General features: G+C 63.3%; 57 protein-coding genes and 1 pseudogene (2 of these 58 cut by a window edge). 23 read left to right on the top strand and 35 right to left on the bottom strand.

Annotation, left to right across the window (positions count from 1 at the left end):
- The 3 genes in view from IEV88_RS00560 to IEV88_RS00550 are tightly spaced (at most 51 nt apart) and all read left to right on the top strand, a layout consistent with a single transcriptional unit that may run on beyond the window.
- Positions 1-444, top strand: partial view of a TonB-dependent receptor gene (locus IEV88_RS00560; RefSeq protein ID WP_206711295.1) — the end only. It extends 1716 nt beyond the left edge of the window; the window shows 444 of its 2160 coding nt (coding positions 1717-2160); the start codon falls outside the window, past its left edge; the stop codon is at positions 442-444.
- Between the two features lie 51 nt (positions 445-495).
- The gene (locus IEV88_RS00555; protein WP_188159356.1) at positions 496-1635 is read left to right on the top strand and encodes a PepSY-associated TM helix domain-containing protein; all 1140 of its coding nucleotides are present in this window, start codon (positions 496-498) and stop codon (positions 1633-1635) included.
- Positions 1632-1811: a hypothetical protein gene (locus IEV88_RS00550; protein WP_188159355.1), complete on the top strand. Its 180-nt coding sequence runs from the start codon at positions 1632-1634 to the stop codon at positions 1809-1811. The genes IEV88_RS00555 and IEV88_RS00550 overlap by 4 nt, the downstream gene beginning before the upstream one ends.
- Before the next feature lie 440 nt (positions 1812-2251).
- Here IEV88_RS00550 and IEV88_RS00545 read toward each other — a convergent pair whose 3' ends face one another.
- Together IEV88_RS00545 and IEV88_RS00540 are read right to left on the bottom strand one after the other, a co-directional pair.
- Entirely contained in the window at positions 2252-3721 is a 1470-nt protein-coding gene (locus tag IEV88_RS00545) for an AMP nucleosidase (protein ID WP_188160489.1), read from the bottom strand.
- A 69-nt stretch (positions 3722-3790) separates the two neighbouring features.
- Positions 3791-4009: an AMP nucleosidase gene (locus tag IEV88_RS00540; RefSeq protein WP_188159354.1), complete on the bottom strand. Its 219-nt coding sequence runs from the start codon at positions 4007-4009 to the stop codon at positions 3791-3793.
- A gap of 167 nt (positions 4010-4176) precedes the next feature.
- Here IEV88_RS00540 and IEV88_RS00535 point away from each other — a divergent pair, with 167 nt between their 5' ends.
- Positions 4177-4698, top strand: a complete 522-nt coding sequence (locus tag IEV88_RS00535; protein WP_188159353.1) for a hypothetical protein — start codon at positions 4177-4179, stop codon at positions 4696-4698.
- 13 nt (positions 4699-4711) lie between these two features.
- A complete protein-coding gene (locus tag IEV88_RS00530; protein WP_188159352.1) occupies positions 4712-4912 on the top strand; it encodes a DUF2905 domain-containing protein in 201 nt (66 codons plus the stop codon).
- Between the two features lie 13 nt (positions 4913-4925).
- On the opposite strand, the gene IEV88_RS00525 is transcribed toward IEV88_RS00530, so the two are convergent.
- Positions 4926-5606, bottom strand: a complete 681-nt coding sequence (locus tag IEV88_RS00525; protein ID WP_188159351.1) for a 2OG-Fe(II) oxygenase — start codon at positions 5604-5606, stop codon at positions 4926-4928.
- An 88-nt stretch (positions 5607-5694) separates the two neighbouring features.
- The gene (locus IEV88_RS00520; protein ID WP_188159350.1) at positions 5695-6189 is read right to left on the bottom strand and encodes a DUF2937 family protein; all 495 of its coding nucleotides are present in this window, start codon (positions 6187-6189) and stop codon (positions 5695-5697) included.
- A gap of 194 nt (positions 6190-6383) precedes the next feature.
- On the opposite strand from IEV88_RS00520, the gene IEV88_RS00515 reads away from it, so the two are divergent.
- Positions 6384-7286: a CHAD domain-containing protein gene (locus IEV88_RS00515; RefSeq protein WP_188159349.1), complete on the top strand. Its 903-nt coding sequence runs from the start codon at positions 6384-6386 to the stop codon at positions 7284-7286.
- 34 nt (positions 7287-7320) lie between these two features.
- Positions 7321-7571, top strand: a pseudogene (locus IEV88_RS15360) (hypothetical protein).
- 46 nt (positions 7572-7617) lie between these two features.
- Here IEV88_RS15360 and IEV88_RS00505 read toward each other — a convergent pair.
- Positions 7618-7869, bottom strand: coding sequence for a hypothetical protein (locus IEV88_RS00505; RefSeq protein WP_188159348.1), 252 nt, complete (start codon positions 7867-7869; stop codon positions 7618-7620).
- 406 nt (positions 7870-8275) lie between these two features.
- Between IEV88_RS00505 and IEV88_RS00500 the strand changes: the two genes are divergently transcribed.
- Positions 8276-8524, top strand: coding sequence for a hypothetical protein (locus IEV88_RS00500; RefSeq protein ID WP_188159347.1), 249 nt, complete (start codon positions 8276-8278; stop codon positions 8522-8524).
- Positions 8525-8648: 124 nt separating this feature from the next.
- Positions 8649-9077: a hypothetical protein gene (locus IEV88_RS00495; protein ID WP_188159346.1), complete on the top strand. Its 429-nt coding sequence runs from the start codon at positions 8649-8651 to the stop codon at positions 9075-9077.
- 23 nt (positions 9078-9100) lie between these two features.
- Here IEV88_RS00495 and IEV88_RS00490 read toward each other — a convergent pair whose 3' ends face one another.
- From IEV88_RS00490 to IEV88_RS00475, 4 genes are all read right to left on the bottom strand, one after another.
- Complete coding sequence (locus tag IEV88_RS00490) at positions 9101-10408, bottom strand: serine hydrolase domain-containing protein (protein WP_188159345.1); 1308 nt, start codon at positions 10406-10408, stop codon at positions 9101-9103.
- Between the two features lie 286 nt (positions 10409-10694).
- On the bottom strand, positions 10695-11006 hold the full coding sequence (locus IEV88_RS00485; protein ID WP_188159344.1) for a GIY-YIG nuclease family protein: 312 nt from the start codon (positions 11004-11006) through the stop codon (positions 10695-10697).
- Between the two features lie 244 nt (positions 11007-11250).
- Entirely contained in the window at positions 11251-11562 is a 312-nt protein-coding gene (locus tag IEV88_RS00480) for a GIY-YIG nuclease family protein (RefSeq protein ID WP_188481178.1), read from the bottom strand.
- A gap of 285 nt (positions 11563-11847) precedes the next feature.
- Positions 11848-12900: a ribonucleotide-diphosphate reductase subunit beta gene (locus IEV88_RS00475; RefSeq protein ID WP_188159342.1), complete on the bottom strand. Its 1053-nt coding sequence runs from the start codon at positions 12898-12900 to the stop codon at positions 11848-11850.
- 253 nt (positions 12901-13153) lie between these two features.
- Here IEV88_RS00475 and msrA point away from each other — a divergent pair, with 253 nt between their 5' ends.
- Positions 13154-13927 (top strand): peptide-methionine (S)-S-oxide reductase MsrA, encoded by a 774-nt coding sequence (gene msrA, locus IEV88_RS00470; protein ID WP_206711293.1) that lies wholly within the window; start codon positions 13154-13156, stop codon positions 13925-13927.
- Between the two features lie 127 nt (positions 13928-14054).
- Here msrA and IEV88_RS00465 read toward each other — a convergent pair whose 3' ends face one another.
- Both IEV88_RS00465 and IEV88_RS00460 read right to left on the bottom strand, forming a co-directional pair.
- Positions 14055-14792, bottom strand: a complete 738-nt coding sequence (locus IEV88_RS00465) for an OmpW/AlkL family protein (RefSeq protein WP_188159341.1) — start codon at positions 14790-14792, stop codon at positions 14055-14057.
- Positions 14793-14908: 116 nt separating this feature from the next.
- Complete coding sequence (locus IEV88_RS00460; RefSeq protein ID WP_188159340.1) at positions 14909-15916, bottom strand: cation diffusion facilitator family transporter; 1008 nt, start codon at positions 15914-15916, stop codon at positions 14909-14911.
- 148 nt (positions 15917-16064) lie between these two features.
- Between IEV88_RS00460 and IEV88_RS00455 the strand changes: the two genes are divergently transcribed.
- Positions 16065-16796, top strand: coding sequence for a lysozyme (locus tag IEV88_RS00455; RefSeq protein ID WP_188159339.1), 732 nt, complete (start codon positions 16065-16067; stop codon positions 16794-16796).
- Between the two features lie 39 nt (positions 16797-16835).
- Here the strand turns inward: IEV88_RS00455 and IEV88_RS00450 are convergent, their stop codons facing one another.
- Positions 16836-17981 carry a trans-sulfuration enzyme family protein gene (locus tag IEV88_RS00450; RefSeq protein WP_206711292.1) on the bottom strand — a complete coding sequence of 382 codons (1146 nt, stop codon included), beginning with the start codon at positions 17979-17981 and terminating at the stop codon, positions 16836-16838.
- Positions 17982-18098: 117 nt separating this feature from the next.
- On the opposite strand from IEV88_RS00450, the gene IEV88_RS00445 reads away from it, so the two are divergent.
- The gene (locus IEV88_RS00445; protein ID WP_188159338.1) at positions 18099-20015 is read left to right on the top strand and encodes a CocE/NonD family hydrolase; all 1917 of its coding nucleotides are present in this window, start codon (positions 18099-18101) and stop codon (positions 20013-20015) included.
- A 112-nt stretch (positions 20016-20127) separates the two neighbouring features.
- Here IEV88_RS00445 and ppk2 read toward each other — a convergent pair whose 3' ends face one another.
- Positions 20128-21021 (bottom strand): polyphosphate kinase 2, encoded by an 894-nt coding sequence (gene ppk2 / locus IEV88_RS00440; RefSeq protein WP_206711291.1) that lies wholly within the window; start codon positions 21019-21021, stop codon positions 20128-20130.
- A gap of 131 nt (positions 21022-21152) precedes the next feature.
- Between ppk2 and IEV88_RS00435 the strand changes: the two genes are divergently transcribed.
- Positions 21153-22433 carry a cyclopropane fatty acid synthase gene (locus IEV88_RS00435; RefSeq protein ID WP_188159337.1) on the top strand — a complete coding sequence of 427 codons (1281 nt, stop codon included), beginning with the start codon at positions 21153-21155 and terminating at the stop codon, positions 22431-22433.
- Here IEV88_RS00435 and IEV88_RS00430 read toward each other — a convergent pair whose 3' ends face one another.
- The 8 genes from IEV88_RS00430 to IEV88_RS00395 all read right to left on the bottom strand — a co-directional run bounded on the left by IEV88_RS00430 (position 22434) and on the right by IEV88_RS00395 (position 30683).
- Positions 22434-23063, bottom strand: coding sequence for a peptidylprolyl isomerase (locus tag IEV88_RS00430; RefSeq protein ID WP_268235721.1), 630 nt, complete (start codon positions 23061-23063; stop codon positions 22434-22436).
- A gap of 128 nt (positions 23064-23191) precedes the next feature.
- Positions 23192-24853, bottom strand: coding sequence for a glucose-6-phosphate isomerase (gene pgi / locus IEV88_RS00425; protein WP_188159336.1), 1662 nt, complete (start codon positions 24851-24853; stop codon positions 23192-23194).
- 143 nt (positions 24854-24996) lie between these two features.
- Positions 24997-25596, bottom strand: a complete 600-nt coding sequence (locus IEV88_RS00420; protein ID WP_188159335.1) for a redoxin domain-containing protein — start codon at positions 25594-25596, stop codon at positions 24997-24999.
- A gap of 52 nt (positions 25597-25648) precedes the next feature.
- The gene (locus IEV88_RS00415) at positions 25649-27829 is read right to left on the bottom strand and encodes a protein-disulfide reductase DsbD family protein (protein WP_188159334.1); all 2181 of its coding nucleotides are present in this window, start codon (positions 27827-27829) and stop codon (positions 25649-25651) included.
- 172 nt (positions 27830-28001) lie between these two features.
- Positions 28002-28808 carry a SapC family protein gene (locus IEV88_RS00410; RefSeq protein WP_188159333.1) on the bottom strand — a complete coding sequence of 269 codons (807 nt, stop codon included), beginning with the start codon at positions 28806-28808 and terminating at the stop codon, positions 28002-28004.
- Between the two features lie 115 nt (positions 28809-28923).
- Entirely contained in the window at positions 28924-29814 is an 891-nt protein-coding gene (locus tag IEV88_RS00405) for an alpha/beta fold hydrolase (protein ID WP_188159332.1), read from the bottom strand.
- A 5-nt stretch (positions 29815-29819) separates the two neighbouring features.
- On the bottom strand, positions 29820-30341 hold the full coding sequence (locus IEV88_RS00400) for a hypothetical protein (RefSeq protein WP_188159331.1): 522 nt from the start codon (positions 30339-30341) through the stop codon (positions 29820-29822).
- A 138-nt stretch (positions 30342-30479) separates the two neighbouring features.
- Positions 30480-30683: a hypothetical protein gene (locus IEV88_RS00395; RefSeq protein WP_188159330.1), complete on the bottom strand. Its 204-nt coding sequence runs from the start codon at positions 30681-30683 to the stop codon at positions 30480-30482.
- Between the two features lie 181 nt (positions 30684-30864).
- On the opposite strand from IEV88_RS00395, the gene IEV88_RS00390 reads away from it, so the two are divergent.
- Both IEV88_RS00390 and IEV88_RS00385 read left to right on the top strand, forming a co-directional pair.
- A complete protein-coding gene (locus tag IEV88_RS00390; protein WP_188159329.1) occupies positions 30865-31449 on the top strand; it encodes a hypothetical protein in 585 nt (194 codons plus the stop codon).
- Positions 31450-31456: 7 nt separating this feature from the next.
- On the top strand, positions 31457-31750 hold the full coding sequence (locus IEV88_RS00385; RefSeq protein ID WP_188159328.1) for a transcriptional regulator: 294 nt from the start codon (positions 31457-31459) through the stop codon (positions 31748-31750).
- A gap of 3 nt (positions 31751-31753) precedes the next feature.
- On the opposite strand, the gene IEV88_RS00380 is transcribed toward IEV88_RS00385, so the two are convergent.
- The gene (locus IEV88_RS00380) at positions 31754-32626 is read right to left on the bottom strand and encodes a S49 family peptidase (protein WP_188159327.1); all 873 of its coding nucleotides are present in this window, start codon (positions 32624-32626) and stop codon (positions 31754-31756) included.
- Positions 32627-32803: 177 nt separating this feature from the next.
- Here IEV88_RS00380 and IEV88_RS00375 point away from each other — a divergent pair, with 177 nt between their 5' ends.
- Entirely contained in the window at positions 32804-33826 is a 1023-nt protein-coding gene (locus IEV88_RS00375) for a polyprenyl synthetase family protein (protein WP_229731384.1), read from the top strand.
- 46 nt (positions 33827-33872) lie between these two features.
- On the opposite strand, the gene IEV88_RS00370 is transcribed toward IEV88_RS00375, so the two are convergent.
- From IEV88_RS00370 to IEV88_RS00355, 4 genes are all read right to left on the bottom strand, one after another.
- On the bottom strand, positions 33873-34991 hold the full coding sequence (locus tag IEV88_RS00370) for a glycosyltransferase family 4 protein (RefSeq protein WP_188159326.1): 1119 nt from the start codon (positions 34989-34991) through the stop codon (positions 33873-33875).
- 24 nt (positions 34992-35015) lie between these two features.
- Positions 35016-35936, bottom strand: a complete 921-nt coding sequence (locus IEV88_RS00365; protein ID WP_188159325.1) for a 4-(cytidine 5'-diphospho)-2-C-methyl-D-erythritol kinase — start codon at positions 35934-35936, stop codon at positions 35016-35018.
- Positions 35937-35951: 15 nt separating this feature from the next.
- Positions 35952-37889, bottom strand: a complete 1938-nt coding sequence (locus IEV88_RS00360; protein ID WP_188159324.1) for a tetratricopeptide repeat protein — start codon at positions 37887-37889, stop codon at positions 35952-35954.
- A 230-nt stretch (positions 37890-38119) separates the two neighbouring features.
- Positions 38120-39793 carry an electron transfer flavoprotein-ubiquinone oxidoreductase gene (locus IEV88_RS00355; protein ID WP_188159323.1) on the bottom strand — a complete coding sequence of 558 codons (1674 nt, stop codon included), beginning with the start codon at positions 39791-39793 and terminating at the stop codon, positions 38120-38122.
- Between the two features lie 503 nt (positions 39794-40296).
- Here IEV88_RS00355 and IEV88_RS00350 point away from each other — a divergent pair.
- A complete protein-coding gene (locus IEV88_RS00350) occupies positions 40297-41817 on the top strand; it encodes a DEAD/DEAH box helicase (RefSeq protein ID WP_188159322.1) in 1521 nt (506 codons plus the stop codon).
- Positions 41818-41896: 79 nt separating this feature from the next.
- Here IEV88_RS00350 and IEV88_RS00345 read toward each other — a convergent pair whose 3' ends face one another.
- On the bottom strand, positions 41897-42061 hold the full coding sequence (locus IEV88_RS00345) for a hypothetical protein (protein ID WP_188159321.1): 165 nt from the start codon (positions 42059-42061) through the stop codon (positions 41897-41899).
- A 14-nt stretch (positions 42062-42075) separates the two neighbouring features.
- Complete coding sequence (locus IEV88_RS00340; protein WP_188159320.1) at positions 42076-42753, bottom strand: hypothetical protein; 678 nt, start codon at positions 42751-42753, stop codon at positions 42076-42078.
- Between the two features lie 187 nt (positions 42754-42940).
- Between IEV88_RS00340 and IEV88_RS00335 the strand changes: the two genes are divergently transcribed.
- Positions 42941-43810: a uracil-DNA glycosylase gene (locus IEV88_RS00335; protein WP_188159319.1), complete on the top strand. Its 870-nt coding sequence runs from the start codon at positions 42941-42943 to the stop codon at positions 43808-43810.
- 153 nt (positions 43811-43963) lie between these two features.
- Positions 43964-45739, top strand: a complete 1776-nt coding sequence (locus IEV88_RS00330; RefSeq protein ID WP_188159318.1) for a lytic transglycosylase domain-containing protein — start codon at positions 43964-43966, stop codon at positions 45737-45739.
- Here the strand turns inward: IEV88_RS00330 and IEV88_RS00325 are convergent.
- Complete coding sequence (locus IEV88_RS00325; RefSeq protein ID WP_188159317.1) at positions 45732-47174, bottom strand: MATE family efflux transporter; 1443 nt, start codon at positions 47172-47174, stop codon at positions 45732-45734. The two genes, IEV88_RS00330 and IEV88_RS00325, sit on opposite strands and share 8 nt — an antisense overlap.
- 175 nt (positions 47175-47349) lie before the next feature.
- Here IEV88_RS00325 and IEV88_RS00320 point away from each other — a divergent pair, with 175 nt between their 5' ends.
- Positions 47350-47766 carry a hypothetical protein gene (locus tag IEV88_RS00320; protein WP_188159316.1) on the top strand — a complete coding sequence of 139 codons (417 nt, stop codon included), beginning with the start codon at positions 47350-47352 and terminating at the stop codon, positions 47764-47766.
- A gap of 172 nt (positions 47767-47938) precedes the next feature.
- A complete protein-coding gene (locus IEV88_RS00315; RefSeq protein ID WP_206711290.1) occupies positions 47939-48388 on the top strand; it encodes an avidin/streptavidin family protein in 450 nt (149 codons plus the stop codon).
- 9 nt (positions 48389-48397) lie between these two features.
- On the opposite strand, the gene IEV88_RS00310 is transcribed toward IEV88_RS00315, so the two are convergent.
- The 3 genes from IEV88_RS00310 to ahr form a co-directional block, all read right to left on the bottom strand.
- Complete coding sequence (locus IEV88_RS00310; RefSeq protein WP_188159315.1) at positions 48398-49579, bottom strand: dipeptidase; 1182 nt, start codon at positions 49577-49579, stop codon at positions 48398-48400.
- Positions 49580-49703: 124 nt separating this feature from the next.
- Positions 49704-49847 carry an Entericidin EcnAB gene (locus IEV88_RS00305; protein ID WP_188159314.1) on the bottom strand — a complete coding sequence of 48 codons (144 nt, stop codon included), beginning with the start codon at positions 49845-49847 and terminating at the stop codon, positions 49704-49706.
- A 67-nt stretch (positions 49848-49914) separates the two neighbouring features.
- Positions 49915-50925 (bottom strand): NADPH-dependent aldehyde reductase Ahr, encoded by a 1011-nt coding sequence (ahr, locus tag IEV88_RS00300; RefSeq protein ID WP_188159313.1) that lies wholly within the window; start codon positions 50923-50925, stop codon positions 49915-49917.
- Positions 50926-51163: 238 nt separating this feature from the next.
- Between ahr and IEV88_RS00295 the strand changes: the two genes are divergently transcribed.
- Positions 51164-52546 (top strand): MATE family efflux transporter, encoded by a 1383-nt coding sequence (locus IEV88_RS00295; RefSeq protein ID WP_188481176.1) that lies wholly within the window; start codon positions 51164-51166, stop codon positions 52544-52546.
- On the opposite strand, the gene IEV88_RS00290 is transcribed toward IEV88_RS00295, so the two are convergent.
- Entirely contained in the window at positions 52482-53162 is a 681-nt protein-coding gene (locus tag IEV88_RS00290; protein ID WP_206711289.1) for a TIGR04282 family arsenosugar biosynthesis glycosyltransferase, read from the bottom strand. The genes IEV88_RS00295 and IEV88_RS00290 overlap by 65 nt on opposite strands.
- Positions 53159-53854, bottom strand: coding sequence for a TIGR04283 family arsenosugar biosynthesis glycosyltransferase (locus IEV88_RS00285; RefSeq protein WP_188159311.1), 696 nt, complete (start codon positions 53852-53854; stop codon positions 53159-53161). The genes IEV88_RS00290 and IEV88_RS00285 overlap by 4 nt, the downstream gene beginning before the upstream one ends.
- 149 nt (positions 53855-54003) lie before the next feature.
- Between IEV88_RS00285 and IEV88_RS00280 the strand changes: the two genes are divergently transcribed.
- Positions 54004-55143, top strand: a complete 1140-nt coding sequence (locus tag IEV88_RS00280; RefSeq protein ID WP_188159310.1) for a PA0069 family radical SAM protein — start codon at positions 54004-54006, stop codon at positions 55141-55143.
- A 9-nt stretch (positions 55144-55152) separates the two neighbouring features.
- Here the strand turns inward: IEV88_RS00280 and IEV88_RS00275 are convergent, their stop codons facing one another.
- A protein-coding gene (locus IEV88_RS00275; protein ID WP_188159309.1) for a HigA family addiction module antitoxin crosses the window boundary here: on the bottom strand, positions 55153-55445 show its 3' portion. The gene runs 4 nt beyond the window's last position; 293 of the gene's 297 nt are visible here — the last part of the coding sequence; the start codon falls outside the window, past its right edge; its stop codon occupies positions 55153-55155.

The following is a 55445-nucleotide window of genomic DNA, read 5'->3' as shown; positions in this document are numbered from 1 at the left end:
ATCGAGCTGTCGGTCTTTGGCGAGCCCGCCGAGGGCGTGCGCCTGCTTGGCGGCGCGACCTTCATCAATGCCGAACTCTCGCAGACGCAAGGCGGCATCAATGAAGGCAATGAGCCAATCGGCGTGCCGGAACTGCAGGCCAATGTGAACCTCGAATGGGACGTTCCCGCCCTGCCCGGGCTGACGCTCGATGGCCGCGTCATCTATACTGGCGAGCAATATGTCAACGAGGGCAATACGACAGAGCTTGACGCGTGGACGCGTCTCGATCTCGGCGCCCGCTATCCGCTCACGATCAGCGGCAAGAACGTCACCCTGCGTGCCCGGGCCGAGAACGTGACGGATGACAGCTACTGGGCCTCGACCGGCGGCTTCCCCGGCGCGAATTATCTGGTCCAGGCCGCGCCGCGCACCTTCGTGCTCTCCGCGACGCTGGACATGTAATCACACCCCTTTTGTGGGCGGCGGACATTTTCCGCCGCCCGACAGGATCCTATGAAACCTGCCACGATCCGTCTCTGGTCAGCGATCCACAAATGGACGAGCCTCATCCCGACGCTCTTCCTCTTGATGCTGTGCATTACCGGCCTGCCGCTGATCTTTCATGACGAGATCGACGATGCGTTGAACCCGGACGACTGGCAGGCAGCCAATCCGGGCGCCCCCCTCCTCGACCTCGATACTATTCTCGACCGGGCGCTGGAGAACCGGCCCGGCGAGGTGCCTCTCTATATGAGCTTCGATATCGACCGGCCGGTGATCAATGTCACGACCGGGCCGACGCCGGATGCGCCCGGCACCCTGATGCATTTTGCCAGTTTCGATGCGACCAGCGGCGACCTGGTGCCGCCCAAGACAGGCGGCGCGTTCATGGAAGTGATCCTGCAGTTGCACACGGACATGTTCCTCGGCCTGCCGGGCATGCTGTTCCTCGGCGCCATGGGCGCGTTGATGATCGTCGCCATCGTCTCCGGCGTCGTTCTTTATACGCCGTTCATGCGCAAGCTCGATTTCGGCACGGTGCGGGCCAGCCGCAAACCGCGGATCAAATGGCTCGACTTTCACAATCTGCTCGGCATCGTGACGGTCGCCTGGCTGACCGTCGTCGGCCTGACCGGTGTCATCAACACGCTGGAAGCGCCGATCATCGACACCTGGAAATATAACGAGTTGGCCGATCTGACCGCCGGCTACGAGGCGGGCGCCGTGCCGGCACCCGCCGGGATGGCCTCGCTCGATACTGCCGTGCGCGATGCGCAGGAAGCAGCCCCCGGCATGCAGCTGCAATTCGTCGCCTTTCCCGGCGGCGACTTCTCGACCAGCCATCATTACGCGGTGTTTTTCCACGGCAGTACGCCGCTGACGGAACAACTGATCACCCCGGCGCTGATCGATGCGCGCACGGGCGCGCTGGCCGGTATCCGGCCGATGCCCTGGTATGCCAAGGCGCTGTCCCTCTCCCGCCCGCTGCATTTCGGCGATTATGGCGGGCTGCCGCTGAAGATCCTGTGGTTCGTCCTTGATTTGATGACCATCGTCGTGCTTGGCACCGGCATCTATCTGTGGCTGACCCGGCGCAAGAGCGTGCCGGCGGAAGTGCGGGAAATCCGTGAACTCGAAGGAAAACCGACATGAGGAAACGCCTGTCGCTGCGCGCCATCTTCGCGATACCGCTGTTCATCGCCGTCACGAGCCTGATCGGCCTGATCACGGCGCTGGTCGGCAATGATCTGTGGGACGCCCTGTCCTGGCTGACCCTCGGCCTGCCGGTGGCGATCACGATCTGGGTACTGATGAAGCGGCGGGTGTAGGGAGAGGAAGCGAGTAGCGAGTAGAATCGTGAATTGTGATTTGTGAATGGTGACATATACCTCGCTACTCGCCATTCGCTACTCGCTCATGCAAAAGCCGCCGCCGGCTATTGCCGCGAGCGTATGGAGCAGGCAAGTGAGGGGGCCCGTGCATGGCGGCCATCGCCTCTTAAATAATAAAAATGACTGGCATAGCTCTCGCCATGCACGGCGGCGTTCGATGCGGGGCCAAATTGCATAGCTCTCCCGCCCGCAGGCTACTGCGGGACGCCGTTCCGCCGGACGATGCAAAGCTGTGCACACCCTCTCCCGCCGACAGAAACCTGATGCGCCGTCCCTCCGTGCAGGTCACACTTTGCGATCAGCGCCTCCGCCCGGTCCTCACCGGGCTTGGGAGAAGACTAACCGGGTTTCAGACGGCGGGGATAACTTTCCCGCGCCTACCGGAAAGGCGGCTCCTCGAAGCTGCGCAGCTTGCGCGAATGCAGCGCGTCCGCACCGTCGCGGCGCAAGGACTCCAGCGCCTCGATGCCGATCAGCATGTGCTCGGAGATGGCCCGCTCATAGAAGCGGTTGGCGGCGCCCGGCAGCTTGATCTCGCCATGCAGCGGCTTGTCGGAGACGCATAGCAGCGTGCCGTAAGGCACGCGGAAGCGATAGCCATTGGCGGCCAGCGTCGCGCTCTCCATGTCGACGGCGATGGCGCGGGACTGGTTGAAGCGCTGGGCTTCCTCGGAAAAGCGAAGCTCCCAGTTGCGATCGTCATTGGTGACGACCGTGCCGGTGCGCAGACGCGCCTTCAGCTCGGCACCCTTGTCGCCGGTGACGACACCGGCGGCGCGCTGCAGCGCCTGCTGGATCTCGGCAATCGGCGGCACCGGGATTTCCGGCGGCAGGTCCTGGTCGAGCACGCCGTCATAGCGCAGATAGGCATGGGCGAGCACATAGTCGCCGAGACGTTGCGAATGCCTGAGGCCGCCGCAATGGCCGATCATGATCCAGCATTGGGGCCTGAGCACGGCAAGGTGGTCGGTGATCGTCTTGGCGTTGGACGGGCCGACGCCGATATTGACGAGCGTGATGCCGCTGCCGTCCTTTGCCTTCAGGTGATAGGCCGGCATCTGGTGGCGGCGCCATGGCGCGGCGGCGACGATCTCCTCGGCGTTTTCCGTTTCGGCGGTAACGCGCACATTCCCCGGCGCGACGAATTCCGTGTAATGATTGTCCTGGCACAGCTTCTCCACGCCGATACCGACGAACTCGTCCATATAGCGCTGGTAATTGGTGAACAGGATGAATTGCTGCACATCCTCAGGGTCGGTGCCGGTGTAGTGCTTGAGCCGCTGCAGCGAGTAATCCGTGCGCAGGGCCGAGAACAGCGACAGCGGCTTGATCCGGTCGGCCTGGCTGGCACTGCCGAGGGCGACGGCAGGCATCCAGTCGCCATTGGGGATCTTGTCGTCGATCACGGCGAGGTCCGGCACCGGAAAGATGCGGGCGAGCACCGAGGGCGGCACCTCGTCGGTATCCAGACCGCGTCCGCTTTCCAGAACGTAAGGATACGGAATTTCCGCATCGGAAACACCAATCTCCATCCTGAAATCATATTCGGCCAACAGCAGACCGATCTGTTCGATCAGATAGGCCGCATAAAGCCGCGGCCTGGTGATATCGGCGACGTAGATGCCCGGCGTATCGAACTTGCCGAAGGCGCGCGAGAATGGCGGCACCGGCCCGTCCGGACGATAGGTCATGCGCAGGCGCGGATAGGCAAATGCCCCCATGGCACGGGCATCGGCGTCCGGCAGCGCGCCATCCTTGAGATAGGCATCGAAGGCAGCCCTGAGATTGCCGGCACTGGCTTCGTACACTTCCGTGATCGTGGCCAGCGCCTCTTCTGGCGTTGTCACCGCACGCCAGTCACCGCGTTTCAGGGGGAGTTTTACAGCAGCTGCCAAAACGAAAATCCTTCTCTGGAATTAATCGGCGTCCTTGCGCACGAAGGTGACGGCAAAAAACGTCTGGCCATCGAACAAGTCCTTCGGCGGCTCAGGCCCCTCGATGATCTGGAAGTGGCGCGGGGTGATCGTGCCTTCCATGCGATAGCCGCGCTCGGCCATCTTGCCCCGGTGGAATTCCAGCGCCGCGGCGGTGAACTCGCGCGCCAGAATGGTGATGCGTTGCGGATCCGTTGGCATGGATCACTCTCCCGTTTTGCCCGTTACCGGCTGCTCCCTGCCGGGATCACGTCAGTATCGCTTTTCTCCCCCGGCTGGCAACAGCTTGCGCCATATCAGGCGAGCAAAAATGAACCGCGCCGGCTGCAATCCTGTTGCCGGGCAGCGACAAGACGGGAGACCAAACGATGAAGAGACTGATCCTCAGCGCCACTGCCCTGTGCCTGCTCGCGGCCTGCGGCGATGGCGCCGACCCGGAGGCCACGGTCTCCGATTCAGGCCCGTCAGGCGAAACGCCCGCCGGTGAGCCGACGACAGAGCGGGATGCCCCGCGGGAAGACGCGCTCGGCTCGGACGCCAGCCCGGGTCGTCCGGACTTTCAGCCTGGCTCGACGCGCAAGGCCGATACCCAAGCCGATTTCACCGCCATTGGCCAGGAGCCGGGCTGGCTGCTCGAGCTGACTGCCGGTCAGGACGTGACCATCGACTGGCAATATGCGACCAGATCGGCGTCCTTCCCGTTCGAGCGCCCTGCGGACATGGAAGGCCCGCTCGACCTCTCCCTGCAATCGGGCGAGGACTCGCTCGAACTGACCGTGGTGCGCGAGGACTGCAGCGACCCGATGAGCGGCAGTGACTATGCCTATTCGGTCACCGCCGTGATCAATGGCGAGCGGCTGCAGGGCTGTGGCGAATGGCTGACAGAGTGACCATATAGAGGCCATGCAAAAACTGCTGATCATTGCCGGAATCGTGCTGGTGCTGGCCGGGCTTTTATGGCCGTGGCTGTCGCGTCTCGGTTTAGGCCGTCTGCCCGGCGACATCGTGTTTCGCGGCGAGAACACGCAGGTCTATTTCCCGATCGTCACCTGCCTGATCCTCAGCGCGCTGCTGTCCTTCGCCTTCTGGCTGTTCAACCGATAATCAGCGGCCATTGTCAAAGCCGGTCGGCAAGCCCGGCGCCCTGCAGCGCCGGTGTCTCGATCAAATCATTGCAGCGGAACCAGCCTGCGATCGACGCCCGGGCCTTGAGCGCGACCGTGACCTCATGGGGCACTTCCTCGGACAGGAAGACAGCGAAGGTCGCCATCGCCGGCACGACCTCCTGCAGAATGGTCTTCTCGTCTTCGGCAAAGAGGCGCAGCAAGCCGCCATCCTCGCCTTGCCAGTCCTCGTTGAGATAGAGCACGGTCGAGACGAGCCGGTTGCGCGCGCCGGCGAAGGAATCGCGGTGCATCTTGTAGAACCCGCCCGCCTCATACAGCGCGAAATGCGCCTCATAGCGGAACAGCCCAAGCATGAGGCGGCGGTTCAGTTCGACCCGCAGCTTTTCGGCAAAAGCGAGATAGGCCTTCTGGGCGATGCTGTCGCCATCAAGCCAGAGGATGCGGTCACGCCGGATCGATCGGGCCAGCCGGAAATCATCGGAACGACCGATGCCGGCGGGCGCCAGCGCTTCCTCCGCACGGTGCAGGGCGAGTTCCTGACGGAGCGCCCCGATCAGGCGCTTGCGGCGAGCGAGCGAGCGCACCGACCAGCCCTGCCGCGCGAGGTCATCGCACAGGCCGGCCACGTCGAAGGGCAGGATCTCGGTTTCGATCGCGGGCGCGAGGCTCATTCGGCGGTCACTTTCAGTGAAGTGACGCGCCAATAGGACCGGCGACAAGGCCTGTCCAGTTAATTTGACGCGATATCAGGCCCGGCTGTCAGGCTTCGGCGCGGCGGCGGAAAGGCGCGGTTATCAGCGCCCAGATGCCGGAAAAGATCGCCCAGAACCCGGCCAGGCCACCGCCGGCATAGGCGGCGCCATCGGCTGTCGTCGGCACCGCCGGCTTGAACTCTTCCATCACCGAGTCGACGATATTCTCGCGATAGGTCCGCGCCAGCAGGATCGGGCGTTCATAGTCGGAGGTGGCGCGCAGCTCTTCCAGATGGGTGCTGAGATCGAGATAGTCGCGCACCGTCACTTCATAGCCGTCGCACAGCGCATCGAGCAGCCCGTCGGCGTCGGTGCATTCGCGCAGCGCCTGATCGCGCGTATAGCCATATCGGGCGATACCGGCGTCAAACTCCTCGACCAGATCCTTCAGCTGGGCGACGCGGCCAGACAGGTCCTGCATATATTGCAGCGTGAAGCCCGGCGCCTGCGAGCCGAGAAGGCCGCCGGCAATGCCGATAACGAGCGCGAGAAACTTTCCCATAGATACTTACCCCAATCCGGATCCTGCCCGGATCCGCCATTCCCCAGTTTAATCCCCGAAAGCCACCGTTTCGTGACGCGGCCAGCCTCTATCCTCACATCATAAGCGGAAAAAAGGCAACTGCCGAATGGTTTGTACGGCAGCGCTCGCTGCCGCTTCGGGAACGGGCGGCCCGTCCCGTGTGTCAGGTTCCCATGAGCTATCATTTGAAACTGAAGGATAAATCGGTCCAGAAGGCCGTCCAGCGGATGGCCGGGAGCCAGATCGGCAAGGCGATCAAGGAAATCGACGACGGCTCGATCCCGCCGGGCAAGACCGTCCACCAGGTGCGCAAGCGCTGCAAGAAGCTGCGCGGCCTGATCCGGCTGGTGCGCCCCAGCTTCAAGAAATACTCGAAGGAAAACAAGGTTTTCCGCGATGCCGGCCGTGACCTTGCCGATGCCCGCGATGCCGAGGTGATGGTCGAGACCCTCGATTTGCTGGCAGACTCCCCTGACGACCAGCTGGACCACAGCACCATCCTGCCCCTGCGTGATGAATTGATCGCGCGCCTGTCCGATCAGACCGAGAATGACGCAATCGGGGACAAGCTTGCGACCGTCCGCCTGACCATGACCGAGGCGCTGGCCCGGGCAAAGGACTGGACAGTCAAAGAGGACGGGTTCGAGGCGATGGCCGGCGGCCTCGCCAAGACCTATCGCCGGGCGCAGAAGGCGCTTGCCGCGGCGGAAGACGACCCCTCCCCCGCCGCCTGGCACGAGTGGCGCAAGCGGGTGAAATATCACTGGTATCACGCCAGGCTGCTGCGCGAGATATGGCCCGACATGGTCGGCACCCGCCGGGAACTCGCCGACCTGCTCAGTGATCTGCTCGGCGATCACCACGATCTCGCCGTGTTCGCCCGCCGCATGGACGACTGGGAGACGATCCGGAAAGACCCGCGCCTCGGCGACCTGTTGCGCGGCGCGATCGCGGCGCGTCAAGAGCACCTGCTGGAAGAAGCGCTGCCGCTCGGCCGGCGCCTGTTTGCCGAAGATGCCGACGCGCTGAACGAGCGCTGGCAGCTTTACTGGGCACAATGGCGCACCGCCGCCTGACGACGCCCCCGGGCGGCGAGGAGGAGACAGACCCATGCCGATGCATCTGGAAGGATCATGCCGCTGCGGCGCCGTCCGCTTCAGCGTCGACAGCCACACGCCTGTTCCCTATCAGCGCTGTTATTGCCGGATCTGCCGGAGCCGCCGCAAAGCGTGCATCTGATGCTGAACTTCAAGGCGAACTGGGTCGTGCTGCAGCCAGGCGATGACGATCAATGCTTCGATCTCTACCCGGAGGAAAGCCTTGAGCAATGGCACAAGGCCCGTGGGCTGTGGGTTGATTAGGGGTCAGGCGCGAACGGGGCAGCCAACAGGCTCACCCCCGTCACGATTATTGACCGGCCTCACCGGCATTCTCGTTGCACAACAGGGAATCCCGGCTCGCGGCCATGCGGGCAAGCGGCAGCAGCGCCATGATGACGCCCGTGGCAACAATGGCAGCCATGATGATTTCCGGCAGCGGTCCGACAGCGGCAAGGCCGAGCCAGGACAGGACCAGCCAGACGACCAGCGCTGTGACAATAGCCGCTTCAATGCCGACCAGCGCCAGCATTGGCGCAAGCGGAGACAGACAGAATTTCATAAAAACCTCTCGAATACGGCCAGAACGTGGTGGCGGCCTGCAAGGTCCGCAAGAGCCCGACCGTCACCATACGAACAAAAAAATGTGACTGATCGAGGATCACATTCAGGTGATTTGGTGGCTGCAGACGGCTCAAAGCGGGGGGATAGTCACGCCGTGCGAGGCGCCGCCGCCCCTGCGCCCTGTATCCGGGCACCGGCCGCTGCCCTTTCGCGATTGTGGCGCCGGGAGCGTTGCGCGGGGTCCGCCGTACGGCTTCTTCCGTTCCGAAACGGCACACCGTGTTCCGGGGGCAACAAGTGCCCCCTAAACCGGCGCTGTGGCGCGGTTCTTGCGGAACCGAACCGCCCTTACGCGCCTTAGGCACGTAACCTTGTAACAATCGCGCCTTATCGGAGACTGACAGATGGTAGAGACATCGATCGACGAATATCGCCGCGCCCGCTATGGCGCCCGCCAGTTGAGCGCTGCCCCCACGCCGCAGGACGTCACGGCGTTCGTCATGACCCGGATCATCCGCGCCTTGAGCGTACCGATGCTGGCCCTTGCCGCACTGGCCGGGCTGATCGTCTTCGGCGGCATGAGCTTCGCCGTTGCCCTGCTGTTCGTTCTGCTCATCGGCGTACCGACGAGCTGGTTCATCTGGCGCCTCTGATTCTGACGTTTTCGATGGAACAACAGGGCGGTCCCGCCCTGTTAGCCTTTCGCAAGAGAAATGCCCCATGGGCCTGAGACAGTTGGCCCCGGCAACTGGACCCAGTAGCGAAAGGAGACACCAGATGGCGCAACACCCGGATGCCCCGGCCGCGAAGACCGCTTCCGGTCATTCCCCGCAGGACGATACCGTCACCCCGGAGCAGTCAGCCGACCTGCACACCGTCACGAGCGAGGATACGCCGCCACCGGAAAGCCCGGACGGCAGCCCGCATCCGAACCCGGAGCGGCGCCAGACCCTGTTCAGCCGGTTCAGCCAGTTCATCGGGGCGTTCGCCGCCCATGTCGGCTGCGTCGTCGCCTTTCTGGTCCTGGTGTTCGCCTTCGGCATGAACTGGTTCGGCGCGGTCGTCCTGGTGACGCTGGCCGCCCTGCCCGCCGCCTTCTTCTTCCACCGCCGCAAGGAATATCTCACCTTCCTCGGCCTGCAATTCGTCGCCGCGACGGTGGTCGGTTTTGCCTTCGTCGTGCTCAGCGGCGTGTATGTCGGCTAGCTTACCGGTCTGCACACAGAGATTTACCGCCCGGCCTTTTCCAACTGCTCGTAGAGCGCGCCGCGCACGGCGTCGTTGACGCCGTTGCCCGCCGCCGGCCGGCTATGAACCTGGCTCATCACGAGGCCGATCAGCCCGCGCTGCGGGTCGACCCAGAAATGGGTGCCCTCATAGCCGCCGCCGATCCACAGCCCGTCGCTGACCCACAGATTATAGCCATTATAGCCATCCGCCCTGCCCAGCTGCGTATGCGGCGAGGACAGCGCCTCGATGGTGATCTCCTCCAGGATGCGCGTGTCGCCCACGGTGCCGCGGCCGAGCAGCATATGCAGGAAATCGGCATAGGCGGCGCTGGTGCCGATCATGCCCTCACCGCCCAGATAGAGCGGCACGTCGGGGTCATACCCTTGCGGCGGGGTGCGGTAGATATCGAGCGCTGACGGGTCGGTCACCTGCAGCGTGCCACCCTTGCCGGTGACGCGCGGCAGCATCTCCTCGCCTTCCGGCAGGCCATAGCGCAAATCGTCGATAGCGAGCGGGCCGGTGATCCGCTCCCGGACGATCTCCTGCAGCGACTGGCCGGCGGCACGCTCCATGACGAGGCCGAGCACGGTCGTGTTCATGCCGTAATAATATCCCGCGCCCGGCTGGCTGATCAGCGGCAGCGCGGCGAGATCGGCGATCAGCTCGTCGCTGCTCCGGGCCGCGCCGATGTCCTGCGCGCCCATGGCGGCGTTGAGGCATTCGGTTGGCTGGAAGGTGTAATAGAACCCGCCGGTGTGATTGAGCAGGTCGCGCACGGTCATGACGCTTTCCACCGGCACGGTCGGCAGCGGACACGGCATGGCTTCCAGCGCCGCGCGCACCGCCTCGTCGCCCCAGGCCTGCCCGGCCATCTCGGCGAGGTTCTCGCCATTCGGACCGGTCGCCACGGTGAGGTCGCTGAATTCGGGGATATAGTCCGTCACCGGATCGTCGAATCTCAGGACGCCGTCCTCGATCATGTCGAGGGCGGCGGAGATGGTGACGATCTTGCTCATCGACCAGACCCGCAGCCAGGTGTCGCCATCGACCGGCGCGCTGACGAGGTCGCTGTTCTGTGCCGCATGCTCATAGACGACATCGCCCTGTGCGTCTTCAAGGCGGACATAGAGGAAAGGCAGCGCGCCATTGTCGACATAGGTCTCGATGACGGCATCGACGGCGCTGCCATCGGTGAGCTGCCAGCTTTGCTCCTGCGCGAGGGCCGGCCCGGAAACTGGAAGAGGCGCGGCGAGCGCCAGTCCGCCCGCCATGATGAGAGCGCGTACCGATGATGCGAGTGTGTTCATGTCCGTCCCCTATCGTGGTTTGCCTTCTTTATGGCTGGCAGATAACCACGAAACCGGGATGGAGGGAAGGATGGGGGGCAACGATATCGCCCTGCACTCTCCATCTGTCATTCCGGGGCACCCGCCAGGGTGAACCCGGGACCTATTTGCCAGAGACGGCGCAGTGACGAAAGATCGGCCCCGCATGCCGCCGCGATCTCGCGTCATGGAGAGGCCTCTGGAAAATGGATCCCGGATCGCGCTGCGCTTGTCCGGGATGACAAGAGGGGATGGATTGGGGAGAGTCTCAAAAATTGGTTGGCCCCAGCCCCGGATAGAGATCGAGCCAGTCGGGGTTTCTCTCCTCGATCAGGGCGATCTTCCAGTCGCGCCGCCATTTCTTGATCTTCTTGTCGCGGGTGATCGCGGCCTCGATGGAATCGAAGTTCTCCCACCAGACCAGTCTGTTCACGTCATATTTTGCCGTGAAGCCCTTGGTGATCTTGTTCCGGTGCTGCCAGGCGCGGGTGGCGAGGTCACTGGTGACACCGACATAAAGCGTGCCATGGCGCCCGCTCGCCATGATATAGACCCAATATGATTTCTCCCCGATGACCATGGGTGAGAGTTTTCTTTATTTCTCGACCCTTGTCATCTCTGGATCACGTCCCCAACCCTCCCCCTTGTCATTCCGGGGCACCCGCCAGGGTGAACCCGGGACCTATTTGCCAGAGACGGTGCAGTGATGAAAGGCCGGGTCCGCATGCCGCCGCGATCTCTCGTCATGGAGAAGCCTCTGGAAAATGGGTCCCGGATCGCCTGCGGCGTCCGGGATGACAAGAGGGGATGGTTGGGGGAGAAAATCAAAAATTGGTCGGCCCCAGCCCCGGATAGAGATCGAGCCAGTCCGGGTTTCTCTCCTCGATCAGGGCGATCTTCCAGTCGCGCCGCCATTTCTTGATCTTCTTTTCGCGGGTGATCGCGGCCTCGATGGAATCGAAGTTCTCCCACCAGACCAGTCTGTTCACGTCATATTTTGCCGTGAAGCCCTTGGTGATCTTGTTCCGGTGCTGCCAGGCGCGGGTGGCGAGGTCACTGGTGACACCGACATAAAGCGTGCCATGGCGCCCGCTCGCCAGCATGTACACCCAGTATGATTTCTCCCCGATCACCATGGGTGAGAGTTTTCTTTATTTCTCGACCCTTGTCATCTCTGGATCACGTCCCCAACCCTCCCCCTTGTCATTCCGGGGCACCCGCCAGGGTGAACCCGGGACCTGTTTGCCAGAGACTTCTCCATCTGGAAAGATCGCTGCAGCATGCGGACCCGATCTTTCATCACTGCACCGTCTCTGGAAAATGGGTCCCGGCGCGCGCTGCGCTTGGCCGGGATGACGGGGGGGGGGATGGGTTGGGGGAGAGTCTCGACCTACTTCCTGCGGCTTCGAGCCCCGTAGACCCTACTCCGCCTGACCGACCCCCGCGCCGTAAACCAGATCGCGTTTCGCCTTGTACTGATCGAATTGGGCCCAGACGCCGCTGTCGCCGTGCCAGTCGCCCTTGGTGGCGGCCTTGGAATATTCCGTGGCACGGGCCTCGAAGAAGTTGGCGTGCTCGACGCCGTTGAGGATTTCCGTCAGCCAGGGCAGCGGGTGCTTTTCGATGCCGTAGATCTTGGGCAGTTCCAGCTGGCCCATGCGCCAGTCGGCGATGTAGCGGATATAGGCCTTGATATCGTCCGGGGTCATCCCTTCGACCTCACCGGCCTCGAAGGCGAGATCGATGAACTTGTCTTCCAGCGCGACGACGGTCTTGCAGCAATCGGCGATGTCGTCCTTGACGGCTGGCGTCAGCGCATCGGTTTCCTTGGCGAAGGCGTGGAACAGCTTCATCATGCCTTCGCAGTGCAGGCTTTCGTCGCGCACCGACCACGACACGATCTGGCCCATGCCCTTCATCTTGTTGAAACGCGGGAAGTTCATCAGCATGGCAAAGGACGCGAACAGCTGCAGCCCCTCGGTGAAGCCGCCGAACACGGCCATGGAGGTGAGGATGTCGCGCTCGGTCTCGACGCCGAAACGCCCAAGATAATCGTGCTTGGCGGCCATCTCCTCATATTCCATGAAGGCGCCGAATTCAGAGTCGGGCATGCCGATCGTCTCCAGCAGCAGCGCGTAAGCGGCGATGTGCACCGTCTCCATGTTGGAGAACGACGCCAGCATCATGCGCACTTCCACCGGCTTGAACAGCGGCATGTAGTTTTCCATGTAATTGCCGCCGACCTCGATATCCGACTGGGTGAAGAAGCGGAAAATCTGGGTCAGGAGGTTGCGCTCGCCATCGGACAGCTTGTTGTTCCAGTCCTTGCAGTCCTCGCCGAGGGGCACTTCTTCCGGCAGCCAGTGGACCTGCTGCTGGATCTTCCAGAAATCATACGCCCAGGGATAGCGGAACGGCTTGTAGCTTTTCGATGGCGTGAGCAGGCCGGGCGTGTTCGGGGTGATGATGGACATGGTGCGGACCCTCAGGATTTCTTGGTGATGGGATTACAATATCTGGTATCGCCTCTTCCGCAATAGGCTATTTTCCCCAACATATAGACAAATTGCCGCCCATATCGTGCCGCTTGCGAAACGGCCAGCGCTTTGTGCCCCCTTGCTCCGCCTGTGGCGTGAACGCCACGGCGCCGACGCGAATGTGAGAAGACGTGAATTGGCGGCGCGCGCGCGTGTTCGTAAGGTCCGCAGCAATGATGGAGACGCGGACATGATTCGGAGAATTACCCCCCAAATTGCCTCATTGACCCTGATGGCGGGCCTGGTGAGTTTCGCCGTTGCCTGCGATGCCGGCGGCCAGGTCGAGCGCGACCCGATGCCGGTCGAAGCGGAGGGCTATGAACAGACGCCGCCCGAGGCGGACGAGATCCTGTCCGACACGCGCGTGCCCGAACGCATCGGCGACAATGTCGAGATGCAGACCGACATGGACGCGAATGACATGGCAGCGGGCGACCCGCTGGAGGATTACGCGATTTTCGCCGGCGGCTGCTTCTGGTGCGTCGAGGCCGACTTCGAGAAGATGGAGGGCGTCGATGCCGTCGTGTCCGGCTATTCCGGCGGGACGAGCGACGACCCGACCTACAAGACCTATGAAAAAGACGGCCACCGCGAGGTCGCCAAGATCTATTACGACCCGTCAGTCATTACCTATCGCACCCTCGCCGACCGTTTCTTCCGCACGGTCGACCCGACCGATGATGGCGGCCAGTTCTGCGATCGCGGCTTTGGCTACACCACCGCGATCTATGTGAAGGATGACGAGCAGCGCGCCGCCGCCGAGGCCGCCAAGATGGAGGCCGAGGACGTGCTCGACCGCGAGATCGTCACCCCCATTCTCGACGCCCGGGAATTCCATGCCGCCGAGGAGTATCACCAGGACTACTACAAGAAGAGCAGTGTGCGGTATAATCTCTATCGCCGGGGCTGCGGCCGCGATGCGCGCCTGCGCAGCCTGTGGGGCGATGAGGCGTGGATCAAATAATGAAAACGGGACGGTGTGACCCGTCCCGCTCAAGCACTCTCTCCCCATGCCCCTTGCGGGGGTCTGAATTCCTTGTGTGTCGCGTTTCCTTACGGTGAACCGGTTTCCACTTCACCGGGAAACGCTTCTAGAACCGGTAGCCGACCGTGAGGAAGGCGATGACCGGGTTCAGGTCGATTTCCATCTCGCGCTCGATAATACCGACATTCATCGGGCCAGCGCCCAGATCGACGACCGTATCGGTGCGCAGGGTCGCGTCCGTCTGTGCCTCGTTATAGCCGATGATGGCGGACAGGACCCAGTTCTCGCCAGCGGCATAGTTGACGCCGGCATAGACGCCCGGGCCGGTGGAGTCGGTCAGCGACACGTCGGTCTGGCCGGACAGCGCGCCTTCGAGAACCGCGCTCGCCTCGCCGTCATAGAATGTCGTGTAGTTATAGCCGACGCTGACATAGGGGCGCCATTGCGCCGAGCGCGGCGTGAAGAAATAGACGCCGGACAGCGTCGCGGTCGCGATGGTCGCCTCTGCGACCTGGCCCACGCCCTCGATCGAGCCGGAGCCGTTCAATTCGACACCGAAGGGGATGCCGGCCAGCAGCTCGACACCGAAATGCTCGCCGATATGGCGGGTATAGGTGAAGGTCGCCGCCGTCGGGCTTTGCACGTCGGCGGTCACGCCCGGCGGTGTGTTCGGGCCGGCGAGCTCGCTCGTCTCGTCATTCATCGAGAAATGGACGACACCGAGTTTCAGGACGTTATTGTCCGCCCACGGCGTGTCTGTCGTCTGGGCGACAGCAGGGGCAGCAAAGGCGAGGCCGGCGGCGGTGGCAGCACCGGCAGTAAGGACGTTACGCAGTAGCGACATAAGAAAACCCTCTTGTTCAGTATCGCCACCAATAGGCAAAAATGCTTAACAGGAGTTTTACTATAACTGCTTTAAATTCGCTGAAATCGGCCCCAGCACTGGGATTTATGCAACTTTCAGGAGATGTTAGCGCTCCCCTCCACGTATTCCGGGTGCTCGATATCCGTCCGCGCACCGAACTTGTCATGGGGCTCGCTTTCGCCATACGGATCCATGTGCAGGATGATGTCCGCCCCCGGGAACGCCTCGTGCAGGGCCAGCTCGACCCGGTCGGTAATGGCGTGAGCAGCACGCAGCGTCAGGTCCGGATCGAGGTCGAGATGCATCTGGATATAGCTGCGCTGCCCGGCCCGGCGGGTGCGCAGGGCGTGGAAATCAACGACGCCCTCGTCGGCCCGGACGATATCGGCGATCCGGTCGCGCTGCGTCTTCGGCAATTCCTCATCCATCAATTGCGGCAGGGCGCGGCGCCCGATCGACCAGGCCGCATGGGCGAGGAATAGAGCCGCGGCGAGACCGGCAATCGCATCGGCGCGCAGCCAGCCGAACTGCACCGCGAGGAACACCGCGACGAGCGTACCGCCATTGGCGATGATGTCGCCGGTATAGTGCGCCTGGTCCCCTTCCACGGCGAGGGAGCCGGACTTGCGGATCGCCAGCGACTGGAACGCGACAAGACCTATGGACAGGGCGAGCGACAGCGCCATCGCCCCCATGGCAACGCCGCCATTGGCAAGCGGCTCCGGATTAATCAGGCGCCTGACGCTTTCATAGGCAACAAAGAGCGCCGAGCCGGAAATCAGGACGATCTGGGTCAGCGAGGAAACCGCCTCCGCCTTGCCATGGCCGAAGCGATGCTCGGCATCCGGTGGCTCCGCTGCCCAGCGCACGCCGACAAAGGCGACGAGTGACCCGACCAGATCGAGCGAGGAATCCGCGAGCGAGCCGAGTACCGCGGTCGAGCCGGACATGATCCAGGCGACCAGCTTTGCCGCGATGAGGATGAGCGCGACCGAAACCGACAGGCCGGCGGCGGCGAGAGCCCAGCGGCTGCGGTCTTTCTCGGCCTGTTGAAAACTTTCATGCATGGCGACCGGAATAGGCGCGATGTCCCGCGCTGTCAAAGAGCAAATGTCAGACTGCAAATCACTTTCATTAAACTTTTCAGGTACTTAACACGGATTCCCACATTCTTTGGCACTGTAACCGTACATTCACTTGCATCAGAATTTCTATTGGATATTATCACAGGAACTGGGTGTAGGTGGTGAGATGCGATTAGCGTTCCTTTTTGGGCTGTCTCTATTCGCTGTCGGAGCGCTTGTCGCCGAACGTTACGGCCTTCCGGGCACGGTAACGGGCGTGACCGACAAGGGGTTCGACAAGATCGAAGGCTTGATAGCGGGTACCGAAAGGCCGCCCGCCGCCTTCGCCGCTGCGGCGGAAGAACCGGTGGAAGACAGCACGCAAGACGAGGCGAGTACGCCGGCAGCGACAGCCGCGCTGTCCGCCAGCACCACAACCGATGCCGCGCGCAACATGCCGACCGCTGACAATAGCGCCATGAGCCTGAACGGGGACGGCCTCGAGATCATCAAGACCTCGCGCGGGCTCACCCTGTCGGCCACCATCGATGATGGCGACTGGCACATTGGCTATGCCCATACCGCAACTGCGATCGAAGGCCAGACCCTGACCGTGCCGCAGGCAGAAGACCTGCTGCTGACCGACCTCGAACCGGTACAGGACGGCGTGCGCCGCATGGTGACCGTGCCGCTGAACGAGAACGAATATGCCGCTCTCGTTTCTTTCGCGGAATCCGTCGGGGTCGAGAATTTCGGCCAGACGGATGTCTACCGCAATTTGCAGAATGGCAAGCGCGACGCCGCCGCAGAGGCGTTGAGCCAGCACACGCTCGCCAATGTCAATGGCGAGCTGGTCCAGATGTCGAGCCTGGTGGAACGGCGCGAGCGGGAACGCGCTTTGTTCATGACCCAGCCCTGATAACCGCTTCTATCCAACTTCGAAAGTCTGCGGAAGACTTCAGAAGTTGAGGGCCTGATCGAGGTCGCCGATCAGGTCATCGGCGTTTTCGAGGCCGACGGAGAGGCGCAGCAGGCCCTGCGGCGAGCGCGGCTTCGGCCCCTCGACCGAGGCGCGGTGTTCGATCAGGCTTTCGACGCCGCCGAGGCTTGTCGCATTGAGGATCAATCTCACACGCGAGGCCATTGCGAGCGCCCCGTCGCGCCCGCCGGCGATCTCCACCGACACCATGCCGCCGCCTGCTTTCATCTGAGACCGCGCGATGTCTTCCCCGGCCCGGCCCGGCAGGAACGGGTAATGCACGATCTCGACCCGGTCATGCCCGGCGAGAAAGCCGGCGACCGCCGCAGCGTTGCGGCAATGCGCCTCCATCCGGCAATGCAGGGTCTGCAGGCCGCGGGAGACGAGCCAGGCATTGAAGGGCGACAGGACACCGCCGGTCACCTTGCGCGTGGCGAACAGGGCGCGGGCAGCGGCATCATCCTCCCGCGCGATCACCGCGCCGCCCTGGATGTCGCTGTGCCCGCCCATATATTTCGTCAGGGAGTGGATGACATAGTCAGCCCCGAGGGCGAGCGGACGCTGCAGCACCGGCGTCGCGAACGTGCCATCGACCACGACCCTCGCCCCGCCATCATGGGCCAAGCGGCAGACGGCGGCGATGTCGATGATATCCAGCTTCGGGTTGGACGGTGTCTCGAACCAGACCAGCGCGGTGTTCCCCGACAATGCTGCCTCCAGGGCATCGATGTCGGTCATGTCGACAAAGACCGCCTGAATATTCCGTACCGGGAAGGTCGCGGCGGCGAGATTGCGGAAATCGTGATAGAGATCATGATGGAAGATCACCCGGCAGCCTTCAGGCAGGGCCGCGAGCAGCGCCGCGCCGGCTGCCATACCCGAAGCAAAGGCCGCCGCGACGGCCCCCCCCTCCATCGCCGCCAGCCGCGCCTCGAGATCGGCGACATTGGGGTTGGTGTCGCGAACATACTGGAAGCCATGCAGATTCTCATAGGCCGGCCCGTGCTGCCAGGTCGTCGATAGCTGGATCGACGGCGCAACGGCCCCGTCCCTGCCAATGCCGGGCGTATGGATGGCGATGGTTTCCGGTTTCATGGTTTCCGGTTTGCCCTTTTCCAGTTGCATCGGTCTGCCCTTTCCTGTTCCCGGCCAGCCTAGTGCCGTGCGCACCGTAGCGCCAGAAGCCTGTAGAACGGCCGGCGGCTTTGTGCCAGTCTGGACAGCTTCAGCAAGGGGATATCGATGAAAGACCTGAAGACCAGCCCTATCATGCGTCACTGCCTGCCCGGTGCGCTGACCGCCGCCCTGGCCGCCGCCCTCGCCGCCTGCGCCAGCGTCGATGCCCCGGAGCAACCGTCCGGCTTCATTGCGCCAGCGGGCACGCTGGTCGAGGAACATATCCCCGTGCGGATGCGCGACGGCATCCGTCTCGATACGGATATTTACGTGCCCGATAGCGGCAGGACACCGGTGCCGACGGTGCTGATCCGCACGCCCTATGCCAGCGAGATGGGGCGCGGCGGCGAAGGCTTCAAGGCACAACTGATCAAGGCCGGCTATGCCGTGGTCGAGCAGCATGAGCGCGGGCGCTATTTCTCGGAAGGCGACTTCACCATGATCCCCAACCCGGTCGAGGACGGGCTCGACACGTTCGACTGGATCACGGCGCAGCCCTGGTCCGATGGCGCGATCGGCACCTATGGCTGTTCGTCATCGGCCGAGAACCAGTTGAAGCTGGCGAGCCTCAACCACCCCGCACACAGGGCGATGATCCCCCGCTCTGCCGGTGTCGGTGTCGCCGAGGCAGGCCCGTTCCGCGAGCAGGGCAATTTCTGGCGCGGCGGGGTCTGGCAGCAGGGCTGGTTCAACTATTTCTACGAGGAGATGCAGCAGCCCTGGCCGAAACTGCCCGCCGGCCTCGACGACGACGCCTGGCAGCGGGCCGCAGCCTCCTTCAGCGTCGACAATGATGGCGACGCACGCGAGCAGGATTTCTATGACGGCATCCGCCTGCACCTGCCGATGGCGGAGATGGCACAAGCGGGCGACGGGGCAGTGACCGATTTCGAGGACTACATCGCCCGCGGGCCGGTTCATCCGGACTGGGACGACAATCGCCTGACCGATGAAGACGCAGAAGCGATCCGCGTACCCGGCTTCTGGGCCGAGGCGCTCTACGATATTTCCGCCCGTTCCACCGCAGCAGCGTTCGAGACGGCGCGGGCGGCGAATGAGGCGGCGGGTGCCGGGAACCAGTATATCATCCTGACCAATGGGCAGCATTGCGGGTTCGGTCGCGAGCAAGCCGAGACGATGATCGGCGACCGCCCCATCGGCGATGCGCGGCTCGACTATGACGCCCTGTCCATCGCCTTTTTCGACCATTACCTGAAAGGCACGGGCACGGCACCGGACATCGCACCTGTGATGGCTTATATGGCCGGCGAGAACGCATGGCAGGAGTTCGACGCCCTGCGCGACCCGTCCGTCCTGCCGACCGGGGAGAATGCTCTCATCTTTACCCTGACGAGTGGCGGCAGCGCCAATACGCTGGAGGGCGATGGCGCCCTGACCCGCGACGCAGCGCAGGCCGGTAGCGACAGCTTCGTCTATGACCCGGCCGATCCGGTGATCAGCCGTGGCGGTGAGATATCCGGCATGGGTACCGACCAGCAGGACGGCAGCTACGACCAGCGCGAGATCGAGGCCCGCGAAGACGTGCTCGTCTATACATCCGAGGTGTTGCGAGAAGACCTGCCCGTCTTCGGCTTTGCCCATGCGCAGCTCTTCGTCTCCTCCGATGCGCCGGATACGGACTTCACCGTCAAGATCGTCGATGTTGCGCCGGACGGGACGGCGTGGAACATCGCCGACACGATCCTGCGTATGCGCTATCGCGACGGGCTGGAGACGCCGGTGTTCATGCAGGATGGCGAGGTCTATGAGATCGCCCCGCCGCCGATGCTGATCGCCAACACGTTCGAGAAAGGCCACCGGGTGCGGGTCGAGATATCCTCGAGCAATTTCCCGTCTTACGCGCGCAGCCTGAACACGGCCGCCGATCCGTACAATTCGACCGAAGTCGCCATTGCTACCAACACCGTGCATCATGGCGGGACGACGCCGTCGCGCATCATCCTGCCGCTGGCGGGGAAATAGCTATCCACCCTCGCCCTTCGTGGCTGCTTCGCAGCACCTCAGGGTGAGGGTTCAAGTGCGGTCCTCATCCTGAGCAGGCGCCATTGTCGCCCACGAAAAATGGAGGGAAAAGCTAAAGCGATTTCAGGAAATCATTGGCGGGCATCATCACCTTGTCGTCGATGTCGCCGATGGCTTTCTTGTCCTTGCCTTCATAGTCGAGCGCCAGCAGTACGCGGCGGATCGCGCCCAGCCGGGCGCGGCGCTTGTCATTGGCCTTGATCACCATCCATGGTGCATGATCCGTATGCGTTGCCTCGAACATGCGATCGCGCGCCTTCGTATAGTCATCCCACTTGGTCAGCGCCTCGACATCCATTGGCGACAGCTTCCAGATCTTCAGCGGGTCATGGCGGCGGTCGTGAAAGCGTTTCAGCTGCATCTCCTGGCCGATGTTGAGCCAGAACTTGAAGAAGTGCATGCCGTCGCGGGTGATCATTTTCTCGAACGCCGGCGTTTCCTCCAGAAAGTGTTCGCACTCCTTATTGGTGCAGAAGCCCATCACCGGCTCGACGCCGGCGCGGTTATACCACGACCGGTCGAACAGGCGCATCTCGCCGGTCGACGGGAAGTGGCGCACATAACGCTGGTAGTACCATTCACCGCGCTCGCGGTCGGTCGGCTTGGGCAAGGCGACGACATGGGCGATGCGCGGGTTCATATATTCCGTGAACCGCTTGATCGTGCCGCCCTTGCCGGCCGAATCGCGTCCCTCGAACAACAGGACCACGCGCGCGCCGGTGTCCTGCATCCAGTACTGCATCTTGACCAGCTCGAGCTGCAACGCCTCCAGCTGGTCCTTGTAGTCATCCTTGTCCATCTTCCTGTCATAGGGATAGCCGCCGCACGCCATCGCCCCCTCCTCGACCCAGTCTGGCAGGTCGGGAGCGTCGATGTCGAAAGTCCGCTCCTTGCCCCTGACGGTCAGGGTCACGGGCGGGGCGATATCCATTCTCATGATGTTCATCGGGCGTCTCTCTCATGCAGTTTAGCGGGCGTTTCTGCCATCCATCCTGCACGATCAAGGGCTTAGGCGCCAGCGGGCTGGCCCGGCAGGGTTAATCGTCCTATACTCGGGCGCAGAACGAGGAGAGCGACATGAGCATACTGCATCGCGTTCTGGACGGCATGATCAAGACGGGATGTCTTGTCGTCACCACCCATGATGGTCGCGAACAGACCTATGGTGATGGCACCGGCCCCTGTATCTGCGTCGAACTGACGGCTAAGGACACGCCGCGCAAGATCGCCATGGACCCGACGCTGAAGCTTGGCGAAGCGTATATGGAGGGCGAACTCGTCATGGCCAAGGGCAGCGTCTATGACCTGCTCGACCTGATCTACAGGAATACCGGGCCGGTGGCGGCGCGCTCTTTCTGGATGCGCGTCATGCAATGGCTGCGCTTTGCCCGGCGCCGTTTCGATCAGCTCAACACGCTGTCGCGCTCGTCCAGGAATGTGCAGCACCACTACGATCTCGGCGATGAGCTGTATCACCTGTTTCTCGACCAGGACATGCAGTATTCCTGCGCCTATTTCCCGACGCCGGAAACGTCGCTGGACGAGGCGCAGCTGCTGAAAAAGCGCCATATCGCGGCAAAGCTGCTGGCCCGGCCGGGGGAGGACGTGCTCGATATCGGCTGCGGCTGGGGCGGCATGGGGCTGTATCTGGCGCGCAATTGCGGCGTGAACGTCACCGGCGTCACCTTGTCCCATGACCAGCTCGGCGTCGCCATCCGCCGCGCGGTCGAGAGCGGGCTTGCCGACCGGGCGACATTCAAGCTGCAGGACTATCGCACGCTGGATCGGCAGTTCGACCGTATCGTCTCCGTCGGTATGTTCGAGCATGTCGGCGTCAATCATTACAGGAACTATTTCGAGAAATGCGCGCAGATGCTGAAGCCCGGCGGGGTCGGCCTGATCCACACGATCGGCCGTTTCGGCCCGCCCGGAATCACCAATCCGTTCATTGCCAGGTATATCTTCCCCGGCGGTTATATCCCGGCCCTGTCGGAGGTCGTCTCGGTGATCGAGGAGACGGGCCTCGTCGTTACCGATATCGAATATCTGCGCCTGCATTACGCGGAAACGATCCGCCACTGGCGCGAGCGGTTCACGGCGCGCTGGGATGAGGCGAAGGCGCTCCATGACGAGCGCTTCTGCCGGATGTGGGATTTCTATCTCGCCTCATCGGAAATGGCGTTCCGGGCACAGATCATGTGCAATTTCCAGATCCAGATCGCCCATGACCAGACGGCGGTGCCGATGACACGCGACTATATCGCGGAGAAGGAAGCGGAACTGGCGGCAAAGGATGGCGGGCCGGATTGTCACCGCAGCGAAGGCACTGGCACGGTGCATCCGCTCGCCGCGCAATAATTACTCCGCGCCCACCTCTTCCGCCGCGATCTCGTCGACCCGTTCGATGATGACCGGCTCGGCCGGCACATCCTCGTCGAACTGGCCCTGGGCCGTCGTCTCGACCATGCCGATGGCGTCGACCACCTCCATGCCGGCGACGACCTGGCCGAACACGGCATAGCCCCAGTCGAGCATCAGCGCCTCGCCCTCATGGTCGAGTTCCTCATTATGGCGGAGGTTGATATACCACTGGTTCGTCGCCGAATGCGGCTCGGTATAGCGGGCCATGGCAATCGTGCCGCGCTCATTGTCGAGGCCGTTGGCCGCTTCGTTCTCGATCGGGTCCATGGTCGGGCGCTCGAGCAGCGTACGCGAATAGCCGCCGCCCTGGATCAGCCGCCCGGCAACGACACGGTGAAAGATCGTGCGGTCATAATAGCCCTTGGTGGCGTAGGCGAAGAAGTTCTCGACCGTGACCGGCGCCTTTGTCCGGTTCAGGGCGAGGTCGATATCGCCCATGGAGGTCTGGATGCGGGCATAGACGATGTCATCGCCCTCCCAGCCTTGCGGCAGGTCCTGGGCCGAGGCGGGCAAGACGAGAAACATGCTCAGGACCGCGATGATCGAACGTACCAATTTACCAATCATATGATTAATCCTTCCGCCCGCCCCCGTCCTTCGTGGCTCGCTAACGCGAGCGCCTGAGGATGAGGGCTCAACACCAAACTTGCCTCACCCTGAGGTGCCCGGCTTTGCCGGGCCACGAAGGGGCAAGGTCAGCTTGATTTGCGGATCCTGTTTATCCGGTCAATGAGGCCGTTTGTTGACGCGTCATGGGCCGTCGCGGCGGGCTTGTCCTGGCCGCGTTCGGCCAGTTCCGGCAGGATCGCCTTGGCCAGCACCTTGCCCAGTTCGACGCCCCACTGGTCGAAGGAGTTGATGCCCCAGATCACGCCCTGGCAGAAGATCTTGTGCTCATAGAGGGCGATCAGCGCCCCCAGCGTCTCCGGCGTCAGCCTCTCCATCAGGATCGAATTGGTCGGCCGGTTGCCGGTGAAGGTCTTGTGCCTGGCGATCATGTCGAGCCTGTCGGCGGGGATGCTGTCGCCGAGTTCGGCCTTGACTTCGTCCGTCGTCTTGCCGCGCATCAGCGCTTCGGGCTGCGCGAGGAAATTCGCCAGCAGCTTGACGTGATGGTCGCCGAGCGGGTTGTGGCTCAGCGCCGGGGCGATGAAGTCGGCGGAGATTTTATCCGTGCCCTGATGGATAAGCTGGTAGAAGGCGTGCTGGCCGTTGGTGCCGGGCTCGCCGAAAATGACCGGTCCGGTCGATGCGCTGACAGCCGAGCCATCCATGACGACGCCCTTGCCGTTCGATTCCATATCCGCCTGCTGCAGATAGGCCGCGAGCCGGTGCAGATACTGGTCATAGGGCAGCACGGCATGGGTGCCGATATCGAGGAAGTTGCGGTTCCACACGCCGATCAGCGCGAGCAGCGCCGGCAGGTTTTCGTTGAGCGGCGCGGTCTCGAAATGGCGGTCCATGGCCGCGGCACCGTCGAGCAGCTTGCGGAAGTTCTCGAAGCCGACCTGCAGCGCGATCGACAGGCCGATCGCCGACCACAGGGAATAGCGCCCGCCGACCCAGTCCCAGAATTTGAACATATTGTCCGTGTCGATACCAAATTTGGATACTTCTCCAGCATTGGTCGACAGGGCAATGAAGTGTTTGGCGACATCGGCCTCGCTCGCGCCCCGTTGCAGGAACCAGTCGCGGGCGGACATGGCGTTGGTCATCGTCTCCTGCGTGGTGAAGGTCTTGGATGCGATGATGAACAGTGTCGTCTCCGGGTCGACGGCGGCGAGCGTCTCGGCGAGGTGCGTGCCGTCGACATTGGAGACGAAATGGCACTCCCGGCCCTCGATCCAGTAGGGTTTCAGCGCCTCGGTGATCATGACCGGGCCAAGGTCCGATCCGCCGATACCGATATTGACGATCGTGGTGAGCGGTTTGCCGGTATAGCCGGTGTGGCCGCCGGAATGGATCGCGGCGCAGAACCGGTCCATGCGCGACAGCTCTTCCTCGATCAGCGGCATGACGTCCTCGCCATCGACGCTGTATTTGCCATGGGTGGTGTCGCGCAAGGCGACATGCAGCACGGCGCGGTCTTCGGTTTCGTTGATCTTGTCCCCGGCATACATCGCCGCGCGCTTGTCTTCGAGGCCACGGGCGCTGGCGAGGGAGAGCAGCTTGCCGACCGTCTCTTCGGTGACGAGGTTCTTGGAATAGTCGACGAACAGGCCTGCCGCCTCGCCGGAGAGCTTGTCGAAGCGGGCGTCATCGCGCGTGAACAGGTCGCGCATATGCACCTGCGCCAGGCTGCTCGCCTCGTCTTCCAGCGCTTTCCATTCGGCCAAGTCGGTCAGTTTCTCGCTCATCGGGCTCTCCTGTTTTCTGTCGCCCCCTCATTAGCGGACCGGCGCCGCTTTGCCAGCCCCCGGCGCGAAAAGAAGCCCAAACAAAAAGCCTGCACCGCGAGCGGCACAGGCTTTCCATGTTTTTCAGGCTGAAAGCCGTCGGCTCAGTATTTCACGCTGCAGCCATAGGGCTGGCTCTGCGGCGTCGCGACCGGCTCGCCTGCCTCGATATTTGCCATGGCGGCAAGAACATAGTTCTCGGCCTTTTCAATGTCGGCCTGGTCGGCAGACGGGATCGAATCGATGCCGCCCGCGTAAACCAGCGTGCCGTCTTCGTCGATGATGTACATGTGCGGCGTCGTCTTGGCGGCATAGGCCGTGCCGATTTCACCGGATTCATCGAGGATGACATGAGCCGGGCTGGCGCTGCGCGTCTCGGTCAGATCATCAGCCATGTCGGCGGACACATGGCCCTGTTTTCCGGGGGCGGACGAAATGATGGTCAGCCACGTATAGCCGTTCCCGGCAGCGGCTTCCTGTGTCATCTGCATGTTGCCGGCGTCATAGTGTTTCTTGACGAAGGGGCAGTCATGGTTGGTCCATTCCAGGATGACCTTTTCCCCGGCCAGATCGGCCAGCGAAACGGTATCGCCTGATGTGGTCGTGCCGGTAAAGGCCGGGGCCGGCGCGCCGATTTCGGGCGCGGCAAAGGCAGCGCCAATGCCCAGCGTAAGGGTCGCCACGGATGCAAACAGAACTTTCATCGATCAATCTCCTCCAGATCAAAGGCCGATATAGGCCGGAATCAGCACGAAACTATAGCACGGAGAATGTCTCGCGCATGATGTCGAACGATAACACTTGCGGGAGCACTTGCGCTTCAGACGCACCCGGTGCGTAAAACAGATAGAGCGGCACGCCGGAGCGGCCCTGTGCCTCAAGCGCGCGCGTGATCTCCGGGTCCTGCACCGTCCAGTCGGCAACCATGTAGACGACGCCTTTCTCGTGGAACTGGCTGACGACCTGCTGGCGGGTCAGGACGGTCTGCTTGTTGACCTGGCAGGTCACGCACCAGGCGGCGGTGAAGTCGATGAAGACCGGCGTGCCCGCCGCGCGCAGCTCTTCCAGCGTGGCTTCGGAATAGGCAACGGTCGGCAGCTTTGACAGATCGCCCTCGCCCGGTGCCGAGGCCACATAATCGGCCGTGCGCAATTGCGGGGTGATGCCGGCAAGCACATAGAGGCCTCCGCCGATCGCCGCGAGCGCCAGAACGCGGGCGAACAGGCGCGCACCACTGCCGGTGCTGCGCTGGGACAAGCCGAAGGCCCAGGCGGCAAAGCCGGTAAGCAACAGCGCAATGAGCACCAGCACCAGCCCGTCGGTCCCCGCCTGCAGGGTCAGTGTCCAGATCAACCAGACCAGGGTCGCGAACATGGCAAAGGACAAGACCTGCTTGAACACTTCCATCCACGCGCCGGGCCTCGGCAGCGCCTTTGCGATTCCGGGGATGAGCGAGATCAGGAGATATGGCAGGGCGAGGCCGAGCCCCATCACGGCAAACACCAGCAAGCCGACAATGGCAGGCTGCTGCGCCGACAGGGCGAAGCCGACCGGCACGCCGAGAAACGGCCCGATACAGGGCGCGGCGACGGCGACGGCCAGCAGGCCGGTAAAGAACGCGCCGGAATTGCCGCCCTTGGCGGCGAGGCCGGTGCCGACCCCCTGCACGCTGGTGCCGATCTCGAACAGGCCGGCAAGGTTCAAGCCGACAAGGAAGATGACGATGGCGAAGACGGCGACCGTGACCGGCGATTGCAGGTGGAAGCCCCAGCCGATCTGCTCACCCCCGGCCCGCAACGCCAGCAACAGGCCGGCAATGGCGAGAAAGGCGACGAGGATACCGGCGGTATAGATGAAGCCATGGCGCACGATGGTCGCGCGCTTTTCCTGCGCCGAATGGGCGAGGCTCGCCGCCTTGATGAAGATGACCGGGAAGACGCAGGGCATGACGTTGAGAATGATGCCGCCAAGGAAGGCGAGGCCGAGAATGGCGAACAGGTTTCGGCTGGCGGAGGAGGCCGGGGCCGTCGCGCTGGCGGCCGGTGCCGCATTAGCTGCCTCGCTTGGCGTTGCCGCGTCCGGCGGCGTGACACCCGCCGGCGCCCCGGTCTGGGCCGCAGCGATCGCGATCCCGCGCTCGCCGATGGTCACGACGCCGTCGAGCACATCGAGTGCGGCCGGGTCATAGTCGAAGGACGGTTGCAGGAACAGGCGCACGCCGTCATCGATCCCGACGACCTGCTGCTCTGCCGCCGGCTCGACGACGCTGATCGCGGCGGGAAAGAAGAAGATCTCCGCCTGCGGATCGATATCGCCGGACAGCTCCAGCACCGGCTTGCCGCCAAGGTCATACCACGCGGCCTCGAGCCCGCCCTGTTCCGGCATGTGGGTATCGCCCTCGGCGAAGAGCGCCGCCCCGGCCGGGTCCGCCCCCGCCGGTTCGGCAACCACAGGCAAGGACAGGGACAGCGTCGCGCTTTCGGGGATGCAGATATCGGCGCAGATCAGCCATGTCGCGTCGGCACTCAGGCTCACTGTCTGACCCGGCGCGGCATCGGCTGGCGCCGTCAGGTCAATCATGAATAGCGGCGTGCCCTCATGGCCGAAATTGACCAGCGGCCCGAGCGGGATGCGATGGGGCAGCGGGTATTGTATGTCGCCAGTCTCGAAGCCTTCCGGCAGGGTCCAGTCGATTTCCAGCGGCAGGCCGGAATCGCCCGGGTTCATCCAGTAGACGTGCCAGCCCTCGCGCAATTCCTGATACAGCCCGATGCGGATCGTCTCGCCGGGGGCGATGCCTGCCTGTTCGGCGACCAGCTGGCTGACGGCATTGCCGGTTTCGACTGGCTGGGAGACAGCCTGCGCCTGTACGGGCGACGCGGTGCCGGCAACGAGCATGGCGAGAAAGGCGGCGGCAAATAAAGACAATGATCGCATGAGACTATCGGTCCGGTGTTTCAATCGATCCCAGCCATAGCATAATCAGCGTGGGGCGCATCGCAAACCGCACAGTCTCGCCGGAATGTTATGTGTGGTGAGCGGGCAGGAGCCTGCCAACAAAAAAGCCGCCGGGGACACCGGCGGCTTTCGAAGTCAGGTACGGGTCGACCTATTGCTTGGTGACCGGCTTGAGCATTTCTTCGCCCTTCAGGTTGAAGCGGCGCACGCGGCGCTCCATCAGCAGGCGCCAGTTGCCCATGGACATGAGCTGCGCATACAGGATCGGCAGGATGTTGGCCTGACGCAGCGCGAGGAATTTTTCCTCCGGCAGGGCAGACAGCTTCTGCTCTTCGACGCCATTATACTGGGCGAAAGGCTGCGGCTGGTCGGAGCCTTGCGGCGTGAACTGGGCAACCTGGTTCGACACGATGTTGTAGGTCGCCAGCTGCTTGGCGAAATTCACCGTGACCTGGCGATCGCGCTCGTAATTCGTGCAGTAATCCATCGCCTGTTGCGTCGCGGCAGAGAGCTTGTCGCCATCGAAGAACGGCAGGTCGGAACCCTTCTTGATGCCTTCATAGGCACTGTCGACGATCATCGCCATGCGGTTCGACGTCTGATCGCCAGCAAGCGCGAACGGGTAACGGCGGACATAGCCCGGGATGTAGACGTTCTGGTCCCATTCACCCTTGTCGTTCACGAACAGGTTCACATCGTCGATCAGGCCGACAACGGCGAGCGGCATCGGGTTCTGTTCATCGGTGAAGATGATCGGATAATGCTTTTGCGCGGCCGCGATCTCGGTCACGACCAGCGGGACGGCGCGAATATTGGCGGCAAAGGCAAACGGGCTTTCCGGCCGGGAAATGCCCAGGTCGGAGTGCTTTTCCTTGCTGAGCAGTTCCGGCTCGCGGAACATGTACAGGCTGCCTTCCAGTTTCGGTTCTTTCGGTGCGGCGCTCGGCGTGTCGCTCATTGTCGGTCGTCTCCTGGACTTCGTTGTAAATGATTGCCACCCCGGGCGGGGTGCGGTTTGGCAGGTCGTAGCAAAAAGGATGCCGCACTCCAAGCGCTTATTAGGCTTCGGCGGCTCAATCGGCCTCCGGTTGCCGGATGATGTCGGCAATGAGCGCGGCGCATTCTGCCGGGTATTCCTGCGGGGCGAGATGAGTGGCCGCCGGCAGGACAATGCCTCGCACGCCCTGGCCCGACAGGCGGATGCGCGAGGTGCCGGAGGCAGTCGAGCCGGTTTCGGCATAGATCGCGCTGACCCTGCCGTTCGTTGCCGCCGTCGCCGCGTCGAGTGCCTGCCAGAAAGAATGGCCCTGGGCGGCAAAGGTAGCCGCCTCCCACGCCGGATCGCAGGCAAGCCGCACGGCCTCGCCGTCATGCGCCAGCCCGTCTGCCAGATAATCGTCCAGCACGCCGTCAGCCCAGCGCGCGAAGAATGGCTTGCCGGCATAGGAGTTCTTCGCAGCAACAGCGTCGGGAAAGCTGGCCCTCCGGGCGGCGGCCTTCCTCGCGACCGGCAGGATCTCGCGCATGACGCCGCGCATTGGCGAGCGGGCGATCCAGTGGGCGGCGACCGGCACCACAACGGGCTCGATCATGACGATCCGGCGCACCGGAATCCGGCCCGAGGCAGCGACCATCAGGGACGTTACCGCGCCCATGGAGTGGCCGATCAGGGTCCAGCCTTCTGCCGGCTGCGCGTGCTGCGCCAGCAGCGCGGCGGCATCGTCGGCATAGACATGCCAGTCGCGTAAATCGTCGGGATCGGCCGGCAGGCCGGTGCGGCCATGGCCGCGGTGATCGAAAGCAAGAATGTCGTGTTCGGCTGCCAGCGGGGCGATCAACTGGCGATAGGACAGCGCGGTCAGGCCATTGGCATGAAGCACTACCACCGATGGCGCGCCATCGCCCCAGCGGCGTAGATGCATGTCACCGCCACGATCCGGCAGGGTTACCATGGTGCTGTGCATGGGATTTACGCGCCGGCTTCTTCGAGCGCGAGGCGATAGATGGTCTGGAGGTGACGCACATCCTGGGCCGCGCGGTGGGTGTGGGGCTCCAGTTTCTGGGCGCGGCCGACCAGCTCGACCGGAGTCGATTTCGCCAGTGGCTTGATCAGTTCGGCAAAGTCCAGAAGCTTGAAATTCGCCCTGACGCCTGCCGCCTCATACAGGCGATAGAGCCAGTAGCCGTCATAGTCCGGCGCGTCGGAATAAACCTGGGCGTTGGCAAAGGCGGCATTGAGGACCAGCGCCGCTTCCAGCACCGGCGTGCCCTCCCGGATCAGCTTGTCGGGGGTGATTCGGTGCAGTTCCTCGGCGGATTTCTCCCAGGCGTTCAGCGACCAGCTGTCGGCAGGCTTGATCAGCATCGCCCGTACAGGCCAGTCGGCAAAGGCCCACCCGATCTCGATAGGCCATGACTTGGACCCGAGCCCAGATGCTTCCAGATCAATAAACGCGATCTGCCTGCCCTGTTCGATTCGCGGCTGGTTCATTGTTGTTCTTGGTTTCCGCAAGTATTTCATCGAAAAAGCTCACCCTAGGGTGAGCCTATCAGCCATGCAAAAGAAATATCAATGACACCCCCGGCCCGTCGGCATCCCGGCGCACGCGGCGTGTTGCGACAGGGCCCGTCAGACTTCGCGGGCCTGATAGGTGCCGGTTTCCGGGTCTTTCTCGAAATCGATCACGTCAGGCCCGGCATAGGGAGACGGCTCCTCGCGCACCCGGCGCATGATATCCCTGGCTTCTTTCCACTTGCCGGCAAAGCGTCGCGACAAGGCGACGGCCCCGGCGGTTACAGCAGCAGTGGCCAGAATAGTGGCGATTGTTGACATGGGCATTCCTCCTGCACCTTCAGCATAACCATATGGCAATCCTTGCGCCAGTGAACGAATGGAAAGGGGCATACTTGACTCAAGGAGATTACTCTCTATTGTAGAGTGTACTTGATGGCCTCGAGGAACAGTGCCGCTTTCGCGGGACGGGGCAACGGGACTGAAGAATGAGGAGACACTGATGCGCTTGACTGAAGACGGACAAACCGCAGCGCGCGATGCCCTGCGCGAAATCGAACTGACACAGGAAAGGTCACGCGCCTATTCCTTCTACCGGGCGAGCGCGCCGATCGTGATGATCTGGGGCGTCGTCTGGCTGGTGTGCAACATTGTCAGCCATGTCGATGATGGCTGGGGCAGCATGGCGTGGACTGTCGGCATTCTGGTTGGCGTCATCGCCTCGATCTTTTTCGGCTGGCGCCAGCGCGACCGGAGACCGAGTTTGACCGGGCGGGAAACGCCGGGATGGCGGATGATCGTTCTCGGCATCGTATTCGCTTGCGTGCTTATTGCCGGCATTTCGGGAATCGCCATGATCGGCGGCCTGAATCAGCTTCAGCTCAATGCGATAATTTCGCTCATTGTCGCCATTTCCTATATCACCGCCGGCCTGCAGAGCGGCTGGCGGATGAGCGCCCTCGGTCTCGTCGTCGGGGCCGCCGCCATCATTGGCTGGGTCGCCCTGCGCGATATCTATGAGCTGTGGATGGGCCTGTTCGCGGGCGGCGCCCTGCTGCTTGGTGGCTACTGGATGTCGCGCTCATGAGGCTGACATGAGCGAAGCGAACGAAATTGTCCACCAGACCCTGCGGCTGAAGATCCTGACCGCCCTGCATGAGGCCGGTCAGGGCACGCCGCTGGAATTCACCCGGCTGAAGCGGCTGACCGGCGCAACCGATGGCAATCTCGGGCGCCATATCGGCACCCTCGCCGACGCCGGATACATCACCGTGGAAAAGGATTTCCACAATAACAGGCCACGCACGCGGGCGACGCTGACCGACACCGGCAAGCGCGCCTTCGAGGACCATGTTGCCTATCTGCGCTCGCTGATCGGCGGCTTGTAGCCCCTAGCGCCCGTAACGGCCCCAGAGGGATTTCTCTTCCAGCGTATCGACCAGCTGGTCCGGATCGACGAGCGACAGAGATGGCGACGCCATGCCGCCGCGCGACATGATCGTCTGCAACAGGCTCTTCTTGTCGGTCTCGATCCGCTTGATCTTCACGTCCTTGCCGAATTTCTCTTTCAGCACGGTGCGCACCTCGCCGATCGCGTCGATCAGGCCGAGCTCTTTCGCTCTGCCGGCGGCCCAGAACTGGCCGGAGAAGATCTCGTCATTATCAGACAGCTTGCCGTGACGGCGTTCCCTGACGAGGCCGATGAAGATGGCGTGCAACTCATCGAGGAGCACTTTCAGCCGTTCGATATCCTGCGGGTCTTCCGGCTTGAACGGGTCGAGCTGGCTCTTGTTCGATCCGGCGGTATAGATCCGCCGCTCGACGCCGAGCTTGGAGAGCGCTTCGGGGAAACCGAACCCGCCGGAAATCACGCCGATGGAGCCGATGACGGAGCTGGGGTCGGCATAGATCTCGTCGCCCGCAATCGACAGGATATAGCCGCCGGAGGCACCGACATCCTCCACGAAGGTCAGCACCGGCACGTCCTTCTCGGCCGCCAGCGTGCGGATGCGGTCATGGATCAGGCGCGACTGCACCGGCGAGCCGCCGGGCGAGTTGACGCTGATCGCCACCGCCTTGAGGCCGGACGGCTTGAACGCGTCATCCAGCGCTTTTTCGAGGCGGCGAAGGTTGAGGTTTTTCCCCGTCCTGCCGGAGGTGGCGATGACGCCGCTCAGGTCGAGATGGGTGACGGTGGGTTTCGGCGGCCCGCCCCAGGGGGTCGCCTGCCACAGCTTTTTCGGCAGTTCGGTAAGTTTGCTCATCACGGGGATGTATGCGGCGTCGGGGCCCTGTTCAAGTAAGCTTCTGAAAACAGTCGATTAACGCTGGCATGGCGCCTGTGAAGCCATTATGACACGCTTGACCGATCCTGACGCCGCGACCATTGTTGGCCGGGGATCGGGGACTATTTGTATCAGGCAAGCAGACAGGAGCGCCGCGTGGGCAATCCGGCGAAGACATTGGAACGGCAACGCAGCTTCAAGAACGCGGTTCTTGAATTGCGCGCCCTCACGGCTGACGACCTGGAAGCCGTCAATGGCACGATCCTCGATCATATGCAGTCGTCGGTAAAGATGATCCCGGAAGTCGCCGGCCACCTGATCAATGCCGGCGGCAAGCGCCTGCGCCCCGTGCTGACCATCGCCGCCGCCCGGTCCTTCGGCTATGACGGCCGCCAGCATATCAACCTCGCCGCCGCCGTCGAACTGATCCACGGCGCGACGCTGCTGCATGACGATGTCGTCGATGAAAGCGCCCTGCGCCGCGGGCTGGAGACGGCCAACATCATCTGGGGCAACAAGGAGAGCGTGCTCGTTGGCGACTTCCTGTTCTCGCGCTCCTTCGAACTGATGGTGAAGACCGGCTCGCTCAAGGTTCTCGACATTCTCTCCGCTGCCTCCTGCACCATTGCCGAGGGCGAAGTGCTGCAACTGGCAACGCAAAAGAATACCGCCGCGACCTTCGAGATGTATCTCGACGTGGTCAAGGCCAAGACCGCCGCCCTGTTCGCCGCCGCGACGCAGGCCGGCGCCGTCATCGCCGGGGCGAGCGAGACAGAGGAAAAGGCCTTCTACGAATACGGCCTCAATTTCGGCATCGCCTATCAGCTGGTCGATGACGCCCTCGATTATGCCGGGTCGCAGACCGATCTCGGCAAGTCCGTCGGCGACGATTTCCGCGAAGGCAAGATGACCCTGCCCGTGGTCCACGCGATCTCGGCCGCCCGCAATGACGAGGAGCGCGCCTTCTGGCAGCGCACCATCGCCGATGTCGATCAGAAGGACAGCGACCTGCCGCGGGCCCTCGACCTGATGCAGCGCGACAATATCATTCCGCGTACGCTCGATTGCGCCAGAGAGTTCGCCGACGCAGCCCTTGCCAGCCTGCGTACGCTGCCGCGCTCGAACTACACCTCGGCCCTCGCCGATCTCGTCGACCTGTCGGTCGCCCGCAATTCCTGACTTGGGCTAACCGACCGGCAGCGGACGCCTGTTCCGCGCCGGATCCCTATTCTGCGCTTGCCGGGGCCTCTTGCCGCTCGCTGGCGGCGGGACTTTCCTCCTCCTGCGCACGCCGCTGCCCGCGCCACGCGCGGACGCGGATGATCCGTGCAGAAACGATCAGCACGAGGGCAAGGGCAAGCGCGCCCATCCATTCCATCGGGCCCGGAATCTGCGTGATGAGCCAGCCCGCAGCCGCGCTGAAGATCGCAGCGACCATGAACAGGCGTGTGACATTGGCATGAGACCAGCCAGCCTGGTTGAGGCGCTGGTAGTAGTGTTCGCGGTGCGCACGATAAAACCGCCGGCCGGTCAGAACGCGGCGGATCAGCGTGATCGACACATCGAGAATGAAGGGCAGGAAGATCATCGGCACCAGCGTCACCGGGAAGCTCGCCCCGCCCGTCGATGGCTGCGCCGCCAGCAGGGCCAGCCCGGCGATGAAAAAGCCCGTCCCCAGCGATCCGGCATCGCCCATGAAAATGTTGCCTGCAGGGAAATTGATGATGAAAAAGGCAAACAGGCTCATCACCATCATCAGGCTGACGAGGAACAGCGGCAGGTTGCCGCCGAACGCGCCGACAAGGCACAGCACGATCAGCGCGATCAACGCCGTGCCCGCGGCCATGCCGTTGAGCCCATCCATGAAATTGTAGACGTTGACGAAAGCTGCAACCCAGAGGATCGCCACGGCATAGCCCATGATACCGAGATCGGTGGTGCCGAGGACCGGCAGCGGCATGGTCTCGATCGGTCCGGTGAGCAGGACGAAGGCGACCGACAGGACGATCTGGCCGATGAACTTCATGCCCGGCGAGATGGTGGCGGCATCGTCGATCAGTCCGATCAGCGCCATGGCCCCCGTCATCACCACGAGCACGCCATAGTCACTGCCGACCCCGACGCGGCTGAGCCACAGGCCGAGCAGGGCTGCGACAATGAAGGAGACATGGATGGCAATGCCGCCAGCCCTCGACACCGTGCCGCGATGGCTGGTGCGCTCATCTTCGTGGTTCGGCAGGAAGGACAGGGAAATGAACGTGCGGCACAGCGCCGTGCACAGGAAAGCTCCCGACAGGCCGAGGCCGATCAACACGAAATAGAGGATTGAGGCGGAACTGAACATAAGCCCTTTTCACTCTTTAAGTCTTCAGGCGACAGGGCCGGCCTCCGCCGACACCGCCGCCGCACTTTCTGCCCACCACCCGCGACCGCGGGCGGCGTTGCCTGCCTTCAGGGCCGCCTGCTGACTGTTGAACAGACCAAAACACGTCGCGCCACTGCCGGACATACGCGAGAAACCGCAGCCCGGCTGGCGCTCCAGAAAAGATAGTACGTCCCTGATCGCCGGGCAAAGACTGATTGCCGGTGCTGACAGATCATTCCGCGTCAGTGCAAGTGTTGCGCCAAGGTCCTGCAGGCTGGCATAGGCCGGCCGGAAAGCCATCCGGTCGGTCGGTCCGGCAGGGGCATCGGCATCGAAGAGACGGAAGATCGCCGCGGTCGAAACCCCCTGCCCGGGATTGACCAGCAGCATCCAGAATGGCGGCATCAGCGGGCCCGCGCGGACATGCTCCCCGGCACCGGTGGCGATCGCGCTGAACAGGCCGCCGCCGCGCTTGCCGAACAGATGCGGCGCAAGGCATAGCGGGCCGTCGGCACCGATCAGAAAGGAAAGCGCCATCAGCCGCTGGTCACTGGTTCTCAGCCCCCAGAGATCGCGCAACAGGACCATGGCCGCGGCAGCATCGGCGGTGCCCCCGCCAATACCCGAAGCGGGCGGCAGGTTTTTCGTCAGCCGCAGCTCCGCCCCCTTACCCGCGCCGCCCGGCTCGCCCGCCAATAGCCGCGCCGCGCGCAATACCAGGTTGCTGCCGGGCGCGAGACCGGCAAGCGCCCCGGCAAAAGGGCCATCAATGGTCAGGGTCAGGTCGTCGGCCGGGCCGGCGGCCAGCCGGTCACCGGTCATCGGGAAGACCGCGAGAGAGAAAATATCATGCAGGCCGTCGGGGCGGGTGGCGCCGACATGGAGGCAGAGATTGACTTTGGCGCGCGCCAGCAGCTCGGCCATCAGGCAGGCGCTCCTTCAGGGTGTTTGCGACGGCTCGGCCGCGATGTCGGATGGCCCCTCGGCAGAGGTTTCCGCCGTGATGAGCTCGCCCTTGGCAAGCTTGCGCTCGATGGCGGCGCGCAGCTCACCATCGGGATCATAGCTCAGCGCCCGGCGCCACTCATACCGCGCCTCATTGCGGCGCCCGACCTGCCAATAGGCATCGCCGAGATGGTCGGTGATGACGGGGTCGGCAGGCTCCAGCGCCACGGCCCGCTCGAGATACTCGATCGCCTCGTCGAACTCGCCAAGCTGGTAATGGGCCCAGCCAAGACTGTCGGTGATCGCGCCTGAATTGGGCTCCTGGCGCAAGGCGGCCTCGATCATGGCGAAAGCCTCTGCCAGGTTCTCGCCACGCTCGACCCAGGTGTAGCCGAGATAGTTCAGCACATAGGGTTCATCGTCCGACAGCTCCCTCGCCGTCACGAGATCGGCCTCGGCCTCACCCCAGCGATCCATGTCGGCGAAAAGCACGCCGCGGGAGAAATAATAACGCCACAGATCGTTGCCGCGCTCGTCTTCCGGCCGCTGCTCGATGCGGTCGATGGCACCGGTCAGGGTCTGCTCTGCTGCCTGATATTGTCCGTCGTCGGATAAAAGCCCGGCAAGGCGCAGGGCCGTGGATACGGCATAGGCATCGCGCGCAACATAGCCCTGCAACAGTTCGAGGGCCTGGCCGGTTTTCTCCATCTCGACCAAGGCACTGGCCCGGTCCGCCATGGCGTATTCGTAGAAAGAATCGTTGAAGGAGACTTCGCCGAACAGGCGGGCCGCCTCCTCATACATCTCATAGGAGTTATAGATCCCGCCGATCAGGTAATTGACCGCATCGAAATCGTCGTTGAGATGAGCAGACAGCTGGGCAAAGGCGAGCGGCGTGTTGAGCAGCAGGGTCAGATTCGTGAACCCGGCGCGATAGGCGGCGGCCTGTTCGCTCAGCGCCTGGCGATAGGTCGCCCAGGCGAAATGATAGAGCGCGAGCCCTGCCCCGTCAGCGCCGGACCTCACGAAAGGACGCACACGGAATCGCCTGGCCTCGCGGATCATGATGTCGCTTTCGCCGGCCAGCGGCTCGCCGAGCCGGATCAGGCCAAGGCGGCCGGTGCGCACCAGAACGCCGCTCTCGTCGACCATGCCGCGATACAGCGCGAGCGCCTCATCCCTGCTGCCGGTGCGCTCGAGGAAATAGGCCTGGGCGATGCGGGTCTGCTCGGCGGGATAGGCCTGCATCGCGGCGGCATAGGCCTCGCGCGCCTCGCTACGGCGGCCGGCGGCCTCCAGCATCAGCGCCTTGTGCAGCGGGGTGAAGCCGGAGAAGGACTGTGCCTGCGTGTTGTCCAGCATGGCAAGGCCGGCATCGGCGCCGTCCGTCTCATACAGGGCCCAGGCGCGCATCAGATAGCTGATCGACTGGACGTAGGACGACTCCGTTTCGGCATCGAGCGTTTCCAGCGCGTCATCATAATCGCCGTCGGCCATCTGGTCGGCCGCTACGGTCAGGATCGGCAGGGACAGGCTCTGCTGCGCCCTGGCAGCGGCCATTGCCTGGCGCATCGCCTCCCCGCCATCGTCCTGACCGGATTCTGGGGTCCGGAATTCCGGCTGGTTGAGCTGCCGGGCAAGATCGGCAGCGGCGCCGACATTGCCGGCGGCAAGCTCGTAAAAAAAGGCATGGCGCAGCAGCAGGGCATCCTGGGGTGCCGCCTCCGACGCCCGGGCATAGGCATCGGCAGCAATATCAAGCTGTTGCTGGTTCGCCGCGAAGCGGGCCTTCAGATAGTCACCGACAACCGTTTCTTCCTGCAGGTCCCGGACGACATAGCCCTGCGATCCGCCGGGCGTGGCGCAGGCACCAAGACCCAGCAGCGAGGCCGCAAATGTGAGAAGAAGGATCGGTTTACGCAGGACTATCAAGAGCTTTTCCTCATGTGGCGGCCAAACGGGCAGACACGCCACCCGCACTTCCGGCAGCATAACAACAGACGCCCCGGCGGGGCGCAAGCCATCCGCGACCGGAGACGGCACAATGGCAATGATCACCCGTAAACGCCAGCCGTGAAGAAATCATGGCGGAAATTTATTCTTTCCCGCGCATATGGCGACCGGAACCGGCGCGAAATCCCGGCGATGGGCCTTCCAGGCCCTTACATGTTCGGATAGTTCGGCCCGCCGCCGCCCTCGGGCACCGTCCATTTGATGTTCTGGGTCGGATCCTTGATATCGCAAGTCTTGCAGTGGACGCAGTTCTGGGCATTGATCTGGAACTTCGTCTGCCCGCCCTCCTCGACGAATTCATAGACCCCCGCCGGGCAATAACGCTGGGACGGCCCGGCATAGGTCGGCAGGTTGACATCGACCGGCACCGACGGGTCGAGCAGCTTCAGATGCGCCGGCTGGTCTTCCTCGTGATTGGTGAAGGAGAAGGCGACATTGGTCAGCCGGTCGAAGGTCAGCGTGCCGTCGGGTTTTGGATAGGCGATCGGCTTGTGCCTGCTCGCCGGTTCGGTCGCGGCGGCATCGGTCTTGTCGTGACGCATCGTGCCGAAGGGCGACCAGCCGCCGGTCAGCTGGTTCAGCCACAGATCGGCACCGGTCAGGGCGATGCCGCCGAGCAGCGTGCCATATTTCGTCCAGAGCGGCTTGGCGTTGCGGACCTTTTTCAGCTCGTCATAGACCCAGCTGGCGTAAAATTTTTCCGAATAGGCCTCCAGCTCGTCGCCGGACCGACCGCCCTGCAGCGCGTCCCACGCCGCCTCGGCCGCCAGCATGCCGGTCTTCATCGCGTTATGATTGCCCTTGATCCGCGGCACGTTGACGAACCCGGCCGAGCAGCCAATCAGCACGCCGCCGGGGAAGGTCAGTTTCGGGATCGACTGGAACCCGCCCTCGGTGATCGCGCGCGAGCCATAGGCGACACGCTCGCCGCCCTCCAGCATTTTCGCAATGTCCGGGTGGGTCTTGAAGCGCTGGAACTCCTGATACGGAGAAAGATAGGGATTCTTGTAATTCAGATGGACGACAAAGCCGATCGAGACGTAATTGTCGCCGAAATGATAGCACCACGAGCCACCGCCGGTGTCATTGTCGAGCGGCCAGCCGAACGTGTGCTGCACGAAACCCGGGCGGAAATTCCCGTCCGGCACCTTCCACAGCTCTTTCAGGCCGATCCCGTATTTCTGCGGGTCGCTTTCAGTGTCGAGCCCGAACTCGGCGATGATGTCCTTGGACAGCGAGCCGCGCACGCCTTCGCCGAGGAACACATATTTGCCGTGCAGTTCCATGCCGGGCTCGTAGGAGGCTTTCTTCTCGCCATCCTTGCCGATGCCGACCTCGCCGACGATGACGCCGGAGACGGAGCCGTCCTCGCGCTTGAGATATTTCGAGGCGGCCATCATCGGATAGATCTCGACGCCCATGCCCTCGGCCTTCTCGGCCAGCCAGCGGCAGACATTGCCCATGGAGGCGATATAGCAGCCATGGTTCTTGACCATGGACGGCATGGCGAAGACCGGCAGCGGCAGCGAGCCGGCCGGCCCCATGATCAGGAAGCTCTCCTCGGTCACTTCGGTTTCGAGCGGGCAGCCCTGCTCCTTCCAGTCCGGGATCAGCTCGTCCAGCGCCTTCGGGTCGACCACCGCGCCGGACAGGATATGCGCCCCGACCTCGGAGCCCTTTTCGACGACGACGACACTCGTCTCGGTGCCGTTCCGCTCGTCCAACTGCTTGAGGCGGATCGCCGCGCACAGACCCGCAGGCCCCGCACCGACGATCACCACGTCAAATTCCATGCTTTCGCGTTCGATAGTCTCTTCAGTCATGATCTAACTGCCTGCTTTTGAATGCGTTTTGGTTCCCTAAAGACCTAGGGCAATTGGCACCGAAAGGCCAATGGGTTGTGCAGTCCCGGCGCGGCCACTCTACGACGCTATCCGTTTCCTGCGTCCGGCGCGGGCAGCAGCAGAATGGCGACGACGGCGACGTCCGCTCCGGCACGATCACCAGCCTGACCGGAAATATTCCACCCGTGACCGAAAGTCATTGACATTCAAGCGAAAAGCGTTCATGTCGTCCCTATCGTCAGCGCAGCCCGGGGGCCGCGCATGAGGTGAGCCAGCGTGAAGCGCTGCCGGTGAGACAGCCGGTAACCGGGCCTCCTCTTCGGACGAACCCCCCTACGCACCCTTATTTCACGCGGGTCGTTCAACACGAACCCGTCGCCATGCGCGCCATTTTTTTGGTCCGGCATGGGCACGATCAACCCAATCCCAACTCTATTCAAGGCGCCGGCGCAATCGCGCGCGCCAATCAGAAAGATCATTTAATGACTGATTTTAACACTCTCAAGCTTTCCCAGCCGCTGCTCCAGGCACTTGCTGACGAAGGCTACACCCAGCCGACACCGATCCAGACCCAGGCGATCCCGCCGGCGCTGGAAGGCCGCGACATTCTCGGCATCGCCCAGACAGGCACCGGCAAGACCGCTGCCTTCGCGCTGCCGATCCTGAACCATCTTGCAGCCAATCCGGTACAGTTGCGCTCGAAATCGACCCGCGTGCTGATCCTCGCGCCGACCCGCGAACTGGCGAGCCAGATCGCGGCGTCGTTCCGCACCTATGGCCAGCACATGAAAGTCAGTGTCGCGACGGTTTTCGGTGGCATCCCGATCAACCGCCAGATCCGTGAGATGCAGCGCGGCGTCGACGTTCTCGTCGCAACGCCGGGCCGTCTCATCGACCTGATCCAGCAAAAGGCGCTGAGCCTGTCCGATGTCGAGGTCCTCGTCCTCGACGAGGCCGACCAGATGCTCGACATGGGCTTCATTCACTCCCTGCGCAAAATCGTGCCGCTGGTACCGAAAAAACGCCAGACGCTGTTCTTCTCTGCGACCATGCCCAAGGCGATCGCCGAGCTTGCCTCGCAGTTCATCAAGGACCCGGTGAAAGTCTCCGTCGCCCCTGCCGCCACCACGGCAGAGCGTGTCGACCAGGTCGCCGTGCATGTGAACCAGTCGGAGAAACAGGCGCTGCTGACGCTGACGCTGCAGGATGAAACGATCGATCGTGCCCTCGTCTTTACCCGGACGAAGCATGGCGCCGACCGCGTGGTCAAATATCTTGCCCGCGCCGGCATCAAGGCGGCTGCCATCCACGGCAACAAGTCCCAGCCCCAGCGCGAGCGCACCCTCGGTGCCTTCCGCGACGGCAGCCTGAAGATCCTCGTTGCCACTGACATCGCCGCACGCGGCATCGACATCGATGGCGTCTCGCACGTGATCAATTTCGAGATTCCCAACGTGCCCGAACAATATGTCCACCGCATCGGCCGCACGGCTCGCGCCGGTCGTGACGGTATCGCCCTGTCCTTCGTCGCCAGCGACGAGCGCCCGTTCATGCGCGACATCGAGAAAGTCACGAAACAACGCGTGCCGCTTGCCGAACTACCGGAAGGCTTCAACCGCTCGGTTGCCGAGATCAACGCCCTGCCGCCGGTCGCGCAGGAAGATCAGAAGCCGCAACAGCAGCCCCGCTCCGGCCGTGGCAAGAACAACCGCTCCAGGACCCAGAAGCGCCCGGCGGGATCAGGCAATGCCGGTGGCCAGTCACAGGGCCGCAATCACAGCCGCAGCGACAATCGCAGTGACAGCCGCAGTGCCGATGGCACCCGCAGCCAGCAGCCGCGCAAGGCCAAATCATCGCGTGACAATAACCGCCGCGACGACTGGAGAGGCGAAACCGTTGGCGCCGGCGCCAACGACACCGACAATCACTACCAGAAGCCGCGTCCGCGCAACTCGCAGCAGCGCCGCGCCAAGGCTGGCGAACGCCGTCGTGAAGACGCATAAGCGCCAAGATTAACGACTAACGAAAACGGCATCCCGCAGGGGATGCCGTTTTTTATTGTGCAGGGTACTGCATAGTCGATCAGGCCCGGCGCCAGGCCGATTTGGACTTGCACTTGCTGCAGACCCGCTCGCCCGACCATTCGCTGTGAAACGCTTTCTTGCAGTTCAGGCATTCCCGCGTCTTGGGCCGGTCGCTATTGCGGTGCTCGGTCATGTCGGGCTTGGCTGAATAGGTCTGTTTCATGATTTCTTCCTTACTCATCCTTTCAGGACGCATTGATCGATCTGCTTAATGAGAGGTCGGTCACATTCCCAGCCATTGCCGCTGGCATTGAGATGGGCGTTTTCCGGTAACCTGATCCGTGTACAGGACGACGCACCAGAGGTGTAACCGCGCTCACACGTCCAGCCCGTGCCATAATCATTGCCAGACAGATAGGCATTGGCGGGCACGACGATCTTGTTGCAGCTATCCTGACCGCTCTTGAACCCACGCAGACAGGCCCAGCCTGTGCCATAGGCAGCACCGGTCAGATAGCCGTTCCCCGGCACGATGATTTGGTCGCACCGCTCAGCCTCACGGCGATAGCCGCGTTCGCATTCCCAGCGATCGCCATAGGAGTTGAGATAGGCATTGGACGGAATATCCATGGGGATACACCGGGCACCATCGGCCATATAGCCTCTCTGACAGTCCCAGCCGCGACCGTAGCGGCTGCTCGTGGCATAGGCGTTTTCAGGAACGTCGATTTTCTGGCAGCCATCGTCGATACGCTGATACGTCTCTTCGCATTGCCAGCCGAGGCCGTTGCCAAGATCCCTTGCATTGACGGGCACATTCTGCGCCGCGGCTCCGGATAACGAGGCCAGACCGGCGCCGAGCAGGGCCAGACATAGCGGGATGAATAATCGTGTAGAGATAAAAATGCGGGACATGTCGCCTCCTTGGGAGTGTTGCAGCGACCCCCGAAAGGAGAAAAATCTTTAAGAGAAAAAAGCGGTTTCCATCATCGCGCGGCCTGTCGGCCTATGGCCATACATAAGGGTTTTGGCGGGAATTACAATCAAAGCCGGGTGACGCCCGGTTCTTGCCCCGCGCGCGCGCTGCGCCTAGACTGGCGCCATGTCCGACATCTCCCCCGAAGCCCCGCCAGTCGATGCCGCCGCCCTGCGCGCGTTGTTGACCTGGTATGCGGAGATGGGGATCGACGATATTACCGGCGACGTGCCGTCGGACTTTTCGCAATGGACCGGCTCCGCGCGGAAAGCGCTGCCCCCTGTCGCCCAAAGCCCCCAGCAGGCGCCGCGCGCTGCGCCCACCCGGTCAAAGCCCGCGCCCGCGCCGATCCTTCCGGGCGACGATCCCTTGCCCGCCGACGAAGCCATCGCCGCCGCCCGGGCCGCCGCCGCTGCGGCGACCGACATCGAGAGCCTGCGCGAGGCTATCGCCGCCTTCGATGGCTGCCCGCTCAAGCCGGGCGCACGCAACACGGTGATCGATGACGGCATTGCCGGGGCACCGCTGATGCTGCTGGGCGAGGCGCCGGGCCGGGAGGAGGATCGTATCGGCAGGCCCTTTGTCGGCCGCGCCGGGCAATTGCTCGACCGCATGCTCGCAGCCATTGGCCATGCCCGGCAGGAGGGCGATCTCGCCCCCGCCTATATCTCCAACGCGATTTTCTGGCGCCCGCCGGGCAATCGCGCGCCGACGAAAGCCGAGATCGCCATCTGCTTTCCCTTCGTCGCACGCCTGATCGAGCTGAATGCCCCCAAGGTGATCGTCACCCTCGGCAACACGCCGACCCAGACCCTGTTCGACAATGCCGGCGGCATCACCGGCGCCCGCGGGACCTGGCGCGACCATGCCACGGCGGGCGGCGCGGTCATTCCGGTCCTGCCGACCTTCCACCCCGCTTTCCTGCTGCGCCAGCCGGCCCAGAAGCGCCTTGCCTGGGCTGACCTGATCGAGATCCGCAAGCGGCTCCGGTCCTAGAGCACCGATTAACCATCCCTTAACCAGGCATTACAAATGTGCCTTGTGGACGCCCGGCTGTTTCCATACAGCCCGGGCGCTGGTAACTTCAAAGGCCAGACCTGTCAGAAAGGGTATATCACAATGCTGCAGCGGGTGCTTCCGGCGCTTTGGATGAGTGTAGTCTTTATCGCAGGCACGGCGCTGGCCGCCAGTGCCTCGACGCAGGTGGCGACACCGCTGAGCGAGGCCGATGCCGCCCGCTATCGCGCGATCTTCCAGGAACAGGAAGAAGGCGACATGAGCACCGCCGACGCGATCATCGCCAAGCTCGAAGACCCGATCCTGATGGGTCATGTCCTGCACCAGCGCTACATGCACCCGACGGCGTGGCGCTCCTCCTATGAGGAACTCTCCTCCTGGCTCGACAAATATGCCGACCATCCGAATGCGGATGTTATCTACTCTCTCGCCAGCAAGCGCCGCCCGCGCGGCGCGATCGCGCCGGACAATTACCAGACCCGCCGCTGGCGCACGAGGGAAGAGGACTGGCTGCCGCCGGCCCTGAAGGAAGATTACAAGAACAACCGCAACCCGGCAGAGGTCGCCCGCATCGAGGGCTATATCCGCTATCTCAACGCCGATGACCGCCCGACACAGGCGCTGAACTATATCAGGACGCCGCGCTGGCGTGCCGAGTTCAGCGACGCGCAATATGACCGCGTCCTGTCGTGGATCGCCGCGTCCTATTATTACAACGAGAACCTCGCCGAAGCCTCGCAGCTGGCCCGCGAAGTCGCCGCGCGCAATGGCGACACTGCCGTGCTCGCCTATTGGGTCGCCGGGCTGACCTCGTGGCGCAAGAGCGACTATGAAGCCGCCGCCGGCTATTTCACCCGCATGGCCGACGTGAAGCACCAGGAAGCCTCGTTCCGCGCCGCTGCCGGATTCTGGGCCGCGCGCGCCAACCTTGCCACCGGCCGCCATGACAAGGTCATCCCCTATCTGCACATCGCCGCGCAGTTTCCGTTTACCTTCTATGGTCAGCTCGCGCTCGGTCAGCTCGGCCAGGACAGCGGCATCGACTGGTCCGTGCCGCGGCTGACCGAAGCCCAGTGGAACCAGATCAGCGCAAAGTCCGTCCGTGTTCGGCGTGCAGCGGCCCTGGCCCAGATCGGCATGGAAACGCTGGCCCATACCGAGATGCGCTGGGCCCATGGCGAGCTTGAAGATGCGGATGACGCCGCTCTGATGGCCGTCGCCTTCGACACGAAGCTCTGGGCCGCCCAGATCGACATGGCGATCGCCTCCGCTGCACATCTGCCGGACGCAACGCCGTTCACCGCCGCCGGGCTCTATCCGCTGCCGGACTATGCCCCCAATGACGGCTTCAAGATCGACCGCGCCATCCTGTTCGGCATGATCCGCCAGGAGAGCAAATTCAAGACGGAGGCCATGTCCCGCGTCGGTGCTGCCGGGCTGATGCAGCTGATGCCGCGCACGGCGAGCTATGTCGCCAATGACAGCTCACTGATGCAGCATGACGGCAGGGCCAGCGACAAGCTGTATGAGCCGGGCTACAACATGCAGCTCGGCCAGTCCTATATCGACCAGTTGCTGACGCGCTATACCGATGGCGACCTGCTGGAAATGGCGATTGCCTACAATTGGGGGCCGGGAAACCTGTCGCGCTGGAAAGCGGCCAATCCGGTGTCGGACGAATTGCTGATGATCGAGAGCATTCCCAATCCGGAAGCGCGCGATTTCGTCGAATATGTCCTGACCAATATGTGGGTCTATCGCGACCGTCTCGGCCAGCCGGCGCCGAGCCGCGATTCCCTCGCCGCTGGCGGCAAGGCGATCTATGTGCCGGTCGATGCGAAAAACGCCCGCACCTCGCAGGTTGGTCCGGTACAGGGCAGCGCAGGCGAATTGGTGACGATCAACTGACCAGGCCGAAGCGCTCGCGCAGGATGAAGCGGCCGGTCAGCACCACCGCGACGACGGCGAGCCCGGCGGCAAGGCCGTACCACACGCCCATCCCTTCCAGCGGCGTGTGGAAGCCGAGCCAGTAGGACAGCGGCATGCCGACCAGCCAATAGCCGATCAGCGCGATCACCATCGGCACCGTCGTGTCGCTGAGGCCCCGCAGCGCCGCCCCGGCAACCACCTGCGCCCCGTCGACCAGCTGAAACAGCGCGGCGACGCCGAGATAGCCGACGGCGAGCGCGATCGGCACCGCGTTCTCCGGCGCTGCCGGGTTCAGGAACAGGTGGATCAGCGGCTTGGGCATCTGCCAGAAGATCAGCGCCGTCATGCTCATCACGGTCATGGCGACGAGATAGGACGCCCAGCCGGCAATCCCGATACCGGCCCGTCGCCCCTCGCCGGCGGCGAGACCGACACGGATCGTCGTCGCCTGGCTGAGGCCGAACGGGATCATGAAGGCAAGCGCCGCCAGCTGCAGGGCGATGGCGTGGGCGGCCAGTTCATCCGTGCCGATCCGCCCCATCATCATGGCGGCAGCGGCAAACAGGCCGACCTCCGCCATGGACTGCAGGCCGATTGGCGATCCGAGGGTGAAGATCTGGCGGAAACGCTGCCAGTCCGGCCGCCAGAAGCGGGCGAAGATGTGATAGCGGCGGAAGCGCCGGCGCAGCTGCACATAGGCGAGCAGCAGCAACAGCATCACCGTATTGACCGTGACCGTGGAAATTGCCGCGCCCAGCAGTTCCAGCCGCGGCGCGCCGAAATTGCCGAACATCAGCGTGTAGTTGCCCAACGCGTTCACCGCGATCCCGGAAAGCGTGATGATCAGCACGATACGGGTCTCTCCGTGCACGGAGACGAGCGTCCGCAGCACCACGAAGAGCAGCATCGGGATGATCGAGAACACCGCCGTATGGACATAGATCTCCGCCATCGCCAGCGTTGCCTCGGTCTGGCCGGTCAGGCCGAGCAGCGGGCGTACCTGCCACAATATGGGGATAATGACCGCGCTCATCGCCAGCGCCGCCCAGAAGCCCTGACGCGCCGTGCGGCGCACATTCCTGAACTGCCGCGCGCCCAGCGCCTGCGCCATCATCGGCGACAGCGCAAACAGCAGGCCGAGCCCGAACACGAACAGCGGGTGCAGGTAAGCGACCGCGAGCGTGCCGGTCGCGAGATATTCCGGGCCGAGCCAGCCCATCATCAGCGTGTCGGTGGTGAAGATCGCCATCTGCGCCAGCTGCGCAATGATCAGCGGCCAGGCGAGACGCAGCGTGGCGCCCAGTTCGACGAGCCAGTCGCTGCCGGGCGCGACGCTGAACAGGGCCAGGCGGCGTTTCACCTGCCCGCTTGCCTCCTGCGATGTGCCTTCTTCTTCGCGCTCCTGGTGATCCATGACATCAGCCTGCTTTTGTCTATCGCTGGAATGATCGCTTGTTTTGGCCAGCCGGCCTGAATACAGGAGCGCCGTCAAAAGGCAACCGGAAAAACTGCGGGAGGCGGATTTATTCAGCTTGCAGCGCACTCTGTGCAAGATCAGAATGGCGGCCGGAAGAACGAGGAGCCTTCAGGTGAAAAACAAATCGATCACAAGCCTTCTGGCGATCAGCCTGACGGCCATTGTGCCGATGACGATTGCGTCGGCGCAACAGACCCCCGCAACTCTCGATGATGCCGTCGCCGAATTCACGCGCATCTGCATGGCTGATCAGACGCAGTACTATGACAGCGCTGCCGAAGCGTCGGCCAGCTGCGCCTGCTCGCTTGGCGTAGCCGGCGCGTATCTGAACGAACAGGACTTCATCACCTATCTGGTGTTCCTGCAGGAGCTGCTGAAATTTGACGAGTTCGGTACCCAGGAGCACTACGACACTCTGGCCGATTCCCTGACCGGCCGGGGCTTCGATGACGCCACGATTGGGGGTCTCATGGCGGTGGCAGAAGAACTCGGCTTTATCGAAGAGACCTACTGCGCTATTTACTGGTAGACGTTCCGGCGGCGCCTTTCTCGACTCCCCGGAATTGTCTCGATGGATTGTGCAGGTATCGCATGAGCGAGAGGACGATAATGAAAAAGATCGCAGCAGGCCTGACCGCGCGCAGCAACGAAACTTGCCCCGTCTTTCAGATGGATAGCCTGCAGCGTTTCTCGTGACCGGTATGCGTATTATCAGTCTCTTTTCGGGCATGGCGCTGACAGGCATTCTCTCGATACCTGCGCTTGCCGCCGATTGCGACAGCCTGACCGGCGAATGGACCAATGCAATCAACGGGTCGCCGACGCTCATCATCACGGAGGTTGAAGACATTTCCGGCCATCTTCGTGGCCAGTTTACCTCACCATCCGGCACGGCGGGAGAAGCCTTCGCGCTCACCGGCTGGGTCGTGGAAAGCGAGCCGGACAGGGCGGACGATGTCGTTCCGGCCCTGACCTTTTCGGTCCGCTTCACGCCCTATGGCAGTGTCTCGGCCTGGTCAGGCACCTGCCGGATACTCGACGGCGTCCCGACCATCGAGACCATCTGGCACCTGACCCGTTCCCATGGCGATTACGACTGGGACCATCAACTGACGGGGACCGATGTCTTCGTGCCGGTAGTTTCAGATTAGACACGCTGCCTATTCGGGCAGGTTTTCAGACAGATAGCGCAGCACGTTGTCGCCCATGACCTTGCGGATATCCTCCGTAGTCATGCCGAGATACAAGAGACGGTCCGTTATCGCCGCCAGCTCCGATGTGTCGAGTTCCGTCGTCACCGTGCCATCGAAATCCGATCCCAGGGCGACATGATCGACGCCGAATTTTTCCACGGCATAGAAGATGACATTGGCAATGCCGAGCGGTGAGGCGTCGCAGGTCACGTCCTCCCAATAGCCGATGCCGATGAGCCCGCCACCCGCCGCGATCCGCGCCATCAACTCGTCTGGAATGTTCCGCTTGGTCTCGCAATATGACTTGATGCCGGTATGGGAGACGACCAGCGGTGCATCTGTCATCGCCAGCACATCTTCCACCACAGCCGGCGATGAACGGGCGACATCGATCACCATGCCCAGTTCCAGCGCGCGCGCGACGGCGGCGCGGCCGAACCCGGTCAGCCCGTCATTGGAGATGCCGTGGAGCGAGCCGCCCAGCTCGTTATCGAAGAAATGCTGCAGCCCCATCATGCGGAAGCCCTCGCCGAACAGCCTGTCCACATTGGCGAGTTCACCCTCCAGCGGATGGGCGCCTTCCATCGCCAGAAGTCCGCCCATGACGGCCCTGTTGTCCTGCCGGGCGGCAAGCATGGCCGCAAGATCACCACGTGTGCGGATGATGAAGAAAGTCTCGTCGTCGCGCTCGATCTCCTGCAGCCGCTGCGCCTGATAGGCGGCGCGCTCATAGATCGACCCCCAGGTGCGCATTGGCCAGTGCTGGGCAATGGCAAGCAGGGTGATGTCATCCGAGCCTGCCTCGTTGGTCTCGTAATTCAGCCCGCTCGGGCTCTTGGTCACGGTGGAGAAGACCTGCAAAGCCACCGCCCCCTCGCGCAGGCGCGGCAGGTCGGTCTGGCCAAAATCATGGCGCTGCCGCGGGTCGCGCATCCATAGCAGCGTATCGGCATGCAGGTCGGCGACGTTCAGCGTCCGGTGCAGCGCGGCCGCATCCGGCGCGATGTCATAGGGCGCATGTGCGACGACCGGGTTCATATCGCGGTCGGCATTTGTCGCGATGCCGGGCAGCACGAACCAGTAAACGACAAGCGTACCCAGTATGAGAAAGACGGCGAGCCCGCCAAGCAGTTTGAGCAGGAGTTTCATGGCCGCGATCATACCCGATCGCATGATCCGGGCAATCGCGTGGCGCAGCTGTCGCTGTCCCACAAAAAAGCGGCACCGGACCCGGGCCCGATGCCGCTTCTTCTCTCTCTCATTCGATCAGGCGTTATTCGCCGTCAGTCGCATCCTCGGCAGCGTCGCCAGCCGCTTCTGCATCTTCACCCATACCTTCGATGGTGTTGCAGGCGGTTGCGCCGAACATCAGAAACAAGGCGGCCAGCAAGGACAATTTGTTTGAAAAAATAGACATAGCCCGTTCTCCTTTTAATGAACCACAATTTAACAGCCCTGTTTCAGGAAAGTTCCCTACCGGAAAATTATCGCGTCAGCACGATCCGATACCGCGCCTTGCCCTCCTCCAGATGGGCCATCGCCTCGTTGACCTTGTCCATCGGATAGGTCTCGGTCTGCGGCGCGATGCCGTGGCGGGCGCAGAACTCCAGCATCGTGGCGATGCGCGCGGGCGAACCGATATCCGACCCGCCGACGAGTTTTGCCCCGGCGATCAGCGAGAAGGCCGGCACCGCCATCGGTTCCGACACCATGGCACCGACGGTCACGAACCGGCCGCGCGGGGCGAGCGCGCCGATGTAATCGCCATAGGGCAGCGGCACGTTCACTGTCGACAGGATGAAGTCGAACTTGCCGGCGAGTTCTTTCAGCGCCTCCTTGTCGCGGGTATTGGCGACCTTGTGCGCGCCGAGGCGCTTTGCTTCCTCTTCCTTGTCGGGGCTGGTCGTGAAGGCCCAGACCTCGCAGCCCCAGGCCTTGAGGAATTTCAGCGCCATGTGGCCGAGCCCGCCAATGCCGACGACACCGACCCGGTCGGTCGGCTTCACGCCATAATCGACGATCGGCGAGAACACGGTGACACCGCCGCAGAACAGGGGGCCTGCCTCTTCCGGCGTAATGCCGTCAGGCAGCGGAACGGTCCAGGCGGCCTGGGCGCGGACCTTGTCGGCGAAACCGCCATGGCGGCCGACGATGGTGCCGATCGCCTCAGGACAGTGATGCTGCTCGCCCGACAGGCATTGATGGCAGTGCAGGCAGGAATGCGCCATCCAGCCGACGCCGACGGTCTGGCCTTCCTTCAGCCCCTTCACCGCGCTGCCGATCTTCGCGACCGTGCCGATCACCTCATGGCCCGGCACGAACGGATATTTCGCCATGCCCCACTCATTGTTCAGCATCGACAGGTCGGAATGGCAGATACCGCAGCTGGTCACATCAACCTCCACCTCGTCGGAGCCAAGCTCGCCGGTCTCATAGGTGAACGGTTCGAGCTTCGCGCCCGCTTCCTTCGCGGCCCATGCATTGATCGTGGTCATGATAAATCCCTCCTGCTGATTGCTATGGAGAATGTGGACCATCCACGCCACACGGCAAGCGGGATGAGCAGGGAGCGTTTGCAGCACCTGCTGATCGCGCGTTTGTGCGCTCGGGCTGTGGCTAAAGCGACCGGCGGGGCGTATATGGCAGCCAATGACCCGCCAGCCTTCCATCCCCTCCCCCAGCAATGACACATCACCGCCCCCGCCCGCTTCCTCGCCAAGGGGCACAGAGCATGTGCAGGGCCGGTTGACGGGCGGGCCGGTCGGCTGGACCCTTTGGCGGCTGTCCTGGCCGATGTCGATGGGGCTGTTCTCGATCATCGCCTTCAACATTGTCGACACATTCTATATCGGCATGCTCGGCGCCGAGCCGCTCGCCGCCATCGGCTTCTGCTTTCCGGTGATCTTCTTCATGGGGGCGTTCGCCATCGGCCTCGGCTTCGGCGCACAGTCGGTCGTCTCGCGCGCCATCGGCGAAGGCAACATGCCCCGCGCCCGGCGGCTGACGGCGAACACCATGACCCTCGTCATCGGCTATTCGCTGTTCATGACCGTGCTGATGCAGGTGATCTCCGACCCGGTCTTCCGCCTGCTCGGCACGCCGGAAACCCTCATGCCCTATGTCGATCAGTATATGGACGTCTGGTATATGGGCCTGATCTTCCTGGTCTCGCCGATCGTCGCCAATTCGCTGATCCGCGCCAATGGCGAGGCGCTGATCCCGTCGATCATGATGGTCGTTGCCGCCTTCATCAATGCAGTAATCTCGCCGGTGCTGGTGTTCGGCTGGCTCGGCTTTCCCGAGATGGGCATGGCCGGGGCTGCCTGGGCGACCATTGCCGCGCGCTTCACCATCGTCATCGCCGCGGTCTGGTATCTCGGCTTCCACGAAAAGGTGATGGAGATTTCCTGGCGCTCGGTCCAGGCCCTGCCGCGCCATGTCGGCTCGATCCTGCGCTTCTCCGTGCCCGCCACCATCGCCCAGCTGGTCTCGCCGCTGGCGACCGCCGCCATCGTGCGCATCCTCGCCCAGTATGGCCCGGAGGCGGTCGCCGGTTTCACCGTCGGCTCGCGCATCGAAACGCTGATGCTGATCCCGTTCTTCGCCCTGCAACAGGGTATCGGCCCGTTCATCGGCCAGAATGCCGGCGCGAAAAAGCCGGAACGGCTGGAACAGGCCGAGCGCTGGATCTGGCGGTTTGCGGTCTTGTGGGGCCTCTTCGCCATGACCGTGCTCGCCTGTTTCGGCGGTGATATCGGGCGGCTGTTCTCGGACCATCCGGACATCATTGCGAGCACCGACCAGTTCCTGATGCTGACCGGCATCGGCTTCGTCTTTGCCGGGCTGTTCTATGCCGGGCTTGGCGTGCTCAACCCGCTCGGCCATCCGAACCTCGCCGCGATGATGAGCGCCGTGCGCTTTCTGATCGTCTATATCGGCGCGGCCTGGGTCCTGTCGCGCGGGCTGATACCGGGGATCGACGGGCCGACCGGCGTGTTCCTCGCCGCACCGCTGTCCTGGCTCGTCGCCGGGGCGCTCGCCGCCTGGCTGATCAATTCCCGCCTGCCCCACGGGGAGAAGGCGGGAGGAAAGACGACGGACAAGGCTTCCGTCTGATACTCCGCAGCAGGATCCTGTCATCGAGATCCCCTGCCTCATCGACATCGCGCAGTACCGGCAGCCGTGCGACGGAAAAGCCCTGCGGCAGGCTTGCCAGCGTGTCGGCCAGCGCGTGTTCGCCGGACCAGCGTACATCAAGGAACGCCCCCGGCGCTGCCTTCAGCCGCTTCAGCCCGATCAGCCAGTAGCCGCCATCCGCCGCCGGGCCGGCCACGGCGTCATGATGCCTGAGCAGGTGAAAGGCCCGCGCGATGTGATCGCGGCTGACCTGCGGCGCGTCCGACCCGATGATGACGACCGGCCCAAGCGGTATCGCCTTCAGCACATCGCGCAGGCGCTGGCCGAGGTTTCCCCTGCCTTGCGCCACCCGCTGCAGATGCGGCGGCCACAAATGCAACCAGCCGCGCCCGGTGGCGGCGGGCGGGTCGACCGCCAGCACCGTGCGCCAGCGCGGATCGCTCCCCAGCCGCTTCACCAGTATATCCGTTGACTGACGATAGAAACTGACCGCCCGCGCCGACCCGATCCCGGCGGCAAGGCGCGTCTTCGCCCGCCCCACCATTGGTGCCTTGACGAAGATGACCAGGGTCCCCCTTTGGCTTAAAGGGCTCACCGGTACATCTCCGCGATCCGCTCGGCTGGCACGCCGCGCTTGTAGGCAGCGATGCACCGGGCATTCTTCAGCACACGGGCGGCATAGCCATCGGTGCGGTAGCGCGCGGCGGAGGTGACCGCCCGCGCCGGGATCGCCGTCAGCGTGCCCTCTTTCTTGATGCGGTCGACGAGATCGACATCCTCCATCATCGGCATCGGGCGATAGCCACCCAGCGCCTCATAGAAGACGCGGGGGATCAACAGCCCCTGGTCGCCATAGGGCAGCCGTAGCAGGCGGCAGCGCAGGGCGACGCCCGCCTCAACCAGCCGCGCCCCGGCCTTGCGGTCATCGAGCCGGAACCGGAAATAGCCGGCTCTCTGGAGCCCGCCCTCCCGCGTGCTGGAATGGCCCATGAACGCCTCTGCCGCCTGTTCCCAGCCCGGCTGCAACACCGTGTCGGCATGCAGGAACAACAGCCAGTCGGCCCGCGCCTGCTGTGCCCCGACGGCGAGCTGCGGGCCGCGGCCCTTCTGCCCCAAGACGACATCGGCCCCGGCCTCCCCGGCGATGGCGGCCGTTTCGTCAGTGGACCCGCCATCGGATATGATCACCTGCCTGACCAGCCCGTCGACCGTCGCCGGCAGCAGCGCCGCGAGACAGGCCGGCAGGGTAGCGGCGGCGTTGAGCGTGGGGATAACAACGGAAATCATCCCCCTTTCCTGCCGGGTTACGCGGCGGCGGGCAAGGACCGTTCCTGGGGAGAAGCTGTGGAGAGGGTGTGGATTTGCTGTGGAAAACCATGGGAACAAAGCATGAAAAATGTTCTTGATTTGTTCTTTTGCGGTGATATCGTCTGGTTATGGCCCGCGCTACGCCCCTTACCTTCCGCCCCCCGACCACACCCGCCCAAGGGGGGACGCCGCCGCTTCGGGAGAAGGGGCGTGGCGCGCGGTCTAATTCTTCCGGTCGCTATGAAAGCGAAAAACGGGAGGAGTTCGACGATGGCTGGAGCGCAGATGGCGAGGACGGCCTGCCGGAACCGGTCAAGACCCACATCACCCACGAGACGCCGCGCAAGATCGTCACGTTCAACAATTCGCCCTATGTCGGCTTCGACCGCTCGATCAATCCCTATCGCGGCTGCGAGCATGGCTGCATCTATTGTTTCGCGCGCCCGACCCACGCCTATATGGGCCTGTCGCCCGGCCTCGATTTCGAGACGAGGCTGTTCGCCAAGCCGGACGCCGACAAGCTCCTGGTCAAGGAACTGTCGCACCCGAACTACACGCTGCGCCCCATCGCCATTGGCACCAATACCGATGCCTACCAGCCGATCGAGCGGCATTATCTCGTCATGCGCCGGATCCTCGGTGTGCTGTCGAATTTCAATCACCCGGTCTCGGTCCTGACCAAGTCGGACCTGATCATCCGCGACCTCGATATCCTCGCGCCCATGGGGGAGAAGAACCTGACCCGCTGCATGATCTCGATCACGACGGAGGACCGGAAACTCGCCCGGGCGATGGAGCCGCGCGCGCCGACGCCCGCGCGCCGCTTCGATGCGCTGAAGCGCCTCGTCGATGCCGGCATCACCACCGGCATCATGACCGGGCCGATGATCCCCGGGCTGAATGATTCAGAAATGGAGACGATCATCGAAAAGGCGGCGGACGCCGGCGCGACCTATTGCGCCTATACGATCCTGCGCCTGCCGCTGGAGGTCTCGCCCCTGTTCCAGGAATGGCTGGAGACTTTCGCGCCGACCCGGGCCAACCGCATCATGCGCCATATCCGCGAAATGAATGGCGGGCGCGATTACGACCCGCACTGGTCGCGCGGCGCCGAGGTGAAGGGCGTCTTCGCCAAGCTGATGATGACGCGCTACAACAAGGTGCTGGAGCGCACCGGCCTTGCCAATGGCCGCGACCGCGTGCCGCTCGACACGACAAGGTTCCGCGTGCCCGCCAGCGTGACGGGCCAGGGCGATCTGTTCGGGTAGGTTCAGAAATCAGGCTGCTTCATTCCGGTTGATCGGCTTGATGCCGGTCACAACAGACTTGTCGGCGACAGCAAGGTCATAGGCGGTTTGCAGATTGATCCAGAATTCCGGCGTGGTTTTCAGGGCCTTACCCAGACGCAGAGCCGTATCCGTCGTAATCGAGGTTTCTTCTTTCACCAGCCGTTCAATACGGGTGCGCGGCACGCCCAGCACCTTGGCCAGCTTGCCGGAAGACAACTCGAGCGGCTCGAGATACTCCTCACGCAGGATACGGCCAGGATGAACGGCGATTTTCAGGATAC

Source organism: Aquisalinus flavus, assembly GCF_014640095.1.
In the GTDB taxonomy this organism is placed as follows: Bacteria; Pseudomonadota; Alphaproteobacteria; order Caulobacterales; family Parvularculaceae; genus Aquisalinus; species Aquisalinus flavus.
This window is presented reverse-complemented; position numbering and strand designations above follow the sequence as displayed.

Bases quoted from the DNA above. Each gene is read 5' to 3' on its own strand.
- IEV88_RS00555 (WP_188159356.1), top strand. From the start codon at position 496: ATGAAACCTGCCACGATCCGTCTCTGGTCAGCGATCCACAAATGGACG.
- IEV88_RS00550 (WP_188159355.1), top strand. From the start codon at position 1,632: ATGAGGAAACGCCTGTCGCTGCGCGCCATCTTCGCGATACCGCTGTTC.
- IEV88_RS00540 (WP_188159354.1), bottom strand. From the start codon at position 4,009: ATGCCAACGGATCCGCAACGCATCACCATTCTGGCGCGCGAGTTCACC.
- IEV88_RS00535 (WP_188159353.1), top strand. From the start codon at position 4,177: ATGAAGAGACTGATCCTCAGCGCCACTGCCCTGTGCCTGCTCGCGGCC.
- IEV88_RS00530 (WP_188159352.1), top strand. From the start codon at position 4,712: ATGCAAAAACTGCTGATCATTGCCGGAATCGTGCTGGTGCTGGCCGGG.
- IEV88_RS00525 (WP_188159351.1), bottom strand. From the start codon at position 5,606: ATGAGCCTCGCGCCCGCGATCGAAACCGAGATCCTGCCCTTCGACGTG.
- IEV88_RS00520 (WP_188159350.1), bottom strand. From the start codon at position 6,189: ATGGGAAAGTTTCTCGCGCTCGTTATCGGCATTGCCGGCGGCCTTCTC.
- IEV88_RS00515 (WP_188159349.1), top strand. From the start codon at position 6,384: ATGAGCTATCATTTGAAACTGAAGGATAAATCGGTCCAGAAGGCCGTC.
- IEV88_RS00505 (WP_188159348.1), bottom strand. From the start codon at position 7,869: ATGAAATTCTGTCTGTCTCCGCTTGCGCCAATGCTGGCGCTGGTCGGC.
- IEV88_RS00500 (WP_188159347.1), top strand. From the start codon at position 8,276: ATGGTAGAGACATCGATCGACGAATATCGCCGCGCCCGCTATGGCGCC.
- IEV88_RS00495 (WP_188159346.1), top strand. From the start codon at position 8,649: ATGGCGCAACACCCGGATGCCCCGGCCGCGAAGACCGCTTCCGGTCAT.
- IEV88_RS00490 (WP_188159345.1), bottom strand. From the start codon at position 10,408: ATGAACACACTCGCATCATCGGTACGCGCTCTCATCATGGCGGGCGGA.
- IEV88_RS00485 (WP_188159344.1), bottom strand. From the start codon at position 11,006: ATGGTCATCGGGGAGAAATCATATTGGGTCTATATCATGGCGAGCGGG.
- IEV88_RS00480 (WP_188481178.1), bottom strand. From the start codon at position 11,562: ATGGTGATCGGGGAGAAATCATACTGGGTGTACATGCTGGCGAGCGGG.
- IEV88_RS00475 (WP_188159342.1), bottom strand. From the start codon at position 12,900: ATGTCCATCATCACCCCGAACACGCCCGGCCTGCTCACGCCATCGAAA.
- msrA (WP_206711293.1), top strand. From the start codon at position 13,154: ATGATTCGGAGAATTACCCCCCAAATTGCCTCATTGACCCTGATGGCG.
- IEV88_RS00465 (WP_188159341.1), bottom strand. From the start codon at position 14,792: ATGTCGCTACTGCGTAACGTCCTTACTGCCGGTGCTGCCACCGCCGCC.
- IEV88_RS00455 (WP_188159339.1), top strand. From the start codon at position 16,065: ATGCGATTAGCGTTCCTTTTTGGGCTGTCTCTATTCGCTGTCGGAGCG.
- IEV88_RS00450 (WP_206711292.1), bottom strand. From the start codon at position 17,981: ATGCAACTGGAAAAGGGCAAACCGGAAACCATGAAACCGGAAACCATC.
- IEV88_RS00445 (WP_188159338.1), top strand. From the start codon at position 18,099: ATGAAAGACCTGAAGACCAGCCCTATCATGCGTCACTGCCTGCCCGGT.
- ppk2 (WP_206711291.1), bottom strand. From the start codon at position 21,021: ATGAACATCATGAGAATGGATATCGCCCCGCCCGTGACCCTGACCGTC.
- IEV88_RS00435 (WP_188159337.1), top strand. From the start codon at position 21,153: ATGAGCATACTGCATCGCGTTCTGGACGGCATGATCAAGACGGGATGT.
- IEV88_RS00430 (WP_268235721.1), bottom strand. From the start codon at position 23,063: ATGATTGGTAAATTGGTACGTTCGATCATCGCGGTCCTGAGCATGTTT.
- pgi (WP_188159336.1), bottom strand. From the start codon at position 24,853: ATGAGCGAGAAACTGACCGACTTGGCCGAATGGAAAGCGCTGGAAGAC.
- IEV88_RS00420 (WP_188159335.1), bottom strand. From the start codon at position 25,596: ATGAAAGTTCTGTTTGCATCCGTGGCGACCCTTACGCTGGGCATTGGC.
- IEV88_RS00415 (WP_188159334.1), bottom strand. From the start codon at position 27,829: ATGCGATCATTGTCTTTATTTGCCGCCGCCTTTCTCGCCATGCTCGTT.
- IEV88_RS00410 (WP_188159333.1), bottom strand. From the start codon at position 28,808: ATGAGCGACACGCCGAGCGCCGCACCGAAAGAACCGAAACTGGAAGGC.
- IEV88_RS00405 (WP_188159332.1), bottom strand. From the start codon at position 29,814: ATGCACAGCACCATGGTAACCCTGCCGGATCGTGGCGGTGACATGCAT.
- IEV88_RS00400 (WP_188159331.1), bottom strand. From the start codon at position 30,341: ATGAACCAGCCGCGAATCGAACAGGGCAGGCAGATCGCGTTTATTGAT.
- IEV88_RS00395 (WP_188159330.1), bottom strand. From the start codon at position 30,683: ATGTCAACAATCGCCACTATTCTGGCCACTGCTGCTGTAACCGCCGGG.
- IEV88_RS00390 (WP_188159329.1), top strand. From the start codon at position 30,865: ATGCGCTTGACTGAAGACGGACAAACCGCAGCGCGCGATGCCCTGCGC.
- IEV88_RS00385 (WP_188159328.1), top strand. From the start codon at position 31,457: ATGAGCGAAGCGAACGAAATTGTCCACCAGACCCTGCGGCTGAAGATC.
- IEV88_RS00380 (WP_188159327.1), bottom strand. From the start codon at position 32,626: ATGAGCAAACTTACCGAACTGCCGAAAAAGCTGTGGCAGGCGACCCCC.
- IEV88_RS00370 (WP_188159326.1), bottom strand. From the start codon at position 34,991: ATGTTCAGTTCCGCCTCAATCCTCTATTTCGTGTTGATCGGCCTCGGC.
- IEV88_RS00365 (WP_188159325.1), bottom strand. From the start codon at position 35,936: ATGGCCGAGCTGCTGGCGCGCGCCAAAGTCAATCTCTGCCTCCATGTC.
- IEV88_RS00355 (WP_188159323.1), bottom strand. From the start codon at position 39,793: ATGACTGAAGAGACTATCGAACGCGAAAGCATGGAATTTGACGTGGTG.
- IEV88_RS00350 (WP_188159322.1), top strand. From the start codon at position 40,297: ATGACTGATTTTAACACTCTCAAGCTTTCCCAGCCGCTGCTCCAGGCA.
- IEV88_RS00345 (WP_188159321.1), bottom strand. From the start codon at position 42,061: ATGAAACAGACCTATTCAGCCAAGCCCGACATGACCGAGCACCGCAAT.
- IEV88_RS00340 (WP_188159320.1), bottom strand. From the start codon at position 42,753: ATGTCCCGCATTTTTATCTCTACACGATTATTCATCCCGCTATGTCTG.
- IEV88_RS00335 (WP_188159319.1), top strand. From the start codon at position 42,941: ATGTCCGACATCTCCCCCGAAGCCCCGCCAGTCGATGCCGCCGCCCTG.
- IEV88_RS00330 (WP_188159318.1), top strand. From the start codon at position 43,964: ATGAGTGTAGTCTTTATCGCAGGCACGGCGCTGGCCGCCAGTGCCTCG.
- IEV88_RS00325 (WP_188159317.1), bottom strand. From the start codon at position 47,174: ATGGATCACCAGGAGCGCGAAGAAGAAGGCACATCGCAGGAGGCAAGC.
- IEV88_RS00315 (WP_206711290.1), top strand. From the start codon at position 47,939: ATGCGTATTATCAGTCTCTTTTCGGGCATGGCGCTGACAGGCATTCTC.
- IEV88_RS00310 (WP_188159315.1), bottom strand. From the start codon at position 49,579: ATGAAACTCCTGCTCAAACTGCTTGGCGGGCTCGCCGTCTTTCTCATA.
- IEV88_RS00305 (WP_188159314.1), bottom strand. From the start codon at position 49,847: ATGTCTATTTTTTCAAACAAATTGTCCTTGCTGGCCGCCTTGTTTCTG.
- ahr (WP_188159313.1), bottom strand. From the start codon at position 50,925: ATGACCACGATCAATGCATGGGCCGCGAAGGAAGCGGGCGCGAAGCTC.
- IEV88_RS00285 (WP_188159311.1), bottom strand. From the start codon at position 53,854: ATGATTTCCGTTGTTATCCCCACGCTCAACGCCGCCGCTACCCTGCCG.
- IEV88_RS00280 (WP_188159310.1), top strand. From the start codon at position 54,004: ATGGCCCGCGCTACGCCCCTTACCTTCCGCCCCCCGACCACACCCGCC.